Here is a 57671-nt window from a genome sequence, read left to right on the forward strand (position 1 = left end):
GAACAAGAGATGATTTGCCGCAGGCAGGGCACTGCTGATTCCCTAAAGCTGTGAATGTTTGGCATGACTTGCAAATGGTCAACTTTTGATAACTGTATTTCACAGGTTGATGTGGCCGAAAATGTACAGGTATTTTTTTCATAGTTATCGTTCGCTTTCCCCATTTAAAATAGTTAATAGACTGTTGTCTATGTCTTGCTGTGTGGGAGCCGAGTTGCGGCGGAACCAGTAGAAGCCGGCCCGTACTGCTGCATATAGAAACAAAATGCCTAAACAACCGTATGCTAACATATAGCTATCATTCCTTTTAGATTAAATAAAGAGCTCAGCGATACAAGATGCAGCGCAGCGGCAAATAGCGATCAGATGCCACCACTAGTATACAAATGAGAGAATGGTTGAACTTTATAGTCCCTGATTATATCATAATGTATGATACGTGGTAGAATTAGTAAATAAATTGTCATATCCTACAGGATTGAGACGATTGGCAACTTTTTTTCAGACAATTTTCATATAATCTTAATCATTAAGAGGTAACGTTATAGAGTCATATCCTTTTTGTGACTTTATGCCTATGCGTCGAATGACAATTGACTTGTTAAGAGACTATAGATTGCCAACAACGATAGTACACAGTCGCTAAAATGTCCATCAGCAAACGTATGCATGCTACTATTAAACTAACATTTCAACCTAAAGGAGTACAACTATGCTTCGTAGAAACGTTCGGAATTATACAATCTGGCTCATGATAGTTTTACTGCTGCTGACCTTTTCAGCCCATCTGCCTGTGGCAAATGCTGCCCAGCAATCCTCAAAGCTTGACGCTGTTTTGGTTGTGGACGTAAGTAATTCGATGAGTACAAGCGATACAAATAAAGTGGGCAATGAGGCGATGAAGCTATTTATTGATATGTTGTCTACTGCGGGAGATAAAGTCGGTATCATCGCCTATACCGATAAGATTGAGCGTGAGAAGGCGCTGCTTGAAATCCAGTCCGATGCGGATAAACAAGATTTGAAGCAATTTATCGATCAGTTAAATAGAGGTGCCTACACGGATATTGCCGTGGGTGTTAAAGAAGCGGTAAAAGTGTTGCAGCATGGTGCGGACCCTGGGCATGAGCCGATGATTGTCTTGCTGGCTGATGGCAACAATTATTTAAATGCAAAAGGAAGTCGTACGCAGGCTCAGTCCGACAAGGAGTTGAGTGAAGCCGTCGCGGAAGCAACAAAGAAAGGGATTCCCATATATACGATCGGCTTAAATGCAGACGGCAAGTTGAACAAGGAAGCGCTCGCCGATTTGTCCAAGCAGACGGGAGGCAAGTCATTTGTCACATCAACAGCAGATGATCTGCCCCAAATATTAAGTGAAATCTTTGCTAGCCACCTGAAGCTGAAAATTGTGCCGATTCAGTCCATTACCGCGAATGGGAGTTATCAAGATGTAACCGTGAATGTGCCCAATGCCAACGTCATGGAGGCAAACATCTCCATCATGTCAGCCAAGCCGGTTGATGTGAAGCTGATCGATCCATCTGGCAACCAAGTAGCGATTCCATCTGGTGATGTCCAACTATCCCGATCAAAGAGTTATTCGTTAATGAAGCTGCTTCAACCAGCCGAAGGTGATTGGAAACTACAGGTTAAGGGAGTCGCCAAAGATAAGATCGATATTAATTTAGTTTTTAACTATGACTTGGAGCTTGCACTGGATCCTATCGCATCAAAAAAGTACGAAAAGGGTGACACCGTAGATATTAATGCTTATCTGGTCAGCAACGGCCAGAAGCTGCAAAATAACGCCTTATACAAAAATATGAAAGCCGTGCTTTCCATCGCCGATCAGGATACAGGGAATGTGAAAGAAATCCCGCTGTTGAATAAGGGGGACCGATTTGAAGGCAGTTACAAGATAGAGGACAAGCATATTTATGAACTGAAGGTCAAAGCAGAGGAGAAAAGCTTCTTCCGTGAGACTAAGCCTGTTACCGTTGATGCGAAATCAAACGGTTTGTCGGGAAACAAACCGGACGCGGATGAAAAGAAGCCTATGTCCATTTGGTGGATTGTTCTTGGCGTTGCTGCCTTGCTTGGAGCAGCGGCTGGCGCTTATTTTGTGGTGGCAGCGGTGAAAAAGGCTAACAAGGGGTTCGTTGGGCAGTTGGTCATCGAAATTCGCGACGACAATACAGGCGAGAAGTCCTATCCGCAATACAAGAAGCTTGCTGCTTTTAAAGGCAAGTTCACGCTGCACCAAGTGCTTCAATTGGCGCCTGAGCTGAAGGAGACAGAAAAGCTTGTATTTGTGCCAGCACGTAACGACCGTATTTTAGTTAAAAATGGATCTGATGGCACAATTGAGAAATCCGGCCGCGCAGTGAATGCTAGCGGCGGAATAGAGTTAAAGAACGGTGATCGTATTACGGTGCCGCTGCAAAGTGTAGATAAGACGATTTTGATTGAATATCTCGTATAGGGGGCAATTACATGAAACCGGTAGTTAGAGAACATATTCAGCAGCTTGATGTATCACTTGGCGGGGGAATCGTCAGTGATAAGATTCGAGTCGAAACGATAGATAATCCGATTCTGATTATTGGACTAGGCGGTACGGGCATTGATGCGCTGCTTCGTTTGAAATATCAAATTAACCGCAGATTTAAGCTGCCGGAAGATCCGTTGTCCAAGAAGAAACGCGAAAAGCCGGACAACGTTGAATTTCTCGCGTTTGAGACAAATGAACAGGACCGCAGTAAAAAGTATAAAGGGATCGGTTTAGACCCGTTAAATGAATTTGTGCTGCTGTCCAATGCCGAGATTGGGGGCTTGCTGCAAAATCGAAGCATTTTGGAGCCGTACATTACGGAATGGCTGTCACCAGAGCTTAGCATTACGGACGGAATGAACGGCGCGGCAGGGGTGCGTCAGGCAGGTCGTCTGCTGCTGTTCACGAAAATTAATCAGGTGGTGCAGGCAATTGACAAGAAGATTAAAACATTGTCTGTCGGTACCAACAAAAAGCTGATGGTGTTTCTGCTGTCAGGTTTGTCTGGCGGTACGGGAAGCGGCTGCTTCTTGGACATTTCCTACATTGTTCGCGGTATTATCGAACGTGATCATGGTTCTGCGGGCATTGACCGCGTCAATACGCTTGGTTATTTGTTTACGCCTGACGTAAACCTGTCCAACAAAAGCTTGAGCGAGCATACAAGAGAATATATTAAGAAAAACGGATACGCAGCACTAAAAGAGTTGGATTACTGGATGAACGTGGACAGTCGTGGGGAAAGATTCCAGCAAAAATACGGCAACATTTTGACGGTGAATTCACCGCTGCCGCCATTTAACCTGTGCCATCTCATCTCCGCGACCAACACGGAAGGCAAGCTGTTGGAAAGTGCATACGATTATACGATGAACGTCACGGCGGAGAACATTACGAACTTTATGGCAAGTGAGGAGAAGCAATCTGGCGAGGAATTCGCCATTCATGATTATATTAGCAACATTCGTACAAACATCGCACAGATGAACAAGGCGTATCCGGCTAATTATGAATATAACATTATCGGAGCTTCTTCTGCCGTATTGCCGATCGAAGAGATGACCACTTATCTCGGTTATCGTTTATTTAACAAAATGGAGAAAATGTTCGAAAAAGCACCAAGCCAAGAGGAAGTAGAGAAGTTTGCCCGCAAGCTTGGAGTGGATCTCGACTCGATGGTAAAGACTTTTGAATCCCGTGTTCCAGAACCACTTCCAGGGTATGAAAATAGTGAGCGTCTCAGTTATAACAATGTCGTTAAAATGCAGGTCGTCAATCTGGATACAGAGCTGGAGCAAAGCTTCTTAGCCAGAGCACGCGAAGAATACATTAAAGCAAAGAAGCAGCTGCCTGGGGAGATTGTCGGCCAATTCACTGATCAATTGCGCAGAATGTTTCTGCATCCGGAGCAAGGGCCATTTTATGTGTCACGTCTTATTTATACGGAGAAGGGTTTCTGTTTGCTCAAAATGTTGTTGTCTTACATTGAAACCTTACGTGAGAATTTGCATCGAATTCCGCGTGAAATTGAAGCGGCGCAGGATCAGGCAAATGAACGGTTGGGTGACGCTAAAAGTGCGTTTATTTCGAAGGACAAAAAGAAAAACATGTATGTTGAAGCCAAGATCAACGAGTATTGGCTGCATGCCGATATTGAACGCACAGAGCAAATGATCGAGTTCTATGAAGATTTGTATGAGCTGTTGAACGGTGAAAACAACCGCATATATAACGTATTTACAGAAATTTTGAATGCGCTGAACGGCATTTTTGAGAAAAATGGCGACATTTTAATTAACGGTGACGAGCAGACCGACCACAAGGGAAATCATACCTATTATTGGAATTTAGTTAGTGTGCCTGACATTTCCAAAGTGATTAGCAGCATTATGGAGCAAAAGGAAGTGGATGACTTGATCCGCGACTTTTCTTTGGAGCTGTTGAACCATTCCAACCAGTGGATCAAGGAGCAGGAGCTGGATATCGTGAGCTCCATCTCGGACTTTTTGTCAGAGAAGTTTGGTGATTTGATCACACAATCAATGGAAGAATTTCTAATTATGAAGTTTGGCCATGAAGAATCGATCGACAAGTTTGTGGAACGAAACATCGCAAGCAAGTTAGATGAGGAAGCTGTGCCTGTGTTCCATTTGAGCAACAGTTCGGGTAATCTGTACTTTCCGTCCTGGGGATTTGTTTCGGTGCCTGTGAAGGCGCCAAGCATTTTGAAAGGGATTCGTAATTATCAGAACAATGCAGTTGGCAAGTCTCACTTTACCGTCAAAGAGAGCGAAGTGAAAAACCGCATCTTCTGGCTAAACACAAGAAACGGTGTTCCACTCTTTGTATATACGCCGTTGAAGGTATATGAGGAGAGCTATGAACGTACGATTCTCGACAAGGAAGGTATTGGCCGCCATTTGGTGCAAACCGATAAGATGAACTGGACTTACCTGCCGTCGCCGATTCCGGAGCAATCTTGGGGAGACACGTATATGAACTCACGAGTGCAGAAGTACAATGCACGAGTTCGGAATGAATTTGATCAAGCTAAGACTCACAAGGTTATCGTGGAGAAGGGGATCGATCAAAATACGAGCAATCGTTATGCAGTCATTTTTACGAAGCCGTTTGACTTGACGCAAATGCTGCAAGGATATGACCTTCAGCTAACTGCGGCCAAGCCTAATTTGGGTGAAGTGAAACGTGCCTATGTGGAATTAAAGCGTTTGTTGACCGAAGGTCTGGAGCAAGAAGCAGCCAAAGACATTTTCGGAAGCATTAATGAAGAACTAGCAAAGGAGAATCTCATCCGTTCGCCGGAACTAATTAAGCGGATGCGGGAGGAACTGGCCAAATACGCGACAATTGCCGCTAAAGTGGCGGAACTTGAGCAGCTGCTAGATCAATATCAGGATGAAGAGAAGTGGCAGGATCATTTCATTGAAGCGTTGTATACGGGAACTATCGTGAAGAAAGGCGCCCTGTTTGTTTATGATCGTGATGAAGAGGAAGAGGCATGGGAGCCGTTAGCGAACTTGATGCGTATTCGCGATTATGCGGAGTTTGAAGTATATAGTCAGTTCCGCAAGCTTGACGACAAGAGTCGGGGCACCTTGCTGCGCAAGGCATCACGTCGTGACGCAGAGCTAACCTCTTCTGAGGATGTGTCTCCGCTGCTCAGCAAGCTAGAAGAGATGTATGATACATTCAAGGATGCGCGTGATCGTCTGGAGCATGAGAAGATCGAATTGGCTAACGGGGAAGAAGCTTATCAGTTCTACAAGCAGTTAACTACGAAACTACATGCCATGATTAGAAAGTTGAAATAAGATGATACACAACAACCTAAGAAGATTTGCAGCCGATTATGCGAGCGCAGAAGAACGTCAGGTCGATCAGGGTGACGATCAAAGCAGCATCCATTTTCCAACTGTATTTTTGTTTATTGGAGCGAAGGTGTCGGATGCGATTGCACCGATCATTCGGATCAATGAACGTAAATGGGATAACAATGCTGGTGTCATGTACGCCCATGTAGTATCTCGTGATTGGACAGCCGCTTCTGCGGATCATACACAAAGAACTTCCGGCGTTTACTCCGGAAGTTCTGTCGCTTCTCCCTTAGATGACGATATTGATCATGCTGAGGGTAGCAAGCAAAATAGCATGCAGACGCGTGTAACACGTCTGGAACTGCCTGTCCATACGATGGGGAAAAGCAGATCACAGCGCAAGGATGTGTACACTCAATTCCATCAGAATGAAGGTCATCTGCTGGAATTAAACCGAATGCTGCGCCAAATCAGCTACAGCATAGCACAATATGGTCGGTTGTATGCTTCTTTTGATCGTATTCATGTAGCAGTTATTACCCGGGTGGATGACCCGCTGAACGTATTTGTGCCTGAAATATCTTTGCTCGCCAAAGCTATTTTCAGCCAATCGTTTAAGTCGGTACAGATGGATCTGTACGCCTTAATAAGCGAAAAGGAACAGATGGAATCATTTGGTTATGATAGTTCGCTTGGTGTGGCGTTTCTACGAGAATTGGATTATATGCAGAGCGCACGATATTCATTTCATGCGCCTTTGCAGGTGACAGAGGACGGTATTTCGATACCAGTCGTGCATACTGCTGCACCGTTGTTTGACCTAGCTTACCTGCTCTCGGACAAAAATGAACGCGGTATTTCGTCTGCTCATGATCTGGAGGATAATTGTGAAATTATTTGCTATATGAGTCTGCTAAAAAACCGAAAGCTGTCGGACATCCCACACGAGCAGCAAGGCGAGCGTTATAACAATACGTCTTTTAAAAACAACATCATGACAGAAGACGGTAGACAAGGCTATGTGTCCGCAGGGTTCTCTAAAGTGAAACGTCCGAACGAGTCGATTGCGCTTACTGTTATGTATCAGTTATATCGGGAACTTCTAGTAAGGATGAAGGAGAGGCCGATGCCAAACAGCACGGAGAAACTGGACGTGCTTGGCTTAACATCGTCAGATGTGGCAATTGTAATGGCAGGAATTGTGCCGGATGACCATGCGATTCAGGACATGAGCGGAATTATGACGCATGAGTTAAGCTACTCGCAGCTAAAGCGTATGACGCTGCGCGAAGCCGAACAGGCTTTATTTGGTGAAGGCTGCGAGGCTTATTTTCGGAACAACTTTGTACAAGTTGCAGAGCAACGCATGAGCCAGCGCAGTGCGGCAGAGCAACTGCATCAGCACGTTCAGCAAACCTTGAGCAAGCATCCGGATATTAGCTTGTTTCAACTTTATGAGTGGACTAATGAAGCAAATGAAGCCGAGAGCGTTTGGCGTGACTTGCATGGTCTAATTCGGGACAAGACCAAAGTGCTGGAGTCAGTTCGGGGAGAGCTTGAACAAAAGTATCAGGAACGCGTCGAAGAGCAATCTTTCCAGCGCTTACCGCTAATGGACAAACATAATGTACGCAGCTTTATTCGTTGTTTCTTTGACAATGTGTATCGCCATAAGCTTGAGATGCTGCGAGTAGAAATGGAACTGGCATGGTACCGTCAATACGAAACAGCACTTGCACAATTCCATGCGACATGCGCCCGTCAAGTCCAAGTGCTTAAGCAGGTGGAGCATGAGCTGCATCAAGCAGCAATAAGCATGATCAACGAGGCTGATGATTACATTGGTCAAAACATTATGGAGTATTATCAAGTTGTAACAGCTGCGGTGATGCAGGATATGGAAGCCAAACGCGGTGAGGGGAGCTTCTTTGAGGATCGTCTTATAGGCAATCTCGCTCAGCTTGCAGAAGCAGGGGAGGAGGCGCTTACGGACAAGCTTATGGCGGTGTGTAAGCAGCATATTTTAACTGCGGCTCCGTTTCATCAAACGTTCGAAGAAGAGCTGCTCCGACGTGCCAATGTCACGATTGATTACAGCAACCGCGAAGTATTGTCCAAGGATGAATTGTTTAAAAAGCTGTATCGAACATTGGAAGAGCATGCAGTTATTCATATTCGTTTATTGGATTATACACATGAGCATCGTTATGAAGAAAAATACTTTTTTGGGGATCGCTCAAGTGAATTTATTCGGTATGCGTTGCATACAGACGAAACGTCGCGCATATACAAGCTGGGTTGTGTGCATGAAAGACGCAGTAGTGGTGTAGAGAAGTTAAACCTGATGGGCGGTTTCCATGTAGAGGATATGATGTATTACCGTAATGGCAGAGTGTACTACGACAGTTATGCTGAGAACGGATACGAGTTCCACGGCATTCAACCAGACCTTCTGCCGGATATCCGCTGATTGTGTTTGTTGGTAGGCTTCGCATCATGCGAAGCCTACGGTGCGTCATGTTCCAATTTTATGTGAGAGGATGCAATCAATATGCAGCGTAAAGTGAATATGCTGATGGTGCTGTTTAGCTTGATCGGAGGTCTGATCGGGTTTATGGTCGGCGAATGGCTGTTGCACAGTTTGCTTGGACAATGGCCGCGAGTGGTTGTGGTGGGACTTTATTTTGGGATAGTCGCTTTCTTTATTGGCTTGTTCTGCCTGATCGCGGAAATGATTTCGCCACGATTGAGTGGTGCGTCCTGGCGGCAACGGTATGTGGGTCATTCGTGGAAATTTCTTGTGCCCGCTACCCTAATTATGCTTTTTATCGCGGGACTTACGTTAGAGTTTGTCCATCAGCTGGACTTAGGAGGATCAAGGCCTGTTAAGGATATTACACTTGTAATCGACAATTCCGGCAGCATGCGGGATACGGACCCTGCTAATGATCGATACAAGGCAGCCAAGCAGATGATTGGGGAAATGGATAGCGAGAAAAAGGTAGCGGTTATCGTATTTAATGATAAAGCGGATCTGCTTCAACCTTACATTCAAGTGAAAGATCAAGCGGCTAAAGAAAGTATATACAATAAGATTGATGCGTTAAAGCCTACAGAAGGCGGTACGGATATTGGCTTGTCGTTGTCTGAAGCGATGAAGCATATTAAAGATAACGATACGGCAGGGCGCGGCACTATGGTTGTGCTGTTGTCAGACGGTTTCAGCGAGATGAACACGGGTGAGGCGCTGGCCGAATATCAACGGCAAGGGATCGCTGTTCATACGATTGGTCTGAGCTTGGTGGATGCAAAAGGTGCCGGTTTGCTGCAAGATATTGCCAATCAGTCAGGCGGCCAATACTATGATGTGACAAAGGCTGATGAGTTGTCCTTTGTATTTGAGCAAATTTATAACAAGATTGGCGAGCGTACCTTAATTACGGAGCGCACTGGACCGCTAAAAGATAGCGGGTACTATACAGCACTTCGAGTTGCAGCGTTGGTATTAATAGGTGCAGCGCTTGGTCTTGCGCTTGGTCTTGTGTTTGACAACCGGCACTTAGCGAGAAGCTTTGCTATCGGAGGCGCAGTTGCAGGGCTGATGTCAGGTATATTGCTGGAGGCAGGCTTGACGGGACAACCGTTTAACGATGCCGTAATTAGACTGTTAGCCGATCTCATATTGGCATGTGTCATCACGTTATTTACGCTCGTCGTACCGGTACAGGAGAACTTGCGACTGCGTGAAGGCCGTCAACGTCCAGGATCAACAGGTCGTTCTGGCGGCAGCTTTGCCGCTCGTCAGCAGGAAAGCCGCAATAAAGGGTTCTAACGTGAGAGCCAAGTGCGGAGGAGGCAAGAAGTGATGCAGTATATCGAAGCAGATACGACAACCCCAGTCATTAAGGGGATCACTCATAGTGTTAATGACGACTACAGCACGATACGCTGGTTATGGCCCGAAGGTGTAGCGGCCGTATACATTCAGAAAGCTAACGCAGATGAGCAGCTGCAATTGCAGCCTGACCCCGACAGCCTGAAGTTGTACACGAAGGATGAATATAAAGCGAACAATGGCTATTTTGACCGAATAGAAGGCTTTGGCCGAATCGTATATACGGTATTTGCCTGTGTGATGACAGCTGGTACAGCACAGCTCATTTTTCAGCCCGATGGTTCTAATCGTGTCGTTATGAGCACAGGTAAAGCTAAAATTTATTTCTCCATTCGTCAAAAAAGCACGTTGTTCAAAAAGCTCAAATCGGTTCACATTCAGGTAACGACGGAAGTTCCTGTTGCAAAGGAAGTTTTGTGTTATGTAAAGAAGCAGGGCGCTTACCCGGCGAATAAGGAAGACGGTACGATGTATCCATTTGTGGCGCCGTTTGCCTCAGGCAAAAACGTGCTGCCGATTATCGAGATTGGCAAGGATGACTATATTCGATTATTTTTTACGGATGGACGCTTATACGGGCAATTGTACGAATTGATACCGGAATAAGGAGGGTTCAGTATGGGTATTTTTGATTTGTTTAAAAAGAAACCACAGACGGCGCCGAAGCCGCTCTACTACGATATTGTCTGTCCTTACTGTTTTAGCAAATTTATGCCTGAAGCGGTCGTATTTCGTGCAGCACATCACCGCGAGGATGATGAAAATTATGCGTTGCAGGAAGATGAGAAGCTTAATAAATATCGCGAGCGTTTCGGATTGGACACCGTGTATGACATGGAGGCGGTGCTTAATCCGCAGGACATTCCAGAGGAGCATCATATATACTCCGACCATGTGCTGATTGGTCTAAATGATCGATACGGTGTTGTGACCAGAAGCCGATTATGTCCGAACTGCCACAATGAGCTGCCGGTTACAGCAGGAAAAGTGCCAAGCAACATCATTTCGATCATCGGTGCTTCTCAGGTTGGTAAATCAGTATACATGACATCGCTAATTCATACGCTCCAGCATATGACAGCTGATCATTTTGATGCTGCTTGTATGCCGCTTAATGCAGAGATTAGCCGTAAATTTCGTACGATGTACGAGGAGCCGCTATTCGAGCGGGGAGACTTGCTTGCTTCCACACAAAAAGAGAAGATGCAGGAACCGTTTATTTTCCAATTTGTGTTTAAGGATGAGTCAAAGCCTCCACTTACACTCGTGTTTTTTGACGTTGCAGGCGAGGGTATGGTGGACCAAGATTATTTGGGCTTGCATGGCCAGCATATCAAGAACTCGGCTGGAATTTTGTTTATGGTAGACCCGCTGCAAATTCGATCCATTCGGGAGAAAATTCGCATTAAATACGGCGATACATCAGACAATTGGGTTCCGCAATATGATGAACCGCGTGATGTGGTGCTGACGATGTTTGGTGACTTTATCGCTTACGAGGCGAAGAACAAGACAGACATCCCTACCGCGGTTGTGCTGACAAAGAGTGATATGCTGCATTCCTTAAAGGATGAGGATGGCGAGTACATTAAGTCTAACAGCAACATTTTTAACAACGTTGTACACCGCAAATATTTGGATGTCGCTGAGTTCGAAAATATAGACGGTGAAATCAGACGATTTATTGAAAAGGTGGATCGTCCTTTTAAAGGTACGATGGACGTTTATTTCTCAAACACGGCCTATTTTGCGGTATCTGCGCTTGGCAGCAATCCGGTTGATCAAAAGCTTCAAGGGGTAGTGAGTCCAGTCCGTGTAGACGAGCCCTTTATTTGGCTGCTGTATAAACTGAATTACATCGAAGGGAGAGAAGAACGTTGACGTTATCCGATCCCAGTAAGATTCAGCAGCAGTTGTACACGAGAGAACGGCGCGGTATTTTTCGCTCCACCGAAGGGTACGATACGATTGCTAAATCCAGCGCACTAGATCCGAGCTGGATTAAAAAAGTACTGCACCCGTTTTGTGTATATGATGCGCCCGCACAATTGTCTGCACGCGGGGAGAAGGAAGATGCGGCTTATCCGCAGGCGATGCATTTGTTTCACAATGATACAGGACAGATGGTGCTGGGGCGCAGCGTCTATCGTTCAACGGACTTTACTGGTCTGCGCAGCACTTTTTTTACGCATAACTATGTCATTCCGGCAGACCGCATCGCAGACATCGTCAATCAGAATAACTCATGGCTGGATACGCTGTACTTGGACAGCTACGATATTGAGCAGGGCATGGAGTTGGCAGAGCTGAATGGTTTGCCAACAGGTGAGCAACACGTGGCAGTTGCTGATCCCATTGCGTGGCTGGGCAGCATCGGTATGGATGAAACACGGTTTAAGCAGCTGTTGTTTGCGGTTATGTCGTCTGTTGCTTCGAAGCGTAAAGTGTATGTGGCGCTCGATGTGCCGATTGAGCACATAACTAAGACAGCCACTCGATTACTCGGCGTACTTTATACCTGCCTGCCGTATGCATTCCGCCAAACGCTCGGTTTCATTACCTATGCAAAGGAACCGCAAAGCCGCAAAGGTATACACCTGACTTTTGTTGAGCAAGGCAGTCTTAGACCGAACGATCGGAATATAGATAAAGACTATACGTTTGATCTTGTTTCACAACGTGTGACAAATGTAGATGTAGATTTCAGCAAGCAGCCTTATCTGGACTTGGCATGGACGAACTTGACGCAGCTTGATCGAGCAGTAGATTTTTATCGGTTTGCAGAGCAGATGCTGGCAGATATGGATGTCGTTCGTCAGACCGCGATTACAAGCTACCATGAGCTTGCTGTATTTTATCAGGTTGAAGCGGGCAACGAAGCGCTGTACGATGTGAACAAAAATGCGGTGCTGATGGCTATGCTACAATATTTGACGCCAGCAGGGGCCATAACGGGTAAGAAGCGGCTTAACGAACTATTTATGTCGCGGTTTACACGGGAATTTGAACTGGTGAAGCAACGCCAAGTTCCGGAATTGCAGCTAGTTAAATGTTTGAAAGAGTATGCAGAGCTGCCTGATACCGATGTGGACAAGCAGCTGATTGCTTATTTGATAAGCGCGATTCATAATGCGCAATTGGATAAACGCAAGGACCGTGCAGAGGCGTTTTATACGTTAATTAGCAGCCAGCCGTCATTAAGCCGTGCCTTTTTTGATACGGTATTAAATTTGGGCAAGGCACACGAACTGTTTGAGCCTTACATTGAGCAGCAATTGCACGCGGCTCTAAAAGCTGAGGATGTTGTACAGTTGGCGTACAACTGGTCATCTTTACATCCGCAGACGCTTAAAAATGCCTTTTTTGTGGAGCAGGCGGAAAAGCAATTAATGAGCAAGCTGCGCACAGAATCAGACGCTGTGGCGGCAGTTACCGCGACTCACCACCTCATCGATGAGCTGCTAGAGCGTGATCGTGACTACGGTAACGGTACTTTAATGCAGAAGTTGTCTTATTCAGCTGATCTGTTTCTGCTGACGGAGCTTAATTTGGAGCAGCTTCGAAAAGAGCAACTGCTGAAAATCGGATTTCTACAATATCCGGATGAAGTGAAGTCTTGGGCGGCTCGGTTTAACCAACAGGTTCAAAGTAAAGCGGCCATTATGCTTGCAGCTTATCAATGGTTTGTGGAGCATGAGCCGGACGAGTCCGTATTTGATGATCTTACGTTATCGGAGCTGGATCAGGTCCAACAGTTGGGACGCAACTGGCTGCAGCGGGATATCGTACCAGATCAGTTTGGCAGATTAGTGCTGGCGTTCTACTGTGAAGCACCAAGTGGCACGGTTGATTACGGCGCACTGCTTCATTATTTGCAGTTGAACTCACCGGACAAAGAAACGTTGTATCAATTTATGAAATGGTCAGAGACGCAGCTAAAATTCGTTCGCTCGCGGAAGCTGGCACCTGCATACGCCGCTGCAATTGTTTCTTACTTTAAGAAGCATGATCGTGACGCTTTTAAAAATAGAGCTAATCGCAAGGCTTATTTTGAGCAAGCAGGTACTGCACTTAAGCCTGTTTATGATAAGGCCAGAATGGAACTGTCGTCACCGCTCGTAAAGTTTTTTAATCGAAACAAGAAATCGAGTTTGATCCTTGTAACGGCGTTAGTCGTTGTTGGGGGTACGCTGCTGGGGCTGCAAGCTGCTGGTGTATTTGCACCGTCTTCTCCTGTAGTAGCGGAGCAGCCCGCGGAAGGGAAACAGCCTGACACAAATCCTTTGCCACAGCCAAGAAAAGAGCAGAAGCCTCATGTATTTGCCGAGACTGTCACGGATAAAGTTGAAGGTGTAGATAAGGTGTTAACACAGCTCGTATTTTTAGTCGCAGCTGAAGCCGATTGTGCCAAGTTTGATGCATCCCGAATACAGATTACTTTTAACGACGGGAAGCAATTGGAGTATAAGGATCGGAAGGGGCTTTCGACTTGCAAGCCGGCAGCACAAGATCAGCAAGACTCTGTAATGCCGACTGGGGAAGCTGGGCATGAAGGTGAACAAGGACAAGGACAAGGTCCAGCCGAAGCTAACACTAATCAGCCCGCAAATCATGGAGCAGGTACTCCCGCTCACAACGTAAAGTTGCCCCCAAGTAATGAGGAGGCTGGAAACCCTCTATCCTATCGGATAACAGTACAGTTAGGCGAACAGATCAGCACGGCAGACATCCGTGAGGTGGCTGTTGGTACAACTATTTTTCCATTTATTACAAAATGAGCAAGTGAGGAGAAAGGGGCAGAAATGCCCCTTTTTGATATGCGGCGTGCCCAGTCCGGGCTAGGCACGCTTCGATTAACTTTTTCAAGTACGCGTAATTAATGAATTTGTATCTACAAAAGGGGCTACCACTTGAAGATCTGGGATGACATAGTGGTCTGGTACATGCTCAATGATTCTATTCCAGATGAGGGATTCCACCCGAATTTCATCTGAAGAAGGTCGGGTCAAAAATAGATTGCTATACAAGCTGCCTGGCACTTGCATATGAAAACACCTCCTGCGCGATCATATATGAATTTGTACGGTTGCCTTAGTCAGTCGGGGCTGAATCGTGGCTGCTACGCATTACGTGCTTATACATTCGCATCATTTTTGTATTATATTGATCAATGGACCAATGCTTCTGACTAAATAGGCGAGCTTTAGCGCCAAGCTTACGTCTTGTTTCCTCGGATTGCAGCAGTTCATTGAGTAGTGTGTACAAGGCAATCTCATCATTTTTAGGTGCGATAAGACCTGTTAATCGATGCTCAACCATTTCAGGCAGTCCTCCGGCATTGGACACGATAACAGCATTACCTGCCAGCTGCGCTTCAATGACTGATAATGGCTGATTGTCCTGGAGGCTAGGCTGTACATAAATGTCGGTCATCGCCATAAAGCAAGGCACGTCTGATCGTGCACCCCAGAAGGTAATAGCTTGCTGAAGATCAAGGGCTGCTGCCAACTGCTCATATTCCCCACGCTTAGGACCGTCTCCGACAATCCAGCATATCCAATCATTACGCTCTGTTTTTAGCTTGGCCAAAGCCCGAATAAGGACTTCGATCCCTTTTAAATGGACGAGCCGCCCTGCAAAAGTAATTACTTTTTTAAGAGGTGGGCGACTGATCTCGTTCCGTGTAGTTAAAAGCTGCTTATATTTGACCGTATCCATACCGTAAGGAAATACGGATATGTGATGAGCGGCGATGCCGTAATCCTCCACAAACCCTTTTTGAAGCCATTTAGAAGAAGTTACAGCATGAGAAGCGGATCGTAGGCCCTGCTGCTCGATCGTGCGGTAATAGTGCAATATGGACTTCATATCATGGTCAACACGATCAACTGCCGAATGAGAGTCCATCAAAAGCTGAATTTCACCTGGCAGGGAACCGTGCGGATTGACGATTAAAGGCAGCTTCGCTGGCTTGACTCGTGCGAATGCACATGCGGAAATGACATCATGTGTATGGATCAGGTCGTATTGTTCGAGCCGAAGACTTGAGGCGACACATTCCAATGTATACCGATCCAGCTCATTATGATAGATGACGGGCACAGTCGCTAAGCCCGTTTGTCGAAGATGAGACTCGATTAGAGGCAAGTACGAGGATTTATAAAACTTGAGCTGCCGATTAACGAGATGATAGTATTCGGCATGGTTGCCCAATATATCAACCTCATAACCTTGCCGCATGAAATCTTGTGCGAGCCTCTCCATCAAAGGCCAAACACCACCCAAATGCGGAAGCTCCCAAAAAGTAGCGAGCAATATTTTCATCACCATCACGATCCCATTCCTATCAGGATATTGTAGTATATGGTGTATCTTCACTATGCGTATAGGTGATTTCTCTATGAAATACGGTATCGCAGCCCATGTTAACGCGAGCCATTTTGGCGTGGGAAGATTCATGCAAGAGAAGATAGGCGTATACCCTTGCCTAAAATGAAGCTGCTGCATATGTTAAACACGATAGCTATCGGCGTAATAGTGAAGGGAGAAGGCGATGGGGGTATACTATTCTACTATATTTAACAATCCGGAAACAGAGGAAGGTAAAGAAGTCAAAGTGTTGGATTTGCATATTACGAACGAGCATCATCGCGCAGCCAACGTATTAGTTCGACTTATATGTAATGGTGTAGTTGCAGCAGAGCACTTAAACAGACTAAAAGCTAAAAATGACTCGTCGTCTGCATTAAAAATTCAGGAGATGCGGTTGCAGCCAGGAGCCTTTGGTATACAAATATTTACGACGATAACCGGGCATCATCCACTTGTTATTGAAGCTGTGTTTAAAGATAATCAGCGTGCGGTCATTCGAACGATTGGAATGGAAGCATTTACGGAAGTGGATATATTATCGGCAGACGCCTAGTATTAAAATAGTTCTCCTAAATAGTTTTGTTACTTATGTACAGGTCGGCACTATGTTGAGGGAATCAGCGTTAAAACGGACGTATGGGCGGGGGAACCGAGCAGACGTCCGTTTGTTGTAACTAAGGCTTGATGTGTAGTGGAAGTTGTGCAAGCATGCTCGTAAATTGTTTCAGGTAAAGGTCAGGAGAAAAATGAGATTGGATGTGAGTGACGCCTGCCTCTCTTATTGTGGCGCGGAGACGTTGATCGGTCATTAGTCGTATAGCCTCTTGGACCGCTTGTTGAATATGGCCGTGACGATAATACAAGCCTGTCTGGTTGTGGATTATAAAGGCGCGTACACCGTCAGAGTCGGTACTCAAAACGGGACAGCGGCAGCACATAGCTTCTGCAACTGCGTAACCGAATCCCTCTAAAATGGATGTGGATAGAAGCAATCCCCCTGAATCACCGACCATTGATAAATAAACCATCATCTCAGCATGGGGCACATTATGAAAGATAGTTAGCTTATTACGAAGTCCAAGCTTGTCAATCATATGCTCGAATGGTTTGCGGTCTTCTGCTATGTTTGGATCTGTAAACATCCACAGCTGCAAAGCAGGAATGAGTTTAGTTAGACTCCAGCTAATTTCGAGAAAGTGTAACCAATTTTTGTTAGCTTCCAGACGTCCAACCCAAGCAATAACTGGATAAGGGAGTGGATGACGAGCTTCATAATGGAATGTCGAAGTATCAATGACGTTAGGGAATGAAAATCGAGGCAGCCACGGACAGTAATGTTCAAACAGCTCAATCAGATGAGAAGTAGCAGGCAGCAGCACGCCATTTGCATATTCGCGTAGAAAGGGTAGTGCTTCCAACATCGTTTTTTCTGCTGCGGCATGCATACCCAAGCCCTGTGCTTCAAAAATAAGCGGGCCAATGTAGCCTAACGTTCGTATTCGCCTCAGCATCAAGTAGTCGGAGGAGACAAATATAGCTTTGTATTGATATTTTGTTATTAGCGATTCCAACTGATCGTCTTGATTCGTTATAAAAGTGGGGATATGGCTGACGTTATTTTGGATTCCTGCACCGTGCTGCGTATATAGCAAATGACCTTGGATTCCGCCTCGAAGCAGCGTTTGGCAACGCAAACGATTTAAGGTTTCAATCCCACCACTTGGTACAAAAAAAGTAAACAATACGTTCATTTTTCATGCCGCCTCATTTCAAGGGAAGTCATTAAGCATTTGAGGTCGCACAGCATGGCGGTTGTATGCTCTTGTTGTCTGTACTGTATGTAATGTGGCCAAGATTGGTGTGGGTGCAACTATTGTGTTATAGCGGCTAAAAACGCTGTCAGGCACGGAAGCAGACAGTGTAAATTTATGCTGCCTGCTTGGCTATATTCAAATTCATAAGGGTAATATAAATCTGTACTCTTGATAAGTAGGATATCGTTATAAGGTCCAGCGGATTAACAGCCCAGCTTGTGATAGTCCGCCACCGAAGCCATAAAGCAGCATAAGCTTACCCGCTACTAATCTTCCGTCACGGATACCTTCTTCAATTGCAAGCGGGATACTTGCCGCTGATGTATTTCCGTAACGTTGCACGCTTGTTAAAGTATGCTCCATTTTAATGCCTGTTCTGTCGCAGATGCTCTCTATCATGCGCAAGTTAGCACTATGCGGGACAAAAATATCCAAGTCGCTCGCAGTCAGATCAACCTTATTCAACAGGTGCTGAAGCTGGGCAGGAATTTGCTGGAGAGCCCACTTGTATACTTCCCGTCCGTTTTGATGAAGCTTGCCGTCCTCTGTCAGATCAAGACCATTAAGCTTACAGCTTACAGCGGTGCGATATAACGTACCGCTAAGATCACCCGTTGTAACGGAGCTTGCAGCAAGGCAAGTTGCGGGTGATTGTGGATCAGATTCTAAAATAATGGCGCCTGCACCGTCACCAAATAGGATGCACGTTGAACGGTCAGAATAATCTACCGTTTTTGTGAGCACCTCGGTGCCAATAACGATTACTTTTTGGTGCATGCCCGCATCAATTAGACCGATTGCCATCTGCATGGCACTAACAAAGCCTGCGCAGGCATTGGATATATCTAACGCCAAGCAATCAGGCAGCTGCAGGCGAGCTTGCACAATTGCGGCTGTACTTGGAAAAAAAGTATCCGGCGTTGAAGTCGCTACTAAAATAGCATCGACACCCTGGAGGCAGGAGGGATACCGCTCCGTCATACGCATAACGGCTTCAAAGGCCAAATCGCTAGCATATTGATGTTCCGCTGCTTTTCTTCGTTCTTTCATGCCTGTTCGTTGAACGATCCATTCATCGTTTGTATCTAAAAAAGAGGCGAAATAGTCATTTGTCAGCACCTCTTCTGGTGCATATGCAGCAAATGCAGTAATGCGTGCGGTCGTGTTTAATTGGACTGTAGGCATGGAAAGCCTCCTTGTTAATTAATGTAACCCTAAATTTAGAACTAGATATTAGTACTAGGTACTAATTATAATACAAATCATACCATGCTCTGTCAATACTTAAGAAAGGAGCTATTGCCAAACGATGACTACGGAGAAAATTAGCTGCAAAGCAGGGATGAAGGTGTCAGCATAAGTTCGGTACAGAGGACGCACCATACTGAATGCAACATCACGATCCCATCAAACCACTAACTGCTTATAGGAGGCACGTACATGCAAATTAGAAAAGCTTTGCTCGCGGTGACAGCGGCAGTAGTCATGATGACAGGGTTAACCGGGTGCTTTGGCAACAAGGATATGACGGCGAAGGGCATACGTACAAATTCAGTACGTTATGATGGCCACAATGGAATTAATCCTTATAATGATGCGAATTATAACACAGGGCGCAATTACAATGGTTATCGAGGCACCTACAATACGTATGGAACTGATTATGATATGGGTCGGAATGCGTATGATGCCAACAATTACAACCGATATGGAACAAATATGGGGCGAAACTATAACACTTATGGCAACACCAATGGCAACAGCCACGGTTTTAAACGTATGCAGGTGAGTCAGAAGATTGCCGACAAAATTACGGCATTACCGGGAGTCAAGTCTGCTAACGTATTTGTAACGGACAATAATGCTTATGTGGCGGTAACAACAGAATCGAATTCGCATATGAAACAAGGAACAAACAATGTACACCCTTATAGTCTGGATAAAACCTACACTCGTTCCACCAATCATGCCAAGACAGCTATCCTTAACGATAATTTAAAATCGATCATTGGCAAGGAAGTTAAAAAGATGGCACCTGAATGTAACAATGTATACGTGTCTGCTGACGCTAATTTTGTTGATCGCATGAACCAGTACGCCAATTATGCCAAGCAAGGACACCCGCTGCACGGTTTAAATGTGGAGTTTCAAGAGCTTGTTGGGCGTATATTCCCGACAAATGAAGCTCCTAACCATACTCGAAACATGGCTCCTGGTATGAGATAACTACTTCTAATGTTAAAATGGGCTCAAGCACTCGTGTCTTGTGCAAGCTGTTGCAGTTTGCAGGGCGGGTGCGCGCAGCCCATTTTTTTATTCGATCGCACCAAGTGTAATTGCCCTTCATAGTATAAATTTGACTGTATCCCTTAACCTTGTTAAATTACAAAAACTCGGGCAAGGAGGGGTGACACTTGAAGGGTAGCGATCACAAAAGCAAATTCCTATTGACGAACCGTGAGCGCGAAGTCTTTGAATTGCTTGTTCAGGACAAAACGACCCGTGATATCGCACAACAACTATTCATAAGCGAGAAAACGGTACGAAATCACATATCGAATGTGATGCAGAAATTAAACGTAAAGGGTCGTTCGCAAGCGGTAGTCGAGCTGATCAAGCTTGGGGAGCTCAAAATCTGACATTGCCCATCGCCCTGACCATTTAAACTTCTGGCTCCATGCCGGAAAGCGGTATGGATAGGAGGCTCTTTGATGAGCAGGCTGCTGCAGTACACCACTGACGGCTTGCGTCGGATAGATGAAAGGCGTCCCGCCTGTATATATCTTCATTGTCTTGAAGGTGTAGGGCGAGACGTCTCTATTTTTAGGCAAAGATGGACAAGCCAAGCTTTGTTTGTTGGCTCTATGCCTGCTATATCGTCGAAGTAAGGCGTGTAGGGTTCATAAAATGCTTACCCTCTTCACCAAGTACATAAAAGGCACTCCTGTATCTGCTCAGCAGACGTAGGAGTGCCTTCTTCTGTAGTTCGACTACATATGAGTATGACCTTTAACCCATACTTTTCTAATGTTGAGCGCTGCATCAGTCCAGACAAGGTCTGCTTGTTTGCCGACTTCGATGCTGCCTGTTACATCATCAATTCCGATTTGTTTAGCAGGATTGATACTTGCCAGCATGGACGCTTCTTCGACGGACAATCCGACGTGACGAGTTACAAACTGGATCGCACCGATCATCGTTAAGGTGCTGCCAGCAAGCGAGCCGCCTTCCGTCAGGCGTGCCACACCGTCGACAACCGTTACTGGCAATCCGCCAAGGTCGTATTGACCGTTAGGCATGCCGGCTGCTGACATCGCATCCGTGATCAAAATCAGCTTACCAGCCGCTTTGGAGCGTACGAGCAGCTTGATGCACGCCGGATGGACATGATGTCCGTCTGCGATTACTTCGGCTGCAATGCGGTCATCCGTCAGCACGCCGCCAGCGACACCCGGATTGCGGTGATGGACAGGTGTCATCGCGTTAAAGGTATGAACGGCTTGGTTCAAGCCTGCATTTGCCGCTTCCGTTAACTGCTCATACGTAGCATCTGTATGAGCAGCCGCTGCATTGATGCCGTGCGCGCGGCACCAGCGAATGGCGTTAAGTGCGTTATCACGCTCAGGCGCAAGGCTTAACTGCTTCATTACGCCAGGATGACGTTCATGCCACCCTTCCAGCCAGTCGATTTGTGCATCCATCATAAAGGCGTCATTTTGGGCACCCTTGTATTTAGGGTTTACAAATGGACCTTCTAAATGCAAGCCTGCAAGCTGTGCATATTTTGAATCGCTTTTCATGTAGGTATCTACAGCGCCAACAACTTTGTCCAACGCCTCATGAGACTGTGTCATCGATGTCGCCAGCATAGTTGTTGTGCCATGTTCCATATGGAACTTCGTAATCTGATCGTAAGCAGTGTGAGTGGCGTCCATAAAGTCTGCGCCAAAGCCCCCGTGAACGTGAACGTCAATAAAGCCAGGCATAACGTAACCGTTCTCTGCGTCGATGGCATTAGACAGCCAGGCTTGTTCCACTTGAGTCAACTGCGAGAGGGTGCCAATATAAGTGATGCGTCCATCCTCTACGCGCACAATTCCGTCATGAATAAGACCATTCAGTGTCACGATACGTGCATTTTTAAGTGTGAAGGTTGAGTTAGTCATTGAACTTTTGTGCCGCCTCCTTGTCGAGCAATACGACAACATTTGGATGAGTTTGCAGCAAGGAAGCCGGAACTTCCGTTGTAATAGGACCTGTCAGGGCACGATGGATAATATCTGCTTTTTCTGCGCCACGGCCGATCAACAAAATCATTTTTGCTTTTAAAATGGAACCGACGCCCATCGTTACAGCTTGCGTAGGCACTTGATCAATCGAATCAAAAAATCGAGCGTTGGCTTGACGTGTTTCATCTTTTAGTTGTACGACATGAGTACCACCATGCAACTGCTGATCAGGCTCATTAAAGCCGATGTGCCCATTGTGGCCGATGCCGAGAAATTGAATATCAATAGACGCTTGTGCAAGAGCAGCGTCGTACTGCTTGCATTCTGCTTCAAGATCAGCAGCATTGCCATCAGGAACACGCGTGTTATCTTTGTTAATGTCGACATGGTTAAACAATTGTGTGTTCATGAAGGAGCGGTACGTTTCTGGATGACCTTCCGGTAAGCCTACGTACTCGTCCAAGTTATAGGAGTGCACATTTTTAAAGCTGACGTATCCTTTTTCATAAAGACGAATCAGTTCTTGGTAAATACCGATAGGAGAACTGCCAGTAGCTAGACCAAGTACCGCATTCGGTTTGGTTTGAATTAGGCTTGCGACGATGCCAGCACCAATTTGGTTTAATTCTTCGTTGGTATTAAATGTCATAATATTCATTACAATATTACCTCCCTTTATCTTTACGGTACTTGCGTACCATGCGATACGATTGTTCGAGTTTCGGAATATGTTCGTCGAACTGCTCACTGACCATGCCGGCAAAAATAATGTCAATCACATGGAGCTGCGCAATTCGTGATGCCATATCTCCACGGCGCATGCCCTCTTCTAAGGAAGAGGCAAATAAGTTGATGTCTGCTAAGTTAGCGAGACGGTTATGACCAACCTTCGTCAGCGAAATCGTAGTAGCTCCGCGCTCCTTGGCGCACTGCAAGGAATCAATCGTCTCGGGTGTTTCACCCGAATAGGATATGGCGATAGCTACATCATCTGCGCCCAGATTGGCGGCAGATGTGATCTGCATATGTGGATCAGCAAAGGCGGTCGCTCGCTTGCCAATACGGACAAGCTTCTGATAGAAGTCCATCGCAACGATGCCTGATGTGGCAACGCCGTACAAGTCAATGTGCCGCGCGTGCTGCAGCGCAGCAATCGCACGTGCTAGCGCTTGTACATCCAACAGTCTAGTCGTATCCGAGATGGAACGAAGATGATTGGATTCAATTGCCGTAACGATATCCGCCAATTGATTACCAGCGATAATATCTTGATAAGTCAAGGGTGTAGTCTGCTGAGCCAAATCTGCGGCCAGCTTCGTCTTAAAATCGGGATATCCACGAAAATGAAGCGATTTGCAAAATCGGGTCACCGTAGCCGCGGAAGTACCGGATTGCTCGGCTAACTCCGTAATGCCCATCGTTACCACATTACCCGGAAATTGAAGCATATAGTCAGCCAGCTTGCGCTCTTGTTGATGCAAATGTTCTAACTGCTGCCGGATGGCATGGAGAATACTCGACAATGTAATTCATCTCACTTCATATCAGCGTAATGCTTGGGTTTAAACGATATAACAGATGCCTCAGATGTAACAGGTATGAAAATAGAACAGGTATAACAAATGTAGCAGTTGTAACTTACTAGCGTCCTGATTTCACCAAGTATTCCCTGCGTAAGGGTAGCTGCTGTGAAAAAAATTTTAATTATTTAATCCAATGTCATGAAAATAATTTTAGTAGACACCCTTATCATAGCGAAGAAAATAGGTGCGTGCAAGCCAATTCCATCATTGTTTCATAACCGTCAAATATAGGGTGCCCGTTCGTAGAAATTTACTGTCCATCTTGAAATTGTCGCTGCTCACGGAATTGCTTGGGAGACAGGCCCAGCCGGTTGCGGAATGTTCGATGGAAATAAGTATAGCTCTGAAATCCGCACATTTCCGCTATTTGTTCAAGCGACATGTAGCCGTGCAAAATACGCTCACATGCCATACTTATCCGCACCTCAATGGCATAGTCCATAATGGACTGCTGGAAAACGTCCTTAAACAAATGGGAAGCACGTGATGCGCTAACCTGAACAGACGCCGCGACGTCCTGTATGCTGAAACTTTCCGTTGCGTTAAGCTCAATGTATTGCTTCATGCGGTGTGCAAGTTGTGTAGTCCGATCGTCAAGGCTAATCATATGCGGGTGCTGCAAGGCACGCTCAAACATAAGAAATAATACAAATGTCAAATGTCTGACAATATCGTTCATGTGATTTTCTGACAGTCGCTGCTCTTGCATAATCTCACGCCATATGGCGAGCATTCGATCGTCAATGGCGTGATTAGACAACCAGGGAGGCTGGTGCTCCGACCACCATTTTTCTACCCAAGGCCCGTTAACCATCATATAGTAATCAAGGCTGTGCACCTTTGTCATCGTTTCCAGAGACTCAGGGTTTTTGTATCCGATTTTGAGGTCGTAGTGCTGCTTTGGGCTAAGCATAATAAGCTGTCCAGGCAAGATCTGGACATATTGATCAGCTGTTCGAATATGAGCGGTTCCCTCAAGCTGGATTCGAATAATGTAATGTTTCAGCGATGGAATGACAAGGCTGAGCGGCTTGCGATGGCGGGCGTATCCGGCATGCAAAATGGGAAATTGCTGCTCGGTCTGATTATGTGCATTTTTGCTCAAAGTCAGCAGCTCCTTTTTACAATAAGTTCAGATGGATTATATCATATATAGCAGGATTGTTCAGGTTAGTGCGATATACTTCATTCCTTTATGACTATAGGTATGGGACAATGAAACCGTTCAAATGAAAACCTTTTCAAATTATCGAATCACCGTTTTAGGAATGACCAACACAAATACTTTGAAGTATCGAGGTGGACATTATGCGTATCGGTTTACAATTGTATACAGTCCGTGATGAGACAGAACGCGATTTTGTTGGCACATTGGAACGTATTGCAAGTATGGGTTATGAAGGTGTAGAACTGGCAGGTTACGGCGGATTATCGCCTGAGGAAATGAAAACTACGTTATCACGCTTAGGATTGGCAGCTGTGGGCAGTCATATTAGCTTGGAGCAGCTTACAAATAATTTAGATGAGCATATGGAGATGAGCTTGGCAATTGGCAGTTCCTATTTAATTTGTCCGTGGCTGCCGAAGGAACAATATGATTCTTTAACAGCATTACATGAGACGCTAGGCAAGTTGAAGCATGCAGCAGAGCGTTTGCAACGACACGGACTACGGCTAGGATACCACAATCATGACTTTGAATTTACGACTATTGTTGAGGGAAGAACGGTATTTGAACGCATTTTTGATGCGCTGCCGGCTTCACAATTGATCCAAGAACTTGACGTGTGCTGGGTGCAGTATAGCGGGCATGAGCCCGTAGAGTGGATGGAGAAATACGCCGAGCGTCTGCCGCTCGTTCACTTTAAAGATTTGGCGCGTACACCGGAAGGCGCTCCAATTACGGTTGAGCTTGGCAAAGGAGAGCTTGATTTGACGGCAATTGCCAAGGCTGCCAGCCGTATAGGCGCTGAATGGTTAATTGTGGAGCAAGACGTCACACAGCGCGGCTCGCTGGAAAGCGTAGAAGCAAGCTTGGATTGGATTACCGCCAACTTGAAAGACTTGGATTTGTTTTAACTTACAACGACTATTTTTGCAAACCTATAAACCGTTAAATAATGAGGAGGAATTACGAATGACTAAAGTATATCGTATCGCAATTATTGGCTGTGGCGGCATTGCCAACGGCAAACATATGCCATCACTGGCAAAGCAGTCGAATGCTGAAATGGTAGCCTTTTGTGACGTTGTGGAAGAGCGTGCTGTTGAGGCAAAAGCGAAGTACGGCAAGGAAGATGCTAAAGTATACACCGACTATAAGGAAGTGTTAGCAGATAAGTCGATTGATATCATTCATGTATGTACACCAAATGACTCTCATGCAGAAATTACGATTGCTGCGTTAGAAAGCGACAAGCACGTCATGTGTGAAAAACCGATGGCTAAAACAGCGGCTGACGCCCGCCGTATGGTAGAGGCAGCAAAACGTACAGGGAAGAAGCTGACGATTGGTTACAACAATCGTTTCCGTGCAGATAGCCAATACCTGAAAAAAGTATGTGAAGACGGAACTTTAGGCGAGGTGTATTATGCGAAAGCACATGCGATTCGCCGTCGTGCTGTCCCGACATGGGGGGTATTTCTGGACGAAGAGAAGCAAGGTGGAGGTCCGCTTATCGATATTGGCACACACGCACTCGATTTGACGCTGTGGATGATGGACAACTATGAGCCTAAGGTTGTATTAGGCACTTCGTATCATAAGCTGGGCCAGAAGGAGAACGCAGCGAACGCATGGGGACCGTGGGACCCAGAAAAGTTTAAGGTGGAGGATTCTGCCTTTGGTATGATCGTCATGAAAAATGGTGCAACGATTATGCTTGAATCCAGTTGGGCGCTAAATACGACACAAGTAGGGGAAGCCAAATGTACGCTCAGCGGAACGGAAGGCGGCGCAGACATGTGGAATGGCCTTTCCATTAACGGGGAGAAGCACTCTCGTTTATATGAGCAAAAGATTGAGTTGGATTCTGGCGGTGTAGCTTTCTATGACGGCGAGACGGAGAAAGATACGGATTTGGAAATGCGTATGTGGCTAGAGGCTATAGCTCAAGATAAAGACCCTGTAGTGACGCCTGAGCAGGCTTGTGTGGTATCGGAGCTGTTGGAGGCCATTTATGAGTCGGCGCGCACAGGAAAAGCGGTTTATTTCGAATAACACGATAAGGATTATAAAAGGCAAAGTCTGTGTGTTACAAACAGAAGGCAATGTAACTATAAATCGTAATTGCAAGGGGGATGTAACATGAAATTAGGTGTATTTTTAGTTTTATATGGACAATTATCGCTTGAAGAAGCACTCGATACGGTAGCCGCTAAAGGGGTAGAAGCTGTAGAGATTGGCACAGGCGGCTATCCAGGCAACAAACATTGCAATCCGCATGAGCTGTTGGCTGACGCTGCGAAGCTGGAAGCTTTTCGCACTGCGGTGAATTCTCGCGGGCTAACGATTAGTGCGCTTAGCTGTCATGGCAACCCGCTCCACCCGCAGAAAGATATCGCCAAGTCGTTCCATGATGATTTTATGGCGACACTAGACTTGGCAGCTGAGCTGGGAGTGCCCGTCGTAAACGGCTTCTCCGGCTGCCCTGGCGATCACGAGGATGCCAAGTATCCGAACTGGCCCGTTGCACCTTGGCCACATGATTTTAAGGAAGTGCTTGATTGGCAGTGGTCTCAGAAAGTGATTCCTTATTGGAAGGAAGTTGGACAGTATGCCGAAGCGCGGGGCATTAAAATTGGCCTCGAATTGCATGGTGGCTTCTCTGTTCATTCTCCTGGAACGCTTCTTCGCTTGCGTGAAGCAGTAGGGGACGTTATCGGTGCTAATCTGGACCCGAGCCACATGTGGTGGCAAGGTATTGATCCGGTGCAAGCGATTCGTATTCTGGGACGCGAGCAGGCGATCCATCACTTCCATGCAAAGGATACGACGATTGATCCGGTTAACGTGAACATGCACGGGATTACCGATATGCAGCCGTATACCAACATGCTCGATCGTGCATGGCAGTTCCGTACGGTAGGCTACGGTCATGATGCCAAGACATGGGCAGACATTATAAGTGCGCTTCGTTTAGTTGGCTATGACTATGTCGTTAGCATTGAGCATGAGGACGGGCTGATGTCGATAGATGAAGGATTTACGAAGGCAGTTCAAGCTTTGCAGCCGATCTTGATGAAAGAGCCGTTAGGTGAGATGTGGTGGGTGTAACTGAAACCGAACTTTGGATATTAAAGGAGAGAAATCATCATGACACAACCATTAACAGTTACCGTATGGAACGAATATCGCCATGAGCATCGCAATCCGACTGTTGCCAGCATTTATCCTAAAGGTATCCACGGTGCAATCGGTGAGCCACTAGAAACGGACTATCGTGTGCAGTATGCCACGCTGGACATGCCTGAGCATGGGCTGACCGAGCAGGTGCTGCAAGAAACAGACGTGTTAATCTGGTGGGGCCATATGGCACACGGTGAAGTGAGTGACGAAGTAGTTGAGCGTGTGTATAATCGCGTGATGCACGGAATGGGCTTAATCGTATTACACTCAGGTCATTTCTCAAAAATTTTCAAAAAGCTGATGGGTACTTCATGTGATTTAAAATGGCGTGAAGCGAACGATAAGGAGCGTCTGTGGGTTGTATCTCCAGGGCATCCGATTGTAGAGGGAATTGGCGAATATTTTGAGCTTCCTGAAGAAGAAATGTACGGCGAGCATTTTGATATCCCACAGCCTGATGAGCTGGTACTTGTAAGTTGGTTCACTGGCGGAGAAGTGTTCCGCAGCGGCTGTTGTTACAAGCGGGGGATGGGCAAAGTGTTCTACTTCCGTCCAGGACACGAAACGTATCCTACGTACCACAATGAGAACGTACAGCGTATCATTCGTAATGCAGTTGAATGGACGAAGCCGTCTACACGTTCTTATCCAACGTATGGTCATGCACAGCCACTTGAGCCGTTGAACTAATCGGCCTAATATAAGTATATAACGTACGGCTCACATGTGAATAACGTGATTGAGCCGTCTTCACTATGAAGAGACGGGAAGTGACCTGACGATGACTGAACAACTTACGATAAAGCCGCTTCGTGTGGGGGTCGTATCTACAGGCGGTATATTTCGTGGCGCTCATATGCCAGCGTTTGTTGCTAATCCTTATACCGAGATTGTAGCGGTATGTGATCCTCATAAGCCATCCGCGTGTGAGGTAGCAGATGAACTAGGCCAAGTTCGTGTGTACACGGAATGGCAGGAAATGTTGGACCGTGAGGATTTGGACATCATTGATATATGTTCGCCGAACTATTTGCACGCTACTGTAGCAATCGCGGCATTGGAGCGTGGCTTCCATGTGTTCTGTGAAAAGCCGGATGCGATTACACCAGAAGAAGCGATGAACATGAAGGAAGCTGCGACACGATCAGGTAAGGTGCTGATGGTGATGCGCAACAATCGTTTTCGGCCGCGTTCCCGCTTTTTGAAGCAGTGGATTCAAGATGGCGGGGCAGGGCAGCTTTATACAGGTCGTTGCGGTTGGCTGCGGCGCAAGGGTATTCCAGGTAAAGGCGGCTGGTTTACGACGAAGTCGATGTCTGGCGGCGGCCCGCTTATTGACCTTGGCGTGCATATGATTGACTTGGCTGTATGGCTCATGGGCAATCCAAAGCCAGTTTCTGTAACAGGAGCGACATACAGCCATTTTGGTCAAACACACATCAAAGGGGAGACCCGCATAGTCGAAGGTAACACGTATGATGTTGAGGATCTGGCTACCGGCTTTATTCGTTTTGATAATGGTGCTACGCTGCAGGTGGAAGTAAGCTGGGCATCTCATATTGAGCAGGACGAGCTGTTCGTGGAGATGCGCGGGACTAAGGCTGGCTTCAGCTTAAAGAACGAGGAGTTTAAGCTGTTTACGGATATGGCGGGGGAGCCGCTAAACCAACTACCGCAAGTTCCGACGGGCGGTTGGGGACATCAAGAGAACGTGAATCACTTTGTTGATGTAATTCGTGGTGTGGCAGAGCCGGACTTTACGCCAGATCAGGGCATCGATATGATTCGGATTCTTGACGCGATGTACCGCTCCGCCAAAGAAGGACGCGAGATACGACTGGACACGAAAAACAGTTGAGCAATTAGTATAAACAAAACTTATTAGTTGTACATGCCAATAATCGATTCAACAATCTGTAAGTTCGAAATTACTGTTAGTATCCCTGTACAGCTCGAAGCTGCGTTTTGATTTGAGCAAGGGTTACACCAGCTTGGGCTTATTGATTAACATATTCAATCCAATGTTGCCTCTGCTGTCGGCGATATGGATGAAGCCCATCGATAAGGCTTCATCCATATCGCCGTATGTGCAGCACAAGGAAACAAACAAGAGCAATGCCCAATAGCGGTCAATCGCTTTCGTGGATCGAACTTGATATCGATCCCTACCGAGATGGACTTTGGCTGTCCGAAAGTAAGTTTCAATCGACCAACGCTTACTGTAATAGCTCATTATTTGCGCATTGGTTAATGCGACATCTGTGCTTAGAAATGCTTTCATATTTTGAGGGAGAGAAATCGTCACCATCTTCCCAGCAAAGAAGAACGACACCATTCTCAAGGAAATAAAGCTTGCCTTCGTATCGATAAACTCGATAATTCTTTACTCCGATGGTAACGAGATCGGTATCTGACTTCGAGATATAGGAAGCAAATTCTTTGATGGATTGTCAAATCCCTTGCGGGTAAAGGATGCGATTCGTTTTCAAGCCGCTTTATACCTTATCACCGGACCGAAGCATCGTTTCAACTACATAATGACCATAGACTTGCTTACCTTTGAAATGGGAATGGTGATACGACGATCCTTGGACGGATAGGCGTGCCCGTGACGAAGGCTTTGTTTTCTCACATACCGTATCATCTATGATGACAAATATCGGACTTTGGTTCTGTTTGGCATGCCATCTCACTTTTTAATAAATAGATGATCTATAAAAAAGAATAGCACAGCACCAATAATTGCAAACCCTCCAAAAGATGAATCCCAAATGAGAATAATAGCCGCTCCTGCAAAATGGACAAAAAATGATACTAACAATTGGTATTTATTGATTTGTTTAGTAATAATGTCTGCTGCAATCGAGAATAGGATACCGTAGATAAAAATAATCGGGGGAACATATAGAAGGAAAATATACATTGATCTTAAAAAATCATTTGTAAATAATGACATTAGAATAGACAGTATAAGAGAGGTTATAGAGGCTGATAACACTTTAGAGAAAAGGAGTCTTAGAATATTCAAGCACCCACCTTCCCGATTTAATATATAAGGATTATAACTTAATTGAATAAAAGTAGCCTATAAACAACCTTGCCCCATCTGCGATTCAGAACAACATGTGAAGCGTGATGGTCGAAACAAACCACGTCACATATTTGGTAGAATTAAGTGCTGATTTGGAAAAATACAACGGCAGTTTCCATTGTCGAAAGATATTGTTCCAATTGATTTGTTGTCCTAACGTATACGTATGAGACATTTCTTGTTCTCCTCTGCGTAGAGTCGTTGGTCGTACTTCTATTTTACACAGAGAGTCGAGGATGTCTCTTTTTGCATTTAATTACAGCGATTATTGGCAAGTACAGTTATTAACCTAAACGAGTGCGAAGCATTGCGATATGTGCAAGGCTTCTTTTTTTGTAGAACGTTTTTGCCTCCCAGGACGATATAAGCATAAACGAGATTGGCTTTGTAATCGCACAGAAGGTTCAACGATCATTCAACGCCTCTACAATGCTGGTTCAATAAAACGACAATATAAAAGGAACGTATGTTCGTATTTTATTGATTGGCGTATCACCAAGCGTTTGGACGATAACATGATAAATTGGTATTAGGAAAATCAAACGTAAACGACACACGGGTTCCACAATGGAACGATTGCGCTGAGCGCTTCTCATAGGTGTGCTTCGTATTAGGTTTGATTTTTTTTGTTCAAAAGCGAGTTCAGCAGTGGAGGTGAATCTAGTAAACGATGTGGGAGCGAAGTTATCAAGCTTTACAACGGAGGTTGGCTTCCTTGTTTCCCGAAGTTTCTGCTTGGTATGTGGGAAGTTGTCCTGAATCACCTGTACGTCCTGCTATAGCGGTGCAGCTTATGCAAGCAGAGGACGAGAGATCAGGGGCTTGGACCTTATCATCTGCTGCTTCATGGCAAATTATTTATGTGCCTGCTCTTGTAAACGGATTGCCAGATGGCATGTCGCAGCTACGGGCAGCCGAACGGATACGCAGTGATTTGTCCAGACAAAGACAACTGCGTGGAATGGATGGGGACGTGTTTGACCTCGTCTCCGTCAAAGGAGGGACTCGGGCGCACGATACATTTGTCCGAGTAACATTAACTGCGGAAGAGGAACTGCCGCAAGAACAGTACGATCAGGTGAAACAGATATTAGTACATTACAAGGAGGAATAATCGATGGGATTGCCTAGCGTAACGATTGAATTTAAGCAGAAAGCATCAGGAGCGGTAACACAAGGAGCCGCGGGGACATTGGCGCTTGTACTAAAGGATTCCAGTGTTACGGAAGCCAAGGAGTATAAGGTGTTTGGGATCGAAGAGATTCCAGCGGGGCTAAGTGTGGATAATCGCGCATATGTAGAGCAAGGATTGATGGGGCTGCCCAAGGAAGTAAAGCTAGTTGTTATTCCAGTTGCAGCAACTGACTATAATAAAGCATTTGATCTGCTGGAAACGGTGAAATTTAATGTCGTTGCTTTTCCAGGTGCAGCAGAAGCTGATGTGACGGCACTTTCTACATGGGCTAAATCGATGTTTGCCAATAAAGAGCGTCGGATTATGGCAGTGCTGCCCAATGCAGCCGCAGATCATCCGGCAGTGGTCAACCTAGCAACCGACAATATTGAAGTCGGCACAAAGAAATATACGGCAAGCCAGTACACCGCGCGGATTGCAGGCCTGATCGCTGGGCTGCCGCTAACGGTTGCACCAACCTTCCAGGTGCTGCCTGAAGTGACTAACGTACCCAAGCTGACGAAGGCGGAAGCAGATGCGGCGGTTCATGCAGGTAAGCTCATTCTTTACCATGACGGTGAGAAAGTAAAGATTGCGCGCGGCGTAACTTCGTTCCAGACGGTAACCGAGGCACTGGGTGCAGATTGGAAGAAGATTAAGGTTGTCCGTGTGTTAAATAAGACGTATCACGATATTAAAGACACCATCGAGGATCACTACATCGGTAAAGTACAAAACTCTTACATGAATAAGTTGTTGCTTATTTCTGCAATTAATGCTTATTACGAGGTATTGGAACAAGAGGGTGTACTGGATCCAGGTAAAAATAGTGTATCCGTTGATATGGCTGCACAGCGCACCTACTTAAAATCCCTTTTTGGGGCAGAAGAAGTAGCTAAAATGAAGGAGCAGGACATTAAAGAAGCAAATACGCGTGATCAGGTATTTCTAACGGCAACTCAGCGACCGCTTGATGCAATTGAAGATGTGAAGCTTGCCGTCTATTTGTAAGTTGGTTTGCAGGAGTAAATTATCTTAGCACAGTATAGCAGCACACTTATACTCAAAATGGATATGGCAACTGCTGTGGGCAGCAGAGTCAGGTGAAGATAAGGGAGGAAACTAATATGGCAACTGCATTTCATGGGGAAAAAGTAATGTCTGGTACGTTCGGGGAAGTATGGCTGGATGGAAAGCTGGTAGCTGAAGCCCTTTCAATGGAAGCCAAAATTGAGATTGAAAAGGAAGACGTTCCGTTGGCAGGCAAGTTTGCAACGGATTCTAAATTTATGGGCTACAAGGGCTCCGGTACCTTGAAGATGCATAAGGCAAATTCTCGTATGATTACTCTTCTGAGCGATCAGATCAAAAAAGGTATTAATCCACGGTTTATGATTATGTCCAAATTAAAAGATCCTGCTGCTGACGGTGGCGAAGTTATCACCATTAAAGATGCTTGCTTTAATGACTTAAGTCTAGTGAACTGGGAACTGAAGAAAAAAGGCGAGATTGAAGCACCGTTTACATTTACGGATTGGACCGTTCAGGATTTCGTAAAGGTGGATTAGTGGGAGTAGTAGTTCTGGCAACTAGCAAGATGTAGGCGGTGTACGACGTATACCGTCTTTTTATAAATGGACACAAGAAAAGGAGCTTAATTATGGGAAAATCAACGATAGATTTATTGCTTGGAATGGGAAATGGAAAACTGCATCGGCCTTTCAAAGAAGTGGAGTTAAAGCGTCTAAGTCAGGCAGCGGGAGAGCCGATTGTGTTTAAATGCCAGGCTCTAACGATGGACGAGTTTGAGGAAATTCAGGACATTTCAATGTCGATCAGTAAAAAGGGAGAACTGGAAAGCTTTAGCGCTAGTCGGGTGCAGTTGTTTACTGTTTTGCAAGGTGTCGTAGAACCGAATTTAAAGGACCCTCAACTTCTTGAAGCATACGGGGTATCCACGCCAAAGCAATTACTGGAATCCTCCAAGCTGCTCCTGCCTGGTGAAATTACTCAAATTTATAATATGATTTCTTCCTTATCCGGCTTTGGCGAAGGCTCTATGGAAGAGTTAAAAAACGACTAAGGTCGGATGGCTATGGCGAGATGCTCTATTATTATTGGAGTCGCAAAGGCATCCGGCCTTCTATTATTCAATCGATGCCTGCCGGAGAACGACACCTGATCCGAGCTTTCTATGAGATGGAGCAGGAAGATCGGGAAAAGATGGCCAAAACGGGACAGGTGTGGATTACGATGCCTGCTTTATAAGGGGGTGAATATAGGTGAGTGTCAGAAAAACGAAGCAATTTAGCAAGGATACGGCCAAGCAGTATCAAGATCTGTCAACGGCCATGATCGAATCGTTCGAGCGGGCTAGAAAACAAATAGTTTCGACTCAAAAATCAATGACAGCAGAGCTAAAAAAAATGCAAGGCAAAGAAGAAGAGGCGAAAAAACCGTTTGAAGTTTTAAAAGAAGCGGGTGTTTCGGCAATGAATGCCATATCCAAAAAAGCGACGCTTGTGACGAAAAATTTACAACAGATTTCGAAAATGGATATGGATGCCCCACCTCTTGTGCAAAATCTGTTTTATGCTTTTATGGGTATAGAGAGAGAAATGAATCCCTTACTTGCGGACGTTAAAACTAGCTTTCAAGCGGTATTCGGATCTTTGAAAATCAGCTCTGCGAGAGCAGCTTTACGAATGATCAAATCGTTCCAGTCGGTAAAAGACCATTTAGCCCTTCAAGTAGATGCGAAGAAAATTTATTTTAAAGCGGTAGTTGCGCCTTTCTTTGTGCAAACTGCCAAAGTATCAAAAGCAATTGCTCAAATATCGGTAAAGCCGATCACGATATTTTTTAAAGCAGTAGACCTTACTGCGTCTGCTATCGCTAGCATTGGCAAAGGAATTCACTCTCTCCTAAAAAATATTAAGTTTGACAAGATGCTGACAGACGGGATTGGCTTCGCCCTGAACAGTGCTTTTGACTGGGAAAGGCAAGGGATGTCCATAAATCACATCATGGCATCGAGTCAGCCGGGGAAGCCAACTGGAACCGTTCAGCAAGAAGCTGACGCCTATCTTAAAATGCTTGATAGCAATATATCTAATTCTCCGTTTGACCCTGACGACATGTTGAAGGCAGGAGCTTCTGCTTTAAAAATGTCAGCTGGAGATTCGACTCAAGCGATGGCAATGCTTAATTTGGCCAAAGATATGGTAGCCGTTAATCCGGCCAAATCACTAGAGGACGCACTAGGTGCGCTTAATGAATTAAAGATCGGCAAATCGGGCATGAAAGTCGCTTACGATATAAAAGACTATGGCTTTGAGGTCGATCCGAATCAGCTTGCAGGAGCAAATGGGGATTGGAGCAAAATAAAAGGGCAGCAGGGGATTGGACTGACCGAAATGTTTAGCGGCGGTTCTGACAAACTAGGGTCAACGGCTGGCGGGATGGTCATGGTCATTAAAAATAAGTTTAAGTCGGGCTTAGCTGGCATGGGAAATGAATTTATTAAAAATTTAGCTCCTGAGTTGCAGAAACTGATGCCGTTTATGCAGAAGACGGCTGACTTCATGACAAATATTGGCGCAGCTGCGGGAAAAGCGCTTCCCGTTGTCATGTCTCAGCTGAAACGTTTTATTGAATGGGTTACTCCTTTAATCCAGCCCGTGATCGCGATTATCCAGCAGGTCGTGGAAAAAGCGGTACAATTTATTACCCCATTGCTGCCACCGATTATAACGTTGTTCCAAAGCGTGTTTGGATGGATTCAGGAAAATATGCCTATCTTTCAAGAGGCGATTGGTGCGGTATTCGAGTTTCTACAGCCTATCATCTATACGATATTGGATACGTTTAATTCCTTATGGCAGACTTGGCAGGAAGCTTGGCCGGTTATTCAAGATATTTTATCAACGGCGTGGGGAATATTTGAACCAATCTTTAATGGAATTATTGATTTGTTTAGACTCGTTGTGTTTGTCTTTAACCAAAGCTTCCGGCCGATGCTTGAAATCTTATGGGGGCTATTAGAGCCTATTATGGATGGGATTTCAAAGATTGTGAACTGGGTGGGCGACAAGTTTGGCAATCTGATTGATTGGCTGATCGGTGGAGATCCTCCCGATTCTCCTAGTAATCCAGCTAAACCTCATGCGGCAGGCTTACATACGGTTCCGCGGGATAACTATCCAGCACTGCTGCATAAAAATGAAGCAGTGCTGACCGCACAAGAAGCAAATCAATATCGAAACGGACGTAGTGGAAGTCGTGGTATTACGATTAATTTAAACCATCCAGTGGCACGTGAAGAGGCCGATTTTGCCAAGTGGGCCCAAGTACTGCGTGCTGAACTGGAGGGTGCAGCGATTAACATGGTCTAAAAGAGGTGAAGCAGCATGATCCAATTTTGGCTGTCATTTCAAAACGGAGCCGAGCATCTTAGGCTCCCGGTTCCACCGCAGACCTTTGAAATGCAAACAGGTACGACTTTAACCTCTGTCAATATTCATAGTTTGGGCGAAGCGAACGTTATTGGCAGGAGACGATTAAAAGCGATATCACTTAGCTCGTATTTCCCAATCGTCAATGACGGTTTATGTCAGTACAGCAGCTTTCCTACACCACAGCGATGTATACGGATGATTGAGAAATGGCGCGACAGCGGCAAGCCGATACGTTTGATTATTCAAGGACAGGGATTGAACATTAATGAAGCGATGGCGATTGAAAATTTTAATTATTCACAGAAGCACGGTCCAGAAGATGTCCAATTTACACTAGATTTAAAAGAATATCGCTTCTTAACAACTGGGAGTGCTGTATCTGCTCCAAAAGGGCAAGTGAAGCAGCAGGGTCAGCCCCGTCCGAACGAGAAACAGATTCCACTTAAATATAGGGTCATGCCAGGAGATACCTGGTTTTGGATTGCTCGGAAAATATGGGGCAGCGGTGCGAAAGCTAAGTTTCTTCAGGAGCTGAATGAGCACAAGGGGATTGGGAAGAAAACGAATACGATGGTGCTGGATGACGTTTGGCTAACGACCCATGAGTGGAGAGAGATTTATTTGAAGTAAGGGGGAGGTGAATATATGAAGCTTATCCATACCTCTCGCGATGGTAAGAAGACGAATATAACAGAACTTATTACCCGCATGACTTGGAGCGGCACTTTGAGTGAAGCAGCCCGAAAGCTGGAATGGTCCGTTCTCGTATCCGATCACGATTATTATATCGCCAATGCTCCGATCGATCTTGGTGAAATGGTGACACTCTATGGGGAGGACGGCCGTGAGCTGTTTCGGGGCTACGTTTTTCGTAAAGGCAAGTCGCTTACAGGAAATGAGATCGCTTATTCCGCTTATGATGGTTTAATCTACTTGTTAAAGTCGACGATTTCAATGAAATTTGAGAAGCTGACAGCTGACAGTATTGCGAAGCTGATCTGCAAGGAATTACATGTGCAAGTTGGTGATTTGCCAGAATCGGACTTCCCTATTAGTTTTGTGCATATGGGAAAAAGTGCTTATGAGGCAATTATGATCGCCTACACGCAGCTCTCGAAAAAGACACGTAAGCTGTACATCCCCCGCATGAAAGAGGGGAAAGTGACAGTGGTGTCGTCAGGAGAGGTGATTGCAGACAGACTGCTGTCTTCTGCATCTAATTTGCTGGAAGCCCAGTTCGACGAGGATATCGAAAGTATGATTAACACTGTCCGAGTTACAGATGAAAATGGCACATTAATAAAGCAGGTTGTACAAGAAGAATGGCTCAAAAAATACGGTAAATTACAGGCTACTGTGCAGAAAGAAGAAAAGAAAGACAGTCTCACATTGGCTGAAGAGCATCAAAAAGGGATACAGAGGACAGCCTCCGCTCAAGTTTTGGGCGAACCTAAAGCATTGGACATGATCACGGGACATATGGTCATGATGAACCACGGCATTTTGGGGAGGACTGGCCTCTTTTTTGTGAGTGGTGATACGCACACCTTTGAAAGTGGGCAGCATCTCATTCAATTGGAACTGCAATTTAGTAAGATGATGGACGAACGTACAGCGGAAGCGGAGTAAGGAGGTTGGTGTATGTCGCAATGGTCCTGGTTCGTTGATTACATTCGGGAGCAGGGGGCGAAGTACAATCCGCCTTTTATGCTGGTTGGTGAAGTATTGGAACCTTCACCAAAACTGCAAATACGAGTGGAGGGAATTGTGCTCCGTGCCGAGGATTTGTGGGTGACTGAATCGCTCCTGGATAGGCATATTTCACCAGGTACACAAGTGGCCATTATGCCTATGCAAGATTCGCAGCGATTTATCGTACTAGGTAAGGTGGTGAGGCCATAATGGATTCCATATTTCCGTTTATTGATGGAGACCAGAGGCAGATCGGTAATGAAGGTACAGACCTTCCATTGTTTCAAGAATATGCTTGGAACTATGAGTGTAACGATTTTGTGATGCATAACGGTGAACCGCTGCTGTTGGCAGGTAATGATGCGTTGCGGGTGTGGATTTATAAAACGTTAAAAACGGAGCGCTACCGATATCCGGCATACAGTTGGAATTATGGCAGTGAATTTGAGGCCCTTATTGGCAGTGCATTTACTTCGATTATTCAACGGAGCGAGGCTGAACGATATATACGCGAGGCGCTGCTTGTGAATCCTTATATCGTTAGCGTTGAACAGCCAGAAGTGCTGCTTGTTGGCGATGAGCTGCGGATTAACGTTACCGTCAATACGATCTACGGGGAGGTGAATGTTGATGTATGAACAGAAGACGTGGGAGCATTTGCTAGACGAGTTGTTAGCAACGGTTCAATTACCCCATATAGCCAAGCGTGAGGGCACCTTTGTGTATGATGTATTATCACCATCAGCGCTGCAATTGGAGCAAGCTTATATCCAATTGGATCGTGTATTGGAGATCGGCTTTGCAGAAACGAGTTATGGCCGTTATCTGGACATGCGTGCGGACGAGCATGGCTTAAAGCGCAAAGCTTCAGAGGCGGCGCGCGGGATGGTCACGTTTAAGGGCAAGACGGGAGCAGTCATCCCTAAAGGTGTAACAGTAGCCACGACGGATGGCACGATGTACAGCTCGCAGGCCGCTGCGCTTGTAGCCGATACAGGAGTAGTATCAGTACCGGTCAAGGCGTTAGAAGCAGGATCCTCTGGCAATGTACCTGCGGGTATTATTAACACCATAATTACGGAACTGCCAGGCGTCCAGTCGGTATTTAACGCTGCGCCGACCTCTGGAGGGTATGATGGGGAACCAGATAGTGAACTGCTGCAACGTCTGCTTGCTAAAGTACGTAATCCGGCAACGAGCGGCAATGCGGATCATTATTTACAATGGGCGCTAGAGGTGCCTGGCATTGGAGACGCCAAGGTGTTCCCGATCTGGCAAGGGCCTGGAACGGTGAAGATCGTAGTGCTTGCTACTGATAAGCATGCTCCTGACACAGAAGTGATTGCAGAAGTACGTCAGCACATTGAGACGATGAGACCGATTGGTGCCGATGTAACCGTTGCAGGGGCAATAGAAGTGCCCGTTCATGTAGAGGTTCAAATTTCCTTGACGCCTGAAGCTGGAAGTGTGGACCAAGTACGTACCCAGATTGAGCAGGGGATGAAGGAATACTTGCATAAGCTAGCATTTAAGGACCGTGTCGTCAGAATTGCACGTATTGCCAATGTACTGCTGGATACTCTTGCTGTGTTGGATTATGACCAATTAAAGATGAATGGTGCTAACCATAATCTTGTTCTACAGGAGGATCAGGTAGCGGTACTGGGGACGGTGAAGTTGTTATGACCGGTGTGCAAAATACAAGGCTTGCTTCAAGTCCAGAATCATTACGGGACAAGCGAGCTGTCATTATAGAACAAATGCAGCAATCCATCCCTGAGTTTATGTTGGAATCACCGTTGTACAGTCAACTACTGAAAGCGGAGGCAGAGCGTTACGGCGCATTACAAGACGATATAGACGAACTGCTGCGGCAATTTTATGTAGATACTGCTACATATGGATTGGACTTGTGGGAACGATTTTGTGGTATTCCTGCAAGCACAGCCAAACCGATCAACCAACGGCGTGCGGTCATAAAGTCGAAGTTGCGGGGCATCGGTACAGTCACAGCAGGCGTCATCAAAAACGTAGCAGAATCGTATTCCAACGGCGAAGTAAGCATTCGTGAGCTGGCTCATGAGTACAAGCTAATCGTTACTTTTATCGGGAAAATGGGGATTCCGCCCAATCTGGCGGATCTACAGGCCAGTTTGCGAGCGCTCATTCCTGCGCACTTGGACATCGAATATGAATTTACTTATTTAACATGGGGGAACTTGGATCATCTGCAATTAAACTGGAACGATTTCGATGATCTTCAACTGGATTGGGACCAAACCGAAGTGTTGGATCATCGTCAGCCTATCGTTAGGTCTAGTGTCGGATTGACGATGGGGGAACCTTGATACAATTATGCAACGCCCTAACTTGGTAGTTAGGGCAGTGGACAATTGCTCAAGCGAGGGCATTCATCAGAATAGGGACAAGTCAGTACAAAATTGGAACTGCTTATCGGATGCTGCCCTTGCCTTGAATGTATGAATGTATGCTAGGTGTATTTGTCTGAAGTGCTATGGAATATTTCATTAAAAAAGAAGTGAAGGAGGGATCGCGATGCCATTTACATTCCCTGTGGATGCCAACAACAAGGCGGGGGCTGTCAAGTCTATAGGTGCCAACGGATTTACAGTCCCCTCGCAGTCTACCGGATACGAAACCAAGGAAGTTAAACGAATGAAGTTGGAGGCAAGAGTGAACACGCGACTAACTTTTACGGGGACGTGTGAAGTGTTTGATATTCACAACTTTGGAGTAGGGGATATTTTCGTCAACATCGGTGCCGCTGCAACGGTTGATGGAGCGGATAGCATCATGGTACCCGAAGGGATGGGCTATTCGTTGAACGTACGTGCGACGGAACTGCACATCATATCAGACCGAACACCTAAGATTCAAGTTGTGGGGGTGAGATAGGATGGGCTTGTATCCGTTGCAGGGCGGAACTCCATTGGTGGAAAAGCCGCCTGTGTCGTTGGAACTGAAGCCAGGCGTTCAGGTGGTGGAGGCGGAGGAGGATTCTTTGTTTAAGTTGTCGGGCATTCAAGGCCGGACATTAATTAATTTGTTGGGGAATAAAGGGGCTTGTGAAGCAATTACCGAATGGATACCTTGGCAAACAATCTGTACGGTCGAATCAGCTTCATTTAAGGTCTCTCTACCAAGTGACGCAAATGGAGATATTAGTACAATTGTTCCTTTAGAAGTGGATAAATACTATGTACTTGTTGGTGATGTGAAAAATGGGAATGCGGAATTTATACGCCTTCAGACGCAAATCCAAACTGAGCTAGGTTCAGAATGGTTTGCAGTAGATGCTACAAGTACCCAAGATTTTCAGACGGTGTATTCTGCATTTCATACAATGGGGAAGAAGAAGATCAATTTCAGTGGTGTTCACGTAACTGTATATGGGGCAAAAAGTGGTATGCACGGATATGTAGATCACATTCGAATCTATGAGATAAACTCGGACCAGTATCAGTTTGTTACTGAAAATAAGCTGCAATCTGAAGAGATTAGTCGATTGTATCCATTTGTAAATGGAATGATGAATGTCCTTAATCCGTACCAGAAAGTTATAAGCGGCAATATGTGCCCTTCCTTTGTTGATTGGTCTCGTGGATTGGAGAACAGAGTTATAAGCCCCTATACATTACATATCACATCCACTTTAAAAAGTATTTTTTCTGTAAGTCCACTTATTCGTGTCCGAGCCGGCCAGGTATTCCATTTTAGTTGTACTGTAACAGGGGATGGCCAATTAGCATATCAAACATACAATTGTAAAAAACAAGTGCTGAATAGTTATCAATTGGGCCGTGGAACGGGTACATCACGAGATGAAGTAATTGGCGGCACTTTAACTGTAACTGAGGGTACTCATTATATAGCAGTTAGAGTGGGAAAAGACGTTGCAGCATCATCGAATAAAATTGAATTCATGAATCCAATGCTATCGTATGGTTCGTTTGCAAGTACATTTTGTCCACAGCATCAAAGTATTTGGGCTGCTGAGTGTAGTCTGGCTTCCTATCCAGTAGATGGGAGTAGCCCGGATGAGTTATATATAGGAAATGATGGAAAACCATACGTGATCGAACATTGGAAAAAAATAGTTTTCGATCAAGCTCTCAGTTGGTTCACATCTGTTAGTAAGACAGGGTATAAAGAAATAGGAACAGCGCTTAATATTGGATATAGGCCAACTCATGCATATTTAAATAGACCTGACGGATTACTACTATCTTATACGCCATCAGCACAAGAAGCAGTAAATTGTTTTGATATAGCGGGAAACGGGGTGTATTTAAATTTAACAATTCCTAACTCGCTGAGTGGTTGGGGAGATAATTATAGTAACCCATCTAAAGATGAGATTATGGCATGCCTGCTGGGCTATAAGATGTATGTAGCAGGTGGCAGCGCTAATATTGATTTTAATGGGGTTGGTACAAAGGCTTGGGCATACCATAGAACTGATGGAGAGTGGCAAGACGTTGGAGTAAATGTTCCTACTGTTCCCGCGCCAGAATGGACATTTTTCCAGTTACAGTATGCTAAATCCAGTCCTACTGTAGAACAGATAAATTGTTATGAACTCGGAAGTAAGCTTATGAAGGGAACAAATCTTGTTGAGATTGGTTCTGGAATTGTAATTAGAGAAAAAGTAAGTCCTGCTTATAACTCGGCATTAAGAACTTATGGAATCAATGCTCCAGTTGCATATGGGATTGACAGCATTCTAAAGTATAAGTCCAATAATATTGAAGGGATTTACAGGAATGATAGCAATGATAAGAACTGGTTCATAATTCAGGACATAACACAAAGTTACGGAGAGAGCTACGCTGACATTTACGAATATCATTTCGATCATAATGCAGAATATCGTGCCACATATCTGATGACGAATCCAACTTTATCCTCGGTTTTCAGAGGAAGTCTAGTAACTAATCTCCACGGTTCTGTTTCGAGGGCAAATGAATGGCTGAGTAGAGTTGAAAAGCGTTTAAGTATACTTGAGAACAATCAGTCAGTAAGAGAAGCCCCTCACTGGATTGTCCCCACATTAATAAATGGTTGGCTCGCGTACAATGTAAATATTTACGGGGCTCCTAGCTATTTTAAAGATTGTAATGGAATAATTCGTATGAAGGGTGCTGTTAAATCAGGAGCATTTGGAGAGTTATTCCGCTTGCCTAAGGGGTATAGGCCCAAAAATACAATTACCATCATTCTTTTGTCAAGTAACGGTGTGAGTGATGTAGTATCAGGCATTGATATATCTGCTGAGGGAAAAGTTTCGATAAATCGAGGTGCTAGCACATTTATTAGTTTGAATGGAGTTTCCTTTTTAACAGAACAATGATGGATCAGTTGACGATTTATGAAGTAGGATTCTGTAAATTATATCTATGTATGGAATAGGAGGTTGAACATGGCTCATAAATTGCCGAACGGTTTAATAAAGTTTGATTCAAATGATTATGTCCGCAGGGAACATTTTAACGAGCAGTGGGAGACAATCGACAGTTCGATTGGTAACCTTCGTGCAGGAAATGATCATATTCAAAAAGAAATCTCCGATGTTATTAAGCCTGAGCTTAAAGAAGTACCTGAAGTGCCTATTGTGTTAAAAGAGGGGCTTCAGTTGGTTAATGCTGCACGCGATACTCCATTTAAGATGAAAGAAATCAGAGGACGGACACTGATTAACTTGCTAGGGTATGCAGGAAGCTGTGACAATGTGAACAGATACCAGACATATCAGTCGACCATTGTAGCCAATGAGAATGGGATCGAAATGTCAGCAGTGCAAAATAGTTTTGCTGCTTTCTCAACCAAGGATAAGTACAGCTTCAATAGTGGTGCCTGTTATATATTTTTATATGAAGCCAAAGGTGTTGCAGGCAATGTTGTAGGTATAGATGTTCCTGGGTTCTTTAGTTTTGAATTTCCTGTGGATACGGAATATAAACTATATTATTCACGTCTGAAAGCTAATAAAAGCGATCAAAACATAGTTTCATTTTTTGCGAGAGCGCTTAAAGCAGGGGAAAAGTACAGTGTGCGTAACATTCGAGTCTACGAGATTTCGCAAGCAGATTATGATCTCTTGGCTACGTTGCCGTCCGAGCAAGTGGCAATAAAGTATCCTTATGTAAATGGTCTTACAAACGTTAAGAATCCTTATGCATACGTTACATCGGGTAACTTATTGCCACCTTTTACAGAGTGGGAACCGTCATCGGCGGCAGCAGGGAATTATAGCACTAACACCCCCTATGAATTAGAGTTGAGGCCTAAGCAGATCAATGCATTTACACGGGTTGGAGTTAGTGTCTTACCAAATACAGTTTATACGTTTAGCGCCGAACATTCGGGTATGTTAGCGGTGGATGATGGAGTAACGTCACTTATAGCCGACTATACAAAAAGCCAGTTCTTAACGTTCAATACAGGCAAACATACAAAAGTATACTTGTATATTTCAAATGGCAAGGAAGCAGTGTATAACTGTTCGTTCAGATACCCCATGCTCATTCATGGAGACAAAAGGAAGCCATTTGTGCCACTGTCTCGTAGCATGTGGGCAGCTGAGGTTGATCTAGCTGCCAATCTGATAGACGGATCAAATCCTGATTTACTGTATATAGGGAACAATGGTTTGCCGTATGTGTTAGAAAAGTGGAAGAAGGTTACACTAGATGGCTCGTTTACGTATGAACCTGAGCGTTTCACGGGATATGTACGAGTGAGCGCTGAGAAAATACTCGTAAACAACGTTGTTGGGAACATTAATCTGAGAGTATCTAAATATGATGGTACTATGCTGGTAACTGGACCGACTAATGCGCCAGACAGGTGTTCGGATGGTGGTGGCACGAGATTTTACCTAACAATCTCTAACGCAGATAGCGGTTGGGGAGACGCCTATACACCGACAGCAGACGAAATCAAAGCATATTTCCTTGGCTGGCGCATGTTTAAATTTGGTGATGCAACAAACGCCCCATACAATGGCGATGGTCAAAAAGATTGGGGGTATAGGCAAATAGATGGTACATTGGGAGATGGGGGTAAAACCAGTGTACCGACAACTCAAGCACCAATAACTTTAAATTGGAGGCCTTATAAACTCCAGTACTTGAAGGCGAATCAAACCGCAGAATCAGTTATTAATTATGAAACGGGTCTTACACTAGAACAAGGTTGGAACATGGTAGAAGTGGGCAGTGGCATCGTGATTCGAGAAAAGTCGAATTTCAAGCTAATAGGTGATTATTTTCAATCGAATGAGTTTTACTATCCTGAAACGTGGTTTAAGCATCGTCCCGATACTTTACTCGGAATTTATAAAAATAATTGTCCAGATTATAAGCATATTACGTGGGCTGGCGGAAGTTATGGTAAAATCAGACCTCAATTTTCAAAGTTTAATTACGACGCTACCGCGGTCTATTTTGTTACTTATACGATGCTAGACCCTGTGCTGTCTGCACCGATCAACATAAGTATAGCGCCTAACCTAACAGGTACAGTTAAGGATATTGTTCAGTGGGCAGCGGATGCGGAGCGAAGGTTAAGCGTAGTTGAAACACAGAAGGCGGAGAAGGTTGCGCCACAATGGATTATTCCTTCGTTAATTAACGGTTGGACTCATGACAACCCAGTAGGTTATTACAAGGATGACGTAGGAGTTGTTCGGTTATTAGGTAGTATTACAGGCAGTAATAATAGTACTATAGCCTTTATCCTTCCAAAAGGATACCGTCCTGACCGTGCACTACAACTCCCTGCGATTTCGTGGAATGGCACCACTTGGATTGCTGCTTCAATTTCAATAGGATTAAGCGGCGCAGTGTACGTGGACCATAATGGAGGGACAAGCAAAACAGTTATCAGTTCTTCATTCAGAGCCGAACAATAAGGAGGATACGCAATGAAAGAGGCAATACAAATCAATCTTGACGGTTTCTACGTCGAACCAACGCTTGTTGCGGATTCCGTGACAGGCGTTTTTCCTATCATGGGATCAGAAGTCGAAAGTGCTGAACAACAGGTCTTAATTGGTCACACCGTTGCTGTCGAAGTGCCACCAGGCTTATATAAGCCACGCTGGGATTTTGAACTTGCTAAATGGGTGGAGGGTATGGACCAAAAGGAAATTGATGTGCTGCAAAATAATGTTTCAACAATGACGGATACAGAGGTTATCGGACGAGAATTGGCGCAATTAAAGTTGAAAGCTATGCAGCAGCAAAATGAGATTCAAGCTCTTAAAAATGAACTGGTGCAGGCAAAGCACAGCTAACCGTTAGGTATGGGAATGTGCAAAAAGTTGCTGCCAGTAATGGCTTCAATTTTCTAATCTAGTAATTTAGTAATCTTGTAGACAGAGTATAAAGAACTCTATTTAAAGAATAAATTTATGGAAACACATAACGATATGAAAGGAGCAACACGCATGGAATTTTGGAAACATGCCTACAACCTCAACTGGATCAACGCCGAAATATTACGTCGGGCAGTGAAGACAAATGCAAATCCGTCTGGTGAAATCACCCCTGAACAATATGCTGATATTACTGGCATTGCATTTGAAGCCGTTTAGTTAGACTCACAATGATGGAGTGGTTTCACAAAGAGATACTAACAAACAAGTCTAATCATGATTCCACCAAAACATAATGCTGCAATAGCCAGACAACTTGTCACACGGAAGCAACTGAGCTTGTGCATGGCAAATGTCATGTACAAGCTTATATTCATTTAAGGAGGCATAGGAACATGGAGCGGTTCGATATCCTTATTAAGTGGATCTTGGCGGCTGTATCCAGCACGATAGCTTATTTGTTTGGCGAGACGTCATCCGTCATTGGTGTACTGGCAGCACTTGCATGCATTGATTATGTATCAGGAGTAGCGGCCGCAGCATTTGCAGGGAAACTGGTGAGTCGAACGGGATTAATAGGAATAGCCAGAAAAGCGTACATGTTTGCTATGGTATCGGTCGGTCATCTGGTAGACAGTATTTTGGGCGATGCCCATATGTTCAGGGAGATGATCGCCTTTTTTTACATCGCAAACGAACTGCTATCTATCGTTGAAAATGGAGGCAGCATGGGCGCACCCATCCCACCCGCGATTAGACAAGCCATCGCCATTTTACAGGGAAAGGGCGACAATCCTCGCAACCTTCTACGTAATAAGCCACAGCATAAACGAAGAAATAAATAAAATCCTAAACAACCCTCTTGAATAAGAACGTATGTTCCTATATAATAAGAACAGGGCCACTATCATGACTTACTTCTCCTCATTTGCAGCCTCTCGTCCGAGGGGCTGACTGTTTCTTCTTATTCAGGAGAGAGGTTAGGTATGACCTACTCTGCTCCAAGATCCAGCAAATCAATCTAACTACGGACATTACAGAAGTGAACAAGGCGGTGTTTTGATGCTATGTGACGTATTTTTTGACCTTCCAGAGATGGACAAAGAAGCCACACGTAGAAATGTTGAAGCGGTATTTGAGAAGTATCGCATGTACAAGCAGATCGGTTACGAAGTAAGGGAAACCAGACTTACATCTTCTTATACTGCGCGAGTGCATGGAGAGACGAACCGTATCTCTGATCAGACGGGAGATATTGCTGCGGATAACGTTGATATACCGGAGAAGATGCGTGCTTATTGCGAACGTGTTGAGAAGGCTGTATCAAGGCTTCCGGAGAAGGAACGCCAATTGATTACAGATCGATACTTGAAGGATGACGATGTGTATGATTATCAGGTGTACAACTTCACCTTTGATCCTCCGCTAACGGAATATAGTTACTACAAGTTAAAGTGGAGGGCTGTATCTAAGCTAGCGATTTCACTTAATGTGCAGGTATTTGTCGTTACATAATACGCTCGTGCAACTTATAGAATAACGCGTCCGCACAGACCGGCTTCATATGAACCGTCCGGTCTTGTGCAGCATCGCTCATTACCCTCTTGATTATTCCCACTTAAAGGAAGTATCCTCCGATTGTTAGATGATGAAGTGCTTCATCTTAAGCGCTGCTTAATTGAATGGATGTATTTGATAACCAACTATATGTTGTAGTCGTTCCTCTCTAAGGATAAATATCCCCAATATTCAGAAATACGATGCTCCATATGGTGAGGGCAGCATAGGTGCACCGGTTCCCATTTCCATACTCAGTCAGCGCCATCAAGCCGATAGGATCGTAAGGCACAGAGAATACGATAGAATGGCTCATAAGTGGGCATTATTAGCCCTTAGCTGTCTCATATGGGTGCTCAACCTTGTTGTTTCGTACTTTTACCTGTGACATAATGATGAAACGTCTAGGTAGAAGTGGAAGGGTGATTTATCATGGAACGGCAAGGAACCTTGAAGACGGCGCTCGCCGGTATTCAATGGTTATTTTTTATGTTTGCGAATACAATTGTGATCCCGCTGACCATCGGCCATGCATTTGAGCTAGGTGCGGGTGATGTAGCATTAATGATGCAGCGATCATTTATCTTAACAGGCGCCGCTTGTTTGATGCAGGTGTTATGGGGGCATAAATGGGTGCTAATGGAAGGACAAGCCGGCTTATGGTGGGGCGTTATTATCAGCTTGTGTGCCTCTGCACCCACAATGGGCATCACACTGCCTGAGTTAGGGGCTAGCTTGGCTGTAGGGATCGTACTGGCGGGTATCACGATCATATTGCTTGGGCTGCTTGGTGTGGCTGATAAATTAAGACCTTGGTTTAACCCGAATGTTATGTTTGTTATTTTGCTCCTTATTGGCTCGCAGCTTATGATTATTTTTTCGAAAGGGATGCTTGGGCTAAACGACAGTACAGAAATATCCCCTAATATTGCACTGCTTAGTTTTGCGATTATCGTATTTTTGTTGTTGTTTAATTTATTTGGACCGAAGAAGCTGCGTAACTTCTCGGTTTTAATTGGGATTATAGTAGGGTGGATTGCATATGCCTTACTATTTGATGCACGTGTACAGCCGATGGAAGATGGCGGCAGCCTATGGAAGCTGTTCACGTGGGGAAGCCCGACGGAACATAGCCTTAACTTAGGTGTTATTGGAGTCGCTTATGTGACAGGTCTGTTGAACATGGCCAATTCGATGGCTACTTTAAAAGGTGCGGCTGTCATTTATCGTACAGAAGCGACCCCACGACAATATAGTGGAGCTTTTGTTGTTACTGGTATTATGCATATGCTGGCAGGCTTGTTTGGTGTTGTTCCGTATTCCACGTTTGCGTCTTCAATTGGATTTTTGCAAGCGTCACGAATCTTAAATCGACTTCCATATCTTATTGGTGCGATCATGATGATGGTGTTTGGCTTTGTACCGCAGTTAGCAGAAATGTTCTCTGCGTTACCGCTCACCGTCGGCAATGCGGTACTGTTTGTTGCTTATTTAAGTATGCTGGGCGCATCACTTAAACAACTAGAGGGGATATCGTTTACGAGCCGTTCGATTTACCGTGTAGCACTCCCGCTCTTTATCGGATTGGCGTGGATGACGTTTCCAAACACCGTATGGGTCCAATTTCCGGCGCTCATTCGTCCGTTGATTTCAAATGGTTTGCTGCTCGGCATGATGATTACGTTAATATTTGATCGAATCGTGCCGTGGGATCGCATTGAAGAGCAGGATCGCGCAGATGGCAAGCAGTCTGCGCAAGCTGCTGCTCCCGCTGCTGAAAATCAGGTAAGTGCGTAACAGGCAGCCTTAATATAAAGCCAGAGTGAGTAGAATTCCCTTACAGTGGTGTAGGGTACTCGTTCTGGCTTTTCTTATTTTGAATCCATAGAGCTTGTAGCATCAAGCTCCGTTAATTTCAGTTCGATCACTTTAATGCGATGACGGTCTTTTTGTTTGACAGTAAACTGCATGCCTTCATATGTATAGGATTGACCAACCCGAAGTTCCGGATTTCGGCTATAGAGCCACCCGCCAATCGTATCCGCATCCTCACTCTCCAGATGCAAACCCACCATATGGTTCACATGAGATAGTGGTGTTCGCCCTTCAATCAAGTAATGACCTTCGTGCAGAGTCGCAATCTCACGCACTTCTTCATCATCAAATTCGTCTCGAATTTCTCCGACAATTTCCTCCAAAATATCCTCGATGGTGATTAAACCTGCTGTCCCACCGTATTCATCCAATAAAATTGCCATATGAATATGCTCCTGCTGCATTCGCCTTAGCACAGATTTAATAGGTATAGATTCCGGTAAACTAATAATCGGTCGTATTAACCGCTGAAATGGGTAATCCAGATCATGATCGGCTTCCAAAAACAATTGCTTCGTATTTACGAGCCCTATAATATGGTCCTTGTTTCGATCTGCGACAGGGAAACGGGTATATTGCTCGCGTTTAATGACACGGACATTTTCCTGCATCGATTTATTTTTATAAAGGCATACCATATCTGTACGCGGAATCATAATTTCTTTTGCTGACAGATCGTCAAAATTAAAAATGCGATTGACGTATCCAAACTCCGTCTTGGTAATCGTTCCGCGTTCCAGACTTTGAGACAGAATAATCCGAATTTCCTCCTCAGAATGGGCAGCCTCATGATCAGTAGTTGATTTGTATCCGACCAAGCGTACAATAACGTTAGCCGAACTGTTTAACACCCAAATAAACGGATACATTACTCGATAAAACCATATAATTGGTTTAGCAAATTTCAGGACAAGCATTTCCGCTTCATATAATGCAATCGTTTTTGGCGCCAGCTCGCCTAATACAACCGATATGTAGGTAACGAGTGTAAATCCAGCAGCAAACGAAATAACTCTGGATACAGGGCCAGGTATGCCAATGGAGTCCAGCAACGGCTGCAACAATCGTACGAAAGTGGGCTCTCCAAGCCAGCCTAAGCCTAGCGCAGCAATGGTAATGCCAAGTTGACAGGCAGATAAATAACTGTTCATCTGAGTCACAATTTTCTGAACTTCCAGCGCATGAGGCACTCCTTCCAGCACCAACTGATCCACGCGAGATGAACGCATTTTGACGATCGAAAATTCTGTCGCCACAAAGAAGGCAGTAAGTGCGATCAGTAAAAATACGAGCAAGATGTTCCAAAGCAACAATGTTCACCTCCTACCTTAAATTGATGCAGGAAGAAGGAGAGTCTGACGAATTATCGTATCTGCTTATTCCAGCTCTCTTAGAGTGCTCCATCACGGGCTGCCATTATTCGTTATTATGGGCTCAAAGGTTAACAAATGCGATTGCAACCGTTAGAATAGAAGGCGTACACCTACATAGAGACTAAACCATATAGGAGGATGAGCCAAATATGCCGGCATGGTATGAACAAAGTTTCGGTGAAGACTATTTGCTTGTGTACAAGCATCGAGACATGCAAGGGGCGGCAGAAGAGGTGCACCGTATGGTGAATTGGCTGCAACTTCCACAAGGGGCGCATATTTTTGATCTGTGCTGCGGCATGGGTAGACATTCTGTAGCTCTGGCGGAAGCCGGATACCAAGTGACGGGAATGGATCTGTCTGAAGTGCTGCTAAGAGAGGCACGGATTCATGACGGGACAGGCTCAGTTACGTTTGTACGGGGAGATATGAGACGAGTGCCCTTAGAGGGCCCGTTTGACGCTGTTGTGAACTTATTTACGTCGTTTGGTTACTTTGAAGAGGACGCAGACAATGCACAGGTTATCCATGAAATTGCACGTGTATTGCGAACCGGGTGTCCTTTTATCATTGATTTTCTGAATGCAGCCTACGTGGAACAACATTTGGTGCGCCAATCCGAGCGCATAGACGCGAACACACTTATTCAAGAGACCCGCAAGATTGAAGATGGATATGTCAAAAAGAACATTACATTAACGTCGATTACGCAGCATAACCAACAGTCCTTAGAGGAGAACACGCGTCATTATGAAGAGCGTGTGAAGCTGTACGGATTGCCCGCATTCAGGCGTATGATCGCCGATGCAGGTCTGGTTTTGGACCATGTGTACGGTGACTATGATGGTTCAGAATATGATGCCGAGCGATCTACCCGGCTTATTCTGGTCGGACGTAAATTATAAGGCACACGTTATATCTGGTATTTGCTATTAAGCACATTAGCATCTGGCTCAGACTGGAGATCCATAAACGTTCACATGAGATGGAGGCACTGAAATGTCGGAGTCGAAGCTTGTAGAGGAACTCACAAAGCAAGATTATACAAGCCAAACGTGGGCAGAAGGCGAAACTTGGTCGATTACGGTCTGGAACGAGGATGGATTAAACGATGCCAGCGCTATATATCAAATTCGTATACCGCTGCCGTTTTCGCTGCGCTGGGTAAACGCTTATGCGATCTATGATCAAAAAGAGGGATGGACGTTGGTGGACCCTGGTTTGCGTACAGCCGCAGCTGAATTGGCTTGGGTGCAGATTATTGAACATATGAATTTGACGCAAGGGAAAGTGGCGAGTATTGTACTTACTCACTACCATCCGGACCATCTCGGATTAGCAGGTTGGTTGCAGCAGCGGTTTCAGGTTCCGGTATTGATGTCGGAGATCGGTTGGAAGCATGCCCAGATGTTATGGGGGGCAGGGCAGACGATGACTGCAAAGATGCAGCACATATTGCAGCAGCACGGCGTATCCAGACAAGTAAGCGATCTAGTTGGTAAACATATGGACAGCTTTATTCCGCTCGTTTCCCCGCTTCCTCAGGTCACTTTGGTGAGCGATGGTGAAATGGTTTGTTTTGGTGGTCGGGAGTGGCAAGTGATCGAGACACACGGGCATGCACCGGGCCATTTGAGCTATTACAATGAGCAGTATCGGGTTTTACTTGCTGGAGATCATATTCTACCTCAAATTTCTCCTAACGTCAGCTACATGCCAGGAAGTGATCCTGAGCCGCTGCATCATTTCTTGCTCGGGTTAGAACGATTGGCGCAGCTTGATGCTGTACTCGTACTACCTGGTCATAGACATCCATTTGTTTACTTTCATAGCCGAATTGAGGACCTTCTTGAGCATCACGAGCAGCGCCTGATGGAGCTGCGAGCGCTGCTCGTAACCGAACAGACCGCCCAAGAACTTTGTGCTCACCTATTCGGGTCAACGGATCGACTTACTATCCACCAGTTTCGTTTTGCGATGGGTGAGACGTTAGCTCACTTAATGGAATTGCGACGACGCAAACAAGTGACTACTCGTCAAGTGGACAAAGTTATAGTGTGGAAAGCAACAGCCCCCGAATCCGATTAGGATGCAGGGGCTGTTTGTTTATGTGCTGACCATTTCAAAATGAAATATAAAGGGTCTGTTACAATTTAAACTTGTTAATTTCGTCCATCATATGACGTGTCATCAAAGTAAGTCCTTCGGCTGTGCCAAGCACTTCCTCAGACGCGGCCGCTGTTTCCTCGGACGTTGCTGCAATTTCTTCAGAAGATGCGGATATTTCTTCCGCAATGGCAGAGCTTGCCTCCACACGGCTCAAAATTTCGTCTTTCTCTTGATTAATGATGATGGCCGCCTGATTTACGGCATCAAGCTGCGGTGTGATGTACTCCAGCGCTTCAATAATATGCTGGAACGATCCGATTGCTGTGTCTACATCCTGACGTTGCTCTGTTACTGCACTTTGCATCACTTGAGCCGTATTCAGCATCTCGGCGGCGTCATGGGATACCCCGTGAATGAGCATTGCGATAGCACGTGCCGATTCACGAGATTGCTCCGACAGCTTGCGCACTTCATCCGCAACTACGGCAAAGCCTTTGCCTGCTTCCCCTGCACGTGCGGATTCGATAGCCGCATTAAGGGCAAGCAAATTAGTCTGCTCTGCTATCTCATTCATCGTATCGGTAATGCGATGAATTTGCTTAAAGTTTTCGTTTGACGTCACGATATTTTGAATAAACGCTTCGAATGCTTGCTGCATATCGTGCACAGAAGTTTCGAGTTTATTCATATTGGAACGGCTGCCGTCGGCAAGCTGGTGAATCTGTTTGCCGCTCTCATCAATAACAGAGACCGATTGTGACATTTGATCCAGTCGATGACCATAACTGGATAGTGTATCACTAATGCTGACCAGATCTTCAGTCTGTGAGCCTACACCGCCTGCTACATCTTGAATAGAAGTAGAAACCGTATCACATGCGACACACATTTCTTGGGCCGCTTGGCTTAGCTGAATAGAAGCATCATCGATCTCACGGGATTGCTGCTGCACCGTCCCGATCAGCTGTCTTAAAGACTGCTGCATATTTACGAGCATGCCGCCAAGAGCACCCAGTTCATCGTTACGTTTTAAGATGGCTTCATTAACTTGTGTATTCAGGCGTCCTTTGGAAATTGCATTAAAATTACTGCTTATCATACGGAAAGCGCCAGTTAGTCGATTCGAGAATAACAGAACTAATGTAATGCCAAACGCGATAAAAATAAAGGAGCCTATAACCAAATCCCGCTGCATCTTCGTTACGCCGCTTAGAAGTTCTTCTTCTTTCATATAGATGCCGGCTGCACCACCGGTCAGCGGAATTGGCGAGAATCCGACAAGTTTGGTCTCTCCTTCATAAGAATACTTGCCATTACCCGTCTCACCTGCAATCATCCGCTTACTAATCTCTGCTAGTCCTGCCTGTTTAGCATCCTGAGCACCGGCTTCAATCAGATTTACACGGTCATAAACCATATCAATCTGTTCATGCGCGACAATAGTAGCTTCTTTATCCACTATGAACACACGGCCAGTTTCGCCAACTTTCATATCATTGGCGATTCGGCTTAATCGATCAGCCTTATGCTCCATCCAAATGACGCCGTTAACAGCCCCATCGTGATACAGCGGTACCGCAAACACAATAATAAGGGTTTTGTTGTCTACCTGTGAGATTAACACGTCCGAAGTTGCCGGGCTTCCGGTTTTGGCGGTCATAAAATAATTTCGCTGTGCGATGCTTGAGCCAACCTCTGTTCCAAACAGATTAAGACCGCTTTGGTCAGCGATCCCCCAGCCATTAGCCTCTTCCAAGTGGAAATGGTGCTCCAATTGCTTTAAAAGTGGTTTGGACACTCCTTGCTTAAACTCGCTTACCCCGTTCATGCCACTCATCGTAATGAGAAAGCTCAGCTTGTTGTTTAATGCATCGTTATAACGCATAGCCGATTGTTTGGCGAGTTGGGGAAGCATCGCTTCTGCTGACAACTCCAGTTCTTTCTTCGCTTCAAGGTAAGAGGTGGCTGTCAAACCGATACATAATACGATCAGCAGCCCTCCAAACGTAAATATAAGTTGCTTTTTCAAAGAATTTAATTTAAACCACTTACTTAACTTATCCAATCTGTAAACTCCTTCCGAAAATGATGTTGCTAGTGTTGACTGTTTGCCTACAGCCCCGTCGTATTCATATCGTAATAATGCTGCTAATTATGAATGATATATTTATGACATAATTGGTTGTATTTTCATTTATAAATATGTTCATACATACACAAAAATAAATAACGAACCTGATAATGCTTACTGAGCATTACACAGATTCGTTATTTGAAGGCTGTATAAGTGTTACATGTACTTTAGACGCTAATTGATCACTTCATCTGTTTCGGCTTGTTGAAGTGCACGCATCTTCACCATATCCTCTTCTCGTTCGGCTTGCTTGCGGTGTGCAATTCGACTGCTGGCAGCAGCTGCGATGGCACCAACAATATCATCTAAGAAAGTATGTATTTCACCGCTATTCTTATCGTTTAGACGCTCAAGTATGCCGGGCTTCATCTTGTCTACGTAGCCGAAATTAGTAAAACCAATACTTCCGTATACGTTAACGATTGACAAGGCAACGATTTCATCGACGCCATATAAGCCTTCATCGTTTTCAACCATTTCCTGCAAGGTTGGAATTAGTTTGCCTTCCTCAGCCAGTACATCCAATTGAATGCCTGTCAAAATGGCATTTTGCACTTCGCGTTTCAACAACACTTGCTCCACGCTATATTTGCAATAATCGAGTGTCAGCTCAGGGAAATATTTGTGCTGTAAGAACAGAACCAATTCGGCAATTTGATCCGTTGTGACCCCGCGTTTTTTTAACCATGCACGTGTTTCGGCTTCAACTTTGTCGCTGTTCAGGGTGTAAGGCTTCTTCTTAATCGCTGCTTTGTCTTTGTTTAACAAATCGTTGGACAAGTTGTGCTTGTCTAGCTTCATTTGCTCACTCATACATTTCACCTCATTATTAGCATCTACATCTTCGCGCTGATTGGTGTACTTCTTTAGCATGCACGAGCGCTACAAAAATTGCAAATCTCGTCATGAATCAGCTTATCCGCTCGTATACATAGGACAAATGGGTGCGAAGACAAGCTTGGTTCGCTTGCGAACACGCATCACTACAGGTCAAGGAGGCATTAACAACAGATGAACAATTCGAAACTGCTTACGCCACACACGAACACGTTCCGCCGCCGCTTAGGAGTGCTTGCGTGCACGCTTATATTATCCACAGGTTTAGCCGCCTGTGGAGGAGAAGGGGCTATTGACGCCCCGCCACCTGATGTAGAAGCTCAGATGCTGCGTCAGGCGGAAGGACAGGCTGTCACAGATGTGAACAGCACGGGCCAACTGACAGACGATGCAGCTGCTCAGGCAAATATGTTCGTATATTTAAAGGATCATCATGACTATTTGGCGCCAATTGCGTATCACTGGGAAGCTAAGGATGAGACTGCACTGGCTAAGACTGCGCTAGAAATGCTGATAGAAGGTGGGGTATACGCCAACAAACTGCCAGCAGGTTTTAAGACGACACTTCCAAAAGGTACACGGATTACAAATGTGGCGCTTAAACCAGAGCAGAAGCTGGCAGTCGTGGAGTTCTCGGATGAGTTCAAAAATTATGAGGCCGCTCAGGAGCGCTCTATATTGGAGTCTATTACGTGGACACTAACGTCTTTGCCTAATGTTAAGGAAGTGCAGTTGTGGATGAATTCCAAGAAGCTGACCGAGATGCCTGTTGATCGTACGCCAGTAGATACACCTGTTACGCGCAGCTTGGGCATTAATCTGGAAAAGGGTGAAAGTGTTAACT

The 57671-nt window shown here is 45.2% G+C and carries 55 protein-coding genes (2 of these 55 only partly in view); 39 read left to right on the forward strand and 16 right to left on the reverse strand.

Annotation, left to right across the window (positions count from 1 at the left end; genetic code table 11):
• A protein-coding gene (locus H509_RS26345; RefSeq protein WP_245596231.1) for a hypothetical protein crosses the window boundary here: on the reverse strand, positions 1 to 103 show its start. 809 nt of this gene lie to the left of the window's left edge; 103 of the gene's 912 nt are visible here — the first part of the coding sequence; the start codon lies at positions 101 to 103; its stop codon lies beyond the left edge, outside the window.
• 41 nt (positions 104 to 144) lie between these two features.
• Positions 145 to 291, reverse strand: coding sequence for a hypothetical protein (locus H509_RS28080; protein WP_169450988.1), 147 nt, complete (start codon positions 289 to 291; stop codon positions 145 to 147).
• A 421-nt stretch (positions 292 to 712) separates the two neighbouring features.
• Here H509_RS28080 and H509_RS0122245 point away from each other — a divergent pair, with 421 nt between their 5' ends.
• The 7 genes from H509_RS0122245 to H509_RS0122275 all read left to right on the forward strand — a co-directional run bounded on the left by H509_RS0122245 (position 713) and on the right by H509_RS0122275 (position 14562).
• Positions 713 to 2485 (forward strand): vWA domain-containing protein, encoded by a 1773-nt coding sequence (locus H509_RS0122245; RefSeq protein WP_028547013.1) that lies wholly within the window; start codon positions 713 to 715, stop codon positions 2483 to 2485.
• An 11-nt stretch (positions 2486 to 2496) separates the two neighbouring features.
• The gene (locus H509_RS0122250) at positions 2497 to 5886 is read left to right on the forward strand and encodes a tubulin-like doman-containing protein (protein ID WP_028547014.1); all 3390 of its coding nucleotides are present in this window, start codon (positions 2497 to 2499) and stop codon (positions 5884 to 5886) included.
• A 4-nt stretch (positions 5887 to 5890) separates the two neighbouring features.
• Entirely contained in the window at positions 5891 to 8359 is a 2469-nt protein-coding gene (locus H509_RS0122255) for an FtsZ/tubulin family protein (RefSeq protein WP_157277909.1), read from the forward strand.
• 81 nt (positions 8360 to 8440) lie between these two features.
• Complete coding sequence (locus tag H509_RS0122260; protein ID WP_028547016.1) at positions 8441 to 9721, forward strand: vWA domain-containing protein; 1281 nt, start codon at positions 8441 to 8443, stop codon at positions 9719 to 9721.
• A 33-nt stretch (positions 9722 to 9754) separates the two neighbouring features.
• A complete protein-coding gene (locus H509_RS0122265; protein WP_028547017.1) occupies positions 9755 to 10390 on the forward strand; it encodes a hypothetical protein in 636 nt (211 codons plus the stop codon).
• A gap of 12 nt (positions 10391 to 10402) precedes the next feature.
• On the forward strand, positions 10403 to 11665 hold the full coding sequence (locus tag H509_RS0122270) for a TRAFAC clade GTPase domain-containing protein (protein WP_028547018.1): 1263 nt from the start codon (positions 10403 to 10405) through the stop codon (positions 11663 to 11665).
• Positions 11662 to 14562 carry a GAP1-N2 domain-containing protein gene (locus H509_RS0122275; RefSeq protein WP_028547019.1) on the forward strand — a complete coding sequence of 967 codons (2901 nt, stop codon included), beginning with the start codon at positions 11662 to 11664 and terminating at the stop codon, positions 14560 to 14562. Before H509_RS0122270 ends, H509_RS0122275 begins: the two co-directional genes overlap by 4 nt.
• Before the next feature lie 84 nt (positions 14563 to 14646).
• Here H509_RS0122275 and H509_RS0122280 read toward each other — a convergent pair whose 3' ends face one another.
• Complete coding sequence (locus H509_RS0122280) at positions 14647 to 14829, reverse strand: hypothetical protein (RefSeq protein ID WP_028547020.1); 183 nt, start codon at positions 14827 to 14829, stop codon at positions 14647 to 14649.
• Between the two features lie 46 nt (positions 14830 to 14875).
• Positions 14876 to 16114, reverse strand: a complete 1239-nt coding sequence (locus H509_RS26350) for a glycosyltransferase family 4 protein (protein ID WP_051287523.1) — start codon at positions 16112 to 16114, stop codon at positions 14876 to 14878.
• 223 nt (positions 16115 to 16337) lie between these two features.
• Here H509_RS26350 and H509_RS0122290 point away from each other — a divergent pair, with 223 nt between their 5' ends.
• The gene (locus H509_RS0122290) at positions 16338 to 16709 is read left to right on the forward strand and encodes a hypothetical protein (protein ID WP_028547021.1); all 372 of its coding nucleotides are present in this window, start codon (positions 16338 to 16340) and stop codon (positions 16707 to 16709) included.
• A gap of 121 nt (positions 16710 to 16830) precedes the next feature.
• Here the strand turns inward: H509_RS0122290 and H509_RS0122295 are convergent, their stop codons facing one another.
• Positions 16831 to 17907: a glycosyltransferase family 4 protein gene (locus tag H509_RS0122295; protein WP_028547022.1), complete on the reverse strand. Its 1077-nt coding sequence runs from the start codon at positions 17905 to 17907 to the stop codon at positions 16831 to 16833.
• 249 nt (positions 17908 to 18156) lie between these two features.
• The gene (locus H509_RS0122300) at positions 18157 to 19155 is read right to left on the reverse strand and encodes a ketoacyl-ACP synthase III (RefSeq protein WP_028547023.1); all 999 of its coding nucleotides are present in this window, start codon (positions 19153 to 19155) and stop codon (positions 18157 to 18159) included.
• A 255-nt stretch (positions 19156 to 19410) separates the two neighbouring features.
• Here H509_RS0122300 and H509_RS0122305 point away from each other — a divergent pair, with 255 nt between their 5' ends.
• The 3 genes from H509_RS0122305 (at position 19411) to H509_RS27865 (ending at position 20858) form a co-directional block, all read left to right on the forward strand.
• Positions 19411 to 20196 (forward strand): YhcN/YlaJ family sporulation lipoprotein, encoded by a 786-nt coding sequence (locus tag H509_RS0122305; protein WP_028547024.1) that lies wholly within the window; start codon positions 19411 to 19413, stop codon positions 20194 to 20196.
• A gap of 188 nt (positions 20197 to 20384) precedes the next feature.
• The gene (locus H509_RS0122310) at positions 20385 to 20609 is read left to right on the forward strand and encodes a helix-turn-helix domain-containing protein (protein WP_019422432.1); all 225 of its coding nucleotides are present in this window, start codon (positions 20385 to 20387) and stop codon (positions 20607 to 20609) included.
• Between the two features lie 72 nt (positions 20610 to 20681).
• Positions 20682 to 20858 carry a hypothetical protein gene (locus H509_RS27865; RefSeq protein WP_157277893.1) on the forward strand — a complete coding sequence of 59 codons (177 nt, stop codon included), beginning with the start codon at positions 20682 to 20684 and terminating at the stop codon, positions 20856 to 20858.
• A gap of 102 nt (positions 20859 to 20960) precedes the next feature.
• Here the strand turns inward: H509_RS27865 and nagA are convergent, their stop codons facing one another.
• From nagA to H509_RS0122335, 4 genes are all read right to left on the reverse strand, one after another.
• Positions 20961 to 22136 (reverse strand): N-acetylglucosamine-6-phosphate deacetylase, encoded by a 1176-nt coding sequence (gene nagA, locus H509_RS0122320; RefSeq protein WP_028547025.1) that lies wholly within the window; start codon positions 22134 to 22136, stop codon positions 20961 to 20963.
• Positions 22129 to 22857, reverse strand: a complete 729-nt coding sequence (gene nagB / locus H509_RS0122325) for a glucosamine-6-phosphate deaminase (protein WP_028547026.1) — start codon at positions 22855 to 22857, stop codon at positions 22129 to 22131. Before nagB ends, nagA begins: the two co-directional genes overlap by 8 nt.
• A 7-nt stretch (positions 22858 to 22864) precedes the next feature.
• Entirely contained in the window at positions 22865 to 23722 is an 858-nt protein-coding gene (locus tag H509_RS0122330; protein ID WP_028547027.1) for a MurR/RpiR family transcriptional regulator, read from the reverse strand.
• Positions 23723 to 24032: 310 nt separating this feature from the next.
• Positions 24033 to 24887, reverse strand: a complete 855-nt coding sequence (locus tag H509_RS0122335; protein WP_051287524.1) for a helix-turn-helix transcriptional regulator — start codon at positions 24885 to 24887, stop codon at positions 24033 to 24035.
• Positions 24888 to 25090: 203 nt separating this feature from the next.
• On the opposite strand from H509_RS0122335, the gene H509_RS0122340 reads away from it, so the two are divergent.
• The 5 genes from H509_RS0122340 to H509_RS0122360 all read left to right on the forward strand — a co-directional run bounded on the left by H509_RS0122340 (position 25091) and on the right by H509_RS0122360 (position 29988).
• The gene (locus H509_RS0122340) at positions 25091 to 25861 is read left to right on the forward strand and encodes a sugar phosphate isomerase/epimerase family protein (protein WP_028547029.1); all 771 of its coding nucleotides are present in this window, start codon (positions 25091 to 25093) and stop codon (positions 25859 to 25861) included.
• Between the two features lie 58 nt (positions 25862 to 25919).
• Positions 25920 to 27002: a Gfo/Idh/MocA family protein gene (locus H509_RS0122345; protein WP_028547030.1), complete on the forward strand. Its 1083-nt coding sequence runs from the start codon at positions 25920 to 25922 to the stop codon at positions 27000 to 27002.
• Positions 27003 to 27089: 87 nt separating this feature from the next.
• Positions 27090 to 28058 carry a sugar phosphate isomerase/epimerase family protein gene (locus H509_RS0122350; protein ID WP_028547031.1) on the forward strand — a complete coding sequence of 323 codons (969 nt, stop codon included), beginning with the start codon at positions 27090 to 27092 and terminating at the stop codon, positions 28056 to 28058.
• A gap of 39 nt (positions 28059 to 28097) precedes the next feature.
• Positions 28098 to 28820: a ThuA domain-containing protein gene (locus H509_RS0122355; protein WP_028547032.1), complete on the forward strand. Its 723-nt coding sequence runs from the start codon at positions 28098 to 28100 to the stop codon at positions 28818 to 28820.
• A gap of 91 nt (positions 28821 to 28911) precedes the next feature.
• Positions 28912 to 29988 (forward strand): Gfo/Idh/MocA family protein, encoded by a 1077-nt coding sequence (locus H509_RS0122360; protein WP_028547033.1) that lies wholly within the window; start codon positions 28912 to 28914, stop codon positions 29986 to 29988.
• Between the two features lie 123 nt (positions 29989 to 30111).
• On the opposite strand, the gene H509_RS27870 is transcribed toward H509_RS0122360, so the two are convergent.
• Positions 30112 to 30411 carry a transposase gene (locus H509_RS27870; protein ID WP_028547034.1) on the reverse strand — a complete coding sequence of 100 codons (300 nt, stop codon included), beginning with the start codon at positions 30409 to 30411 and terminating at the stop codon, positions 30112 to 30114.
• Positions 30412 to 31243: 832 nt separating this feature from the next.
• Positions 31244 to 31396: a hypothetical protein gene (locus H509_RS28265; protein ID WP_157277899.1), complete on the reverse strand. Its 153-nt coding sequence runs from the start codon at positions 31394 to 31396 to the stop codon at positions 31244 to 31246.
• Positions 31397 to 31936: 540 nt separating this feature from the next.
• Between H509_RS28265 and H509_RS0122380 the strand changes: the two genes are divergently transcribed.
• The 19 genes from H509_RS0122380 to H509_RS0122470 all read left to right on the forward strand — a co-directional run bounded on the left by H509_RS0122380 (position 31937) and on the right by H509_RS0122470 (position 48457).
• On the forward strand, positions 31937 to 32335 hold the full coding sequence (locus H509_RS0122380; protein ID WP_157277901.1) for a hypothetical protein: 399 nt from the start codon (positions 31937 to 31939) through the stop codon (positions 32333 to 32335).
• Positions 32336 to 32338: 3 nt separating this feature from the next.
• Positions 32339 to 33406, forward strand: coding sequence for a phage tail sheath subtilisin-like domain-containing protein (locus H509_RS0122385; RefSeq protein WP_028547037.1), 1068 nt, complete (start codon positions 32339 to 32341; stop codon positions 33404 to 33406).
• Between the two features lie 116 nt (positions 33407 to 33522).
• Positions 33523 to 33963, forward strand: coding sequence for a phage tail tube protein (locus H509_RS0122390; protein ID WP_028547038.1), 441 nt, complete (start codon positions 33523 to 33525; stop codon positions 33961 to 33963).
• A gap of 92 nt (positions 33964 to 34055) precedes the next feature.
• Positions 34056 to 34478 (forward strand): phage tail assembly chaperone, encoded by a 423-nt coding sequence (locus H509_RS0122395; protein ID WP_036698602.1) that lies wholly within the window; start codon positions 34056 to 34058, stop codon positions 34476 to 34478.
• Positions 34479 to 34498: 20 nt separating this feature from the next.
• On the forward strand, positions 34499 to 34663 hold the full coding sequence (locus H509_RS28085) for a hypothetical protein (RefSeq protein WP_169450994.1): 165 nt from the start codon (positions 34499 to 34501) through the stop codon (positions 34661 to 34663).
• Positions 34664 to 34677: 14 nt separating this feature from the next.
• Positions 34678 to 36789 (forward strand): phage tail protein, encoded by a 2112-nt coding sequence (locus tag H509_RS0122405; RefSeq protein ID WP_028547040.1) that lies wholly within the window; start codon positions 34678 to 34680, stop codon positions 36787 to 36789.
• Between the two features lie 15 nt (positions 36790 to 36804).
• Positions 36805 to 37482, forward strand: a complete 678-nt coding sequence (locus H509_RS26965; RefSeq protein ID WP_051287525.1) for a phage baseplate protein — start codon at positions 36805 to 36807, stop codon at positions 37480 to 37482.
• Between the two features lie 15 nt (positions 37483 to 37497).
• On the forward strand, positions 37498 to 38481 hold the full coding sequence (locus H509_RS0122415) for an XkdQ/YqbQ family protein (protein ID WP_028547041.1): 984 nt from the start codon (positions 37498 to 37500) through the stop codon (positions 38479 to 38481).
• 12 nt (positions 38482 to 38493) lie between these two features.
• Positions 38494 to 38754, forward strand: a complete 261-nt coding sequence (locus tag H509_RS0122420) for a DUF2577 family protein (RefSeq protein WP_028547042.1) — start codon at positions 38494 to 38496, stop codon at positions 38752 to 38754.
• Positions 38754 to 39182, forward strand: coding sequence for a DUF2634 domain-containing protein (locus H509_RS0122425; RefSeq protein WP_028547043.1), 429 nt, complete (start codon positions 38754 to 38756; stop codon positions 39180 to 39182). The genes H509_RS0122420 and H509_RS0122425 overlap by 1 nt, the downstream gene beginning before the upstream one ends.
• A complete protein-coding gene (locus tag H509_RS0122430; RefSeq protein ID WP_028547044.1) occupies positions 39175 to 40230 on the forward strand; it encodes a baseplate J/gp47 family protein in 1056 nt (351 codons plus the stop codon). Before H509_RS0122425 ends, H509_RS0122430 begins: the two co-directional genes overlap by 8 nt.
• Positions 40227 to 40892 (forward strand): putative phage tail protein, encoded by a 666-nt coding sequence (locus H509_RS26365; protein WP_051287526.1) that lies wholly within the window; start codon positions 40227 to 40229, stop codon positions 40890 to 40892. The genes H509_RS0122430 and H509_RS26365 overlap by 4 nt, the downstream gene beginning before the upstream one ends.
• A 208-nt stretch (positions 40893 to 41100) precedes the next feature.
• A complete protein-coding gene (locus tag H509_RS0122440) occupies positions 41101 to 41460 on the forward strand; it encodes a hypothetical protein (protein WP_028547045.1) in 360 nt (119 codons plus the stop codon).
• Position 41461: 1 nt separating this feature from the next.
• The gene (locus H509_RS0122445) at positions 41462 to 43915 is read left to right on the forward strand and encodes a hypothetical protein (RefSeq protein WP_028547046.1); all 2454 of its coding nucleotides are present in this window, start codon (positions 41462 to 41464) and stop codon (positions 43913 to 43915) included.
• Between the two features lie 69 nt (positions 43916 to 43984).
• The gene (locus H509_RS0122450) at positions 43985 to 46477 is read left to right on the forward strand and encodes a hypothetical protein (RefSeq protein ID WP_028547047.1); all 2493 of its coding nucleotides are present in this window, start codon (positions 43985 to 43987) and stop codon (positions 46475 to 46477) included.
• Positions 46478 to 46489: 12 nt separating this feature from the next.
• The gene (locus H509_RS26970; protein WP_028547048.1) at positions 46490 to 46861 is read left to right on the forward strand and encodes a hypothetical protein; all 372 of its coding nucleotides are present in this window, start codon (positions 46490 to 46492) and stop codon (positions 46859 to 46861) included.
• 153 nt (positions 46862 to 47014) lie between these two features.
• A complete protein-coding gene (locus H509_RS26375) occupies positions 47015 to 47161 on the forward strand; it encodes an XkdX family protein (protein ID WP_036698609.1) in 147 nt (48 codons plus the stop codon).
• 176 nt (positions 47162 to 47337) lie between these two features.
• A complete protein-coding gene (locus tag H509_RS0122465; protein WP_028547049.1) occupies positions 47338 to 47787 on the forward strand; it encodes a phage holin family protein in 450 nt (149 codons plus the stop codon).
• Between the two features lie 217 nt (positions 47788 to 48004).
• Entirely contained in the window at positions 48005 to 48457 is a 453-nt protein-coding gene (locus H509_RS0122470; RefSeq protein WP_028547050.1) for an ArpU family phage packaging/lysis transcriptional regulator, read from the forward strand.
• Positions 48458 to 48668: 211 nt separating this feature from the next.
• On the opposite strand, the gene H509_RS27880 is transcribed toward H509_RS0122470, so the two are convergent.
• Positions 48669 to 48815 (reverse strand): hypothetical protein, encoded by a 147-nt coding sequence (locus H509_RS27880; RefSeq protein ID WP_157277903.1) that lies wholly within the window; start codon positions 48813 to 48815, stop codon positions 48669 to 48671.
• 116 nt (positions 48816 to 48931) lie between these two features.
• Between H509_RS27880 and H509_RS26380 the strand changes: the two genes are divergently transcribed.
• Positions 48932 to 50296 (forward strand): uracil/xanthine transporter, encoded by a 1365-nt coding sequence (locus tag H509_RS26380; protein ID WP_084159346.1) that lies wholly within the window; start codon positions 48932 to 48934, stop codon positions 50294 to 50296.
• Positions 50297 to 50370: 74 nt separating this feature from the next.
• Here the strand turns inward: H509_RS26380 and H509_RS0122485 are convergent, their stop codons facing one another.
• Positions 50371 to 51687, reverse strand: a complete 1317-nt coding sequence (locus H509_RS0122485) for a CNNM domain-containing protein (protein WP_028547051.1) — start codon at positions 51685 to 51687, stop codon at positions 50371 to 50373.
• A 209-nt stretch (positions 51688 to 51896) separates the two neighbouring features.
• Between H509_RS0122485 and H509_RS0122490 the strand changes: the two genes are divergently transcribed.
• Together H509_RS0122490 and H509_RS0122495 are read left to right on the forward strand one after the other, a co-directional pair.
• Positions 51897 to 52652, forward strand: coding sequence for a class I SAM-dependent methyltransferase (locus H509_RS0122490; protein WP_028547052.1), 756 nt, complete (start codon positions 51897 to 51899; stop codon positions 52650 to 52652).
• 94 nt (positions 52653 to 52746) lie between these two features.
• Positions 52747 to 53835, forward strand: coding sequence for an MBL fold metallo-hydrolase (locus tag H509_RS0122495; protein ID WP_084159347.1), 1089 nt, complete (start codon positions 52747 to 52749; stop codon positions 53833 to 53835).
• Positions 53836 to 53893: 58 nt separating this feature from the next.
• Here H509_RS0122495 and H509_RS0122500 read toward each other — a convergent pair whose 3' ends face one another.
• Together H509_RS0122500 and H509_RS0122505 are read right to left on the reverse strand one after the other, a co-directional pair.
• Positions 53894 to 55921 carry a methyl-accepting chemotaxis protein gene (locus H509_RS0122500; protein WP_051287527.1) on the reverse strand — a complete coding sequence of 676 codons (2028 nt, stop codon included), beginning with the start codon at positions 55919 to 55921 and terminating at the stop codon, positions 53894 to 53896.
• Between the two features lie 243 nt (positions 55922 to 56164).
• Complete coding sequence (locus H509_RS0122505) at positions 56165 to 56863, reverse strand: phosphatidylglycerophosphatase A family protein (protein ID WP_425414254.1); 699 nt, start codon at positions 56861 to 56863, stop codon at positions 56165 to 56167.
• A 138-nt stretch (positions 56864 to 57001) separates the two neighbouring features.
• Here H509_RS0122505 and H509_RS0122515 point away from each other — a divergent pair, with 138 nt between their 5' ends.
• Positions 57002 to 57671 carry the 5' portion of a GerMN domain-containing protein gene (locus H509_RS0122515; protein WP_084159348.1) on the forward strand. 428 nt of this gene lie beyond the right edge of the window, so 670 of the gene's 1098 nt are visible here — the first part of the coding sequence; it begins with the start codon at positions 57002 to 57004; its stop codon lies beyond the right edge, outside the window.

This window comes from Paenibacillus taiwanensis DSM 18679 (assembly GCF_000425125.1).
Classification (GTDB): domain Bacteria; phylum Bacillota; class Bacilli; order Paenibacillales; family Paenibacillaceae; genus Paenibacillus_B; species Paenibacillus_B taiwanensis.

Excerpts from the sequence above, each read along its gene's own strand:
- H509_RS28080 (WP_169450988.1), bottom strand. The coding sequence starts at position 291 with ATGTTAGCATACGGTTGTTTAGGCATTTTGTTTCTATATGCAGCAGTA.
- H509_RS0122245 (WP_028547013.1), top strand. The coding sequence starts at position 713 with ATGCTTCGTAGAAACGTTCGGAATTATACAATCTGGCTCATGATAGTT.
- H509_RS0122250 (WP_028547014.1), top strand. The coding sequence starts at position 2,497 with ATGAAACCGGTAGTTAGAGAACATATTCAGCAGCTTGATGTATCACTT.
- H509_RS0122260 (WP_028547016.1), top strand. The coding sequence starts at position 8,441 with ATGCAGCGTAAAGTGAATATGCTGATGGTGCTGTTTAGCTTGATCGGA.
- H509_RS0122265 (WP_028547017.1), top strand. The coding sequence starts at position 9,755 with ATGCAGTATATCGAAGCAGATACGACAACCCCAGTCATTAAGGGGATC.
- H509_RS0122270 (WP_028547018.1), top strand. The coding sequence starts at position 10,403 with ATGGGTATTTTTGATTTGTTTAAAAAGAAACCACAGACGGCGCCGAAG.
- H509_RS0122280 (WP_028547020.1), bottom strand. The coding sequence starts at position 14,829 with ATGCAAGTGCCAGGCAGCTTGTATAGCAATCTATTTTTGACCCGACCT.
- H509_RS26350 (WP_051287523.1), bottom strand. The coding sequence starts at position 16,114 with ATGGTGATGAAAATATTGCTCGCTACTTTTTGGGAGCTTCCGCATTTG.
- H509_RS0122290 (WP_028547021.1), top strand. The coding sequence starts at position 16,338 with ATGGGGGTATACTATTCTACTATATTTAACAATCCGGAAACAGAGGAA.
- H509_RS0122295 (WP_028547022.1), bottom strand. The coding sequence starts at position 17,907 with ATGAACGTATTGTTTACTTTTTTTGTACCAAGTGGTGGGATTGAAACC.
- H509_RS0122300 (WP_028547023.1), bottom strand. The coding sequence starts at position 19,155 with ATGCCTACAGTCCAATTAAACACGACCGCACGCATTACTGCATTTGCT.
- H509_RS0122305 (WP_028547024.1), top strand. The coding sequence starts at position 19,411 with ATGCAAATTAGAAAAGCTTTGCTCGCGGTGACAGCGGCAGTAGTCATG.
- H509_RS27865 (WP_157277893.1), top strand. The coding sequence starts at position 20,682 with ATGAGCAGGCTGCTGCAGTACACCACTGACGGCTTGCGTCGGATAGAT.
- nagA (WP_028547025.1), bottom strand. The coding sequence starts at position 22,136 with ATGACTAACTCAACCTTCACACTTAAAAATGCACGTATCGTGACACTG.
- nagB (WP_028547026.1), bottom strand. The coding sequence starts at position 22,857 with ATGAATATTATGACATTTAATACCAACGAAGAATTAAACCAAATTGGT.
- H509_RS0122340 (WP_028547029.1), top strand. The coding sequence starts at position 25,091 with ATGCGTATCGGTTTACAATTGTATACAGTCCGTGATGAGACAGAACGC.
- H509_RS0122345 (WP_028547030.1), top strand. The coding sequence starts at position 25,920 with ATGACTAAAGTATATCGTATCGCAATTATTGGCTGTGGCGGCATTGCC.
- H509_RS0122350 (WP_028547031.1), top strand. The coding sequence starts at position 27,090 with ATGAAATTAGGTGTATTTTTAGTTTTATATGGACAATTATCGCTTGAA.
- H509_RS0122355 (WP_028547032.1), top strand. The coding sequence starts at position 28,098 with ATGACACAACCATTAACAGTTACCGTATGGAACGAATATCGCCATGAG.
- H509_RS0122360 (WP_028547033.1), top strand. The coding sequence starts at position 28,912 with ATGACTGAACAACTTACGATAAAGCCGCTTCGTGTGGGGGTCGTATCT.
- H509_RS27870 (WP_028547034.1), bottom strand. The coding sequence starts at position 30,411 with ATGAAAGCATTTCTAAGCACAGATGTCGCATTAACCAATGCGCAAATA.
- H509_RS28265 (WP_157277899.1), bottom strand. The coding sequence starts at position 31,396 with ATGTCTCATACGTATACGTTAGGACAACAAATCAATTGGAACAATATC.
- H509_RS0122385 (WP_028547037.1), top strand. The coding sequence starts at position 32,339 with ATGGGATTGCCTAGCGTAACGATTGAATTTAAGCAGAAAGCATCAGGA.
- H509_RS0122390 (WP_028547038.1), top strand. The coding sequence starts at position 33,523 with ATGGCAACTGCATTTCATGGGGAAAAAGTAATGTCTGGTACGTTCGGG.
- H509_RS0122395 (WP_036698602.1), top strand. The coding sequence starts at position 34,056 with ATGGGAAAATCAACGATAGATTTATTGCTTGGAATGGGAAATGGAAAA.
- H509_RS28085 (WP_169450994.1), top strand. The coding sequence starts at position 34,499 with ATGCTCTATTATTATTGGAGTCGCAAAGGCATCCGGCCTTCTATTATT.
- H509_RS26965 (WP_051287525.1), top strand. The coding sequence starts at position 36,805 with ATGATCCAATTTTGGCTGTCATTTCAAAACGGAGCCGAGCATCTTAGG.
- H509_RS0122415 (WP_028547041.1), top strand. The coding sequence starts at position 37,498 with ATGAAGCTTATCCATACCTCTCGCGATGGTAAGAAGACGAATATAACA.
- H509_RS0122420 (WP_028547042.1), top strand. The coding sequence starts at position 38,494 with ATGTCGCAATGGTCCTGGTTCGTTGATTACATTCGGGAGCAGGGGGCG.
- H509_RS0122425 (WP_028547043.1), top strand. The coding sequence starts at position 38,754 with ATGGATTCCATATTTCCGTTTATTGATGGAGACCAGAGGCAGATCGGT.
- H509_RS0122430 (WP_028547044.1), top strand. The coding sequence starts at position 39,175 with ATGTATGAACAGAAGACGTGGGAGCATTTGCTAGACGAGTTGTTAGCA.
- H509_RS26365 (WP_051287526.1), top strand. The coding sequence starts at position 40,227 with ATGACCGGTGTGCAAAATACAAGGCTTGCTTCAAGTCCAGAATCATTA.
- H509_RS0122440 (WP_028547045.1), top strand. The coding sequence starts at position 41,101 with ATGCCATTTACATTCCCTGTGGATGCCAACAACAAGGCGGGGGCTGTC.
- H509_RS0122445 (WP_028547046.1), top strand. The coding sequence starts at position 41,462 with ATGGGCTTGTATCCGTTGCAGGGCGGAACTCCATTGGTGGAAAAGCCG.
- H509_RS0122450 (WP_028547047.1), top strand. The coding sequence starts at position 43,985 with ATGGCTCATAAATTGCCGAACGGTTTAATAAAGTTTGATTCAAATGAT.
- H509_RS26970 (WP_028547048.1), top strand. The coding sequence starts at position 46,490 with ATGAAAGAGGCAATACAAATCAATCTTGACGGTTTCTACGTCGAACCA.
- H509_RS26375 (WP_036698609.1), top strand. The coding sequence starts at position 47,015 with ATGGAATTTTGGAAACATGCCTACAACCTCAACTGGATCAACGCCGAA.
- H509_RS0122465 (WP_028547049.1), top strand. The coding sequence starts at position 47,338 with ATGGAGCGGTTCGATATCCTTATTAAGTGGATCTTGGCGGCTGTATCC.
- H509_RS0122470 (WP_028547050.1), top strand. The coding sequence starts at position 48,005 with ATGCTATGTGACGTATTTTTTGACCTTCCAGAGATGGACAAAGAAGCC.
- H509_RS27880 (WP_157277903.1), bottom strand. The coding sequence starts at position 48,815 with ATGAGCCATTCTATCGTATTCTCTGTGCCTTACGATCCTATCGGCTTG.
- H509_RS26380 (WP_084159346.1), top strand. The coding sequence starts at position 48,932 with ATGGAACGGCAAGGAACCTTGAAGACGGCGCTCGCCGGTATTCAATGG.
- H509_RS0122490 (WP_028547052.1), top strand. The coding sequence starts at position 51,897 with ATGCCGGCATGGTATGAACAAAGTTTCGGTGAAGACTATTTGCTTGTG.
- H509_RS0122495 (WP_084159347.1), top strand. The coding sequence starts at position 52,747 with ATGTCGGAGTCGAAGCTTGTAGAGGAACTCACAAAGCAAGATTATACA.
- H509_RS0122505 (WP_425414254.1), bottom strand. The coding sequence starts at position 56,863 with ATGCTAAAGAAGTACACCAATCAGCGCGAAGATGTAGATGCTAATAAT.